Genomic DNA, 43497 nt, shown 5'->3' on the forward strand with positions numbered 1-43497 from the left:
TTAAGCTAATGGCTACTACTGCCTTCGCCATTCGGGACTTCAACCCTAGAGATAGCGCCCATGCTGGGCGCACTAAAAAAACAGGCAGTGGAATCTGCCTGTTGGTGATAACGGAAAAGCCTGCCTTTTCTCCATTATGAATGGAGCAGAAGGCAGGCTTTTTATTTAGTGAATCTTCTATTATTCGCTCACATACCCGTGTTTCGCAACCCATCCGCCAGCCTCTGCCAAAGCCCCTTCAGCCCGCTCAATCGCTGCCTTCACTTGAACGGTTGCAGTTCCGCCGTAGACGTTCCGGGCGTTGACTACCGCTTCCGGCTGCAACACAGCGTAGATCTGTTCGTCAAACAGCGGGGAGAAGTGTTTAAATTCCTCCAGCGTCAGATCGAGCAGGAATTTACCTTCGTTGATGCAATATAGCACGGTTTTGCCGATAACCTCATGCGCCTGGCGGAACGGCAGGCCCTTGCCCACGAGGAAGTCTGCGATATCGGTAGCATTAGAGAAGTCCGTATTTACGGCCTCACGCATGCGTCCTTTATTCACCTTCATGGTGGCGATCATCGGAGCGAACAGCTGAAGCGCGCCTGTCAGCGTGGCTACAGTATCGAACATCCCTTCCTTGTCTTCCTGCATGTCCTTGTTGTACGCAAGTGGCAGCGACTTCAGGACGGTCAGCAGACCGATCAGGTTGCCGTAGACGCGGCCGGTTTTGCCCCGCACCAGTTCAGGCACGTCAGGATTCTTCTTCTGAGGCATAATGCTGCTGCCTGTGCAGAACGCATCATCCAGCTCTACGAAGCTGAACTCGGTGCTGCTCCACAGCACAAGCTCTTCACTGAGCCGGGACAGGTGGGTCATGATCAGTGCCGCATTGGCCAGAAACTCCACGATGAAATCGCGGTCGCTCACGGCATCCAGACTGTTCTCATACACACTGTCAAACCCAAGCTGCTCCGCAACAAAATGACGGTCAATCGGAAAAGTAGTTCCCGCCAGCGCACCAGCGCCCAGCGGAAGAACATTAATGCGTTTATAGCTGTCGGTCAGACGCTCCGCATCACGGCGGAACATGGACACATACGCCAGCAAGTGATGGGCGAATAGAATCGGCTGCGCCCGCTGCAGATGTGTATAACCGGGAACGATGGTATCCACATTATCCTTGGCTTGCACGATCAATGCATCCTGGAGCTCGTGCAAAAGTGCTACCAGCTCCACCACGCGGTTCCGCAGATACAAGTGCATGTCAGTAGCCACCTGATCATTCCGGCTGCGTCCGGTATGCAGCTTCCCGCCTACAGGACCGATCTCCTCGATCAGGTTCTTCTCGATATTCATGTGAATGTCTTCATCCGCTACGGAGAACTCTACCTCACCGGCACGAACCTTCTCCAGTACCTTACTCAGGCCAGCCTTGATGGTCTCCACATCTTCCTGCGGCAGAATTCCGCATTTACCCAGCATGGTTACATGCGCCAGACTTCCTTGTACATCCTCTTCCGCCAGTGCTTTATCAAATCCGATAGAAGCCGTATACTCCTCTACCAGTTTGTTCGTTCCTTTGGTAAAACGTCCGCCCCATAACTTGCTCACCTGTGACTCCTCCTCTATGGACGCCAGAGGGCCGCTCCTGTCCTGACGGGAGGAACGGCCAACGGAAATCCTTATATTTATGGATAGGGTACTGATAGGGTAAGCCGTAACTACGGTGAATGTTGGACTTCCGATCGCTGTTATCCTCTGATTCCTTGAATAACCGCCTTAGCGGTTGGAATCTGAGGATAAAGGCGAACGCTGCGCTTCTCCAGCTCAAAAATTCCCCTTCGTTACTTTCACCCTATCGTTTAATTGCAGTTAAAAATTTAAGGTAAGTATTTACTCTCACCTTTACAAGACCTATGAAGTTCAGAGCTCAACCACACTTACTTCGCAATTCCAGTAGCTCAGCCAACTTATTTTGCAGACTCTGCTACACCTGCGGACACTTTAAGGCGCAGCGCGTTCAGGCGGATAAAGCCTGTGGCATCGCCTTGGTCGTAGGCTTGGGTCGGGTCAGCTTCCATGGTTGCGATATCCGGGTTGTACAGGCTGACCGGACTTTTAACACCGGCGCCGATGATGTTGCCTTTATACAGCTTGAGGCGTACGGTACCGGTCACATTCTGCTGGCTTTCGGTTACGAGGGCTTGCAGCGCCAGCCGTTCAGGAGCGAACCAGAAGCCGTTGTATACCAACGTACTGTAGCGGGTGATCAGGCTGTCACGCAGGTTCATAACTTCACGGTCCATGGTGATGGATTCCATTTTGCGGTGAGCAGTGAACAGAATGGTGCCGCCCGGAGTTTCATACACGCCGCGGCTCTTCATGCCCACAAAACGGTTCTCTACCATATCGACGCGGCCGATGCCATGCTTGCCGCCCAGCTCGTTCAATTTCTCCATTACTTGCAGCGGAGTCAGAGCCTCGCCGTTCAGGGCCACACAGTCACCTTTCAGGAAATCAAGTTCTAAGTATTCCGCCTCATCCGGAGCATCTTCCGGCGCATTACTCAGCAGGAACATTTCCTTATTCTCGGGAGCACTCGGATCAAACCACGGATCTTCCAGCACACCGCTCTCATAGCTGATATGCAGCAGGTTGCGGTCCATGGAATACGGCTTCGCTGCCGATGCCTGAACCGGGATACCATTCGCTTCAGCGTAGGCGATCATCTCCGCACGTCCAGGGAACTGACTGCGGAACTCTTCCAGACGCCAAGGTGCGATTACTTTGATACCGGGCGCAAGCGCAGCCGCACCCAGTTCAAAACGGACTTGGTCATTACCTTTGCCTGTTGCGCCATGAGCAATGGCAGTAGCGCCTTCGGCAATCGCAATATCCACCATCCGCTTGGCGATCAGCGGGCGTGCGATGCTTGTGCCAAGCAGATATTGTCCCTCATACAAGGCTCCCGCCTGGAACATTGGATAGATGAAGTCATTCGCGAACTCATCGCGCAGGTCATCAATATATACCTTCGATGCGCCGGTTGCGAGTGCTTTTTCCTCCAGACCTTCAAGCTCTTCCTTCTGGCCGATATCGGCGGTAAAGGCGATAATCTCTGCATCATAGGTTTCTTTCAGCCACTTCAGAATGACGGATGTATCCAGCCCGCCGGAATAGGCGAGCACGATTTTTTCTTTTGGCATGGGTAGGTTCCTTTCGTGTGGGCTATATAAAACACTTTTAAAGAGTTTTCCTCGGGCAAAGGTGGCCTCTCCGCGTGCGAAATAATCCTCCGATCGCTGTTATCCTCTGATTCCTTGAATAACCGCTTCAGCGGTTGGAATCTGAGGATAAAGGCGACCACTGACGTTTCTCCAGATTCATTCCGCCCGCTCCGATAACCTTAGCCGGGAAAGCTAACTTTAAAACCTTTTTTATATAGTGATTTTATATTTATATATAAAAAACAAATTCTTATCTTCTTCTTAATCCATTAAGGTCTTACCCCATCAGGGCGGCCATCAGCGCTTTCTGCGCGTGCAGGCGGTTCTCGGCCTGGTCAAAGATGACCGAGTTCGGGCCGTCGATCACAGAGGTGGATACCTCTTCCTCGCGGTGGGCAGGGAGGCAGTGAAGGAACAGGTAATCACTCTTCGCCAGTTTCACCAGCTCATCGTTGACCTGATAATCCTTGAAAGCTACCTCACGGGCGAGTTGCTCGGCTTCAAAACCCATGCTGGCCCAGACGTCGGTGTAGATCACGTCTGCATCAGTGACAGCTTCCTGCGGACTGCGGGTCACGACGATCTCAGCTCCGGTCGCCTTGGCGATCTCACGGGCCTCCGCCACGATAGCGGCATCGGGCTCATAGCCTTCCGGACTGGCAACCGATACATGCACGCCCAGCTTGGCTCCGCCTATCATCAGCGAGTGCGCCATATTATTACCATCCCCGATATACGCCAGCTTCAGACCCTTCAATTGTCCTTTATGCTCGTATACCGTCTGATAATCGGCCAGCACCTGGCACGGATGTGCCGAATCGCTGAGTCCGTTGATGACAGGTATGGAGGCGAATTTCGCCAGTTCCTCTACCTTGTCATGTCCAAAGGTGCGGATCATAATACCGTCAAGATAACGGGACATGACCTGCGCCGTATCGCCTACGGTTTCACCGCGGCCGAGTTGAATATCATTTTTGCTGAGAAACAGCGCATGACCGCCCAGCTGATACATCCCGACTTCAAAGGAGACACGCGTCCGTGTGGAGGATTTCTCAAAAATCAGTCCGATCGTTTTGCCCTTCAGCGGCTGGTACACCTCACCGCTCTTCTGCTTCTGCTTAAGCTCTACGGCAAGTTCGATCAGATACATGATTTCTTCTGTACTGTAATCGTTCAGCTCCAACAGGTCGCGGCCTTTCAACTGCTTGGCGATTTCTGCTGCACTCTGTACTACCTGACTCATGATCCGGCTTCCCCGCTTTCTTTTTTAGCATAAGTATGAATGAGTTCCGAAAGGATGTCCACCGCTTGGTCGACCTCCTCCTTGCTTACATACAGGTTCGGCAGGAGTCGGATCACGTTCGGTCCGGCGGTTACGAATAACAGCCCCTTCTTCTGTCCTGCCAGCACAATATCACTCACAGGGCTCTGGCACTCGATTCCAATCAGGAGGCCTTTGCCACGGATATCAAGAACAAATGGACAATCTGCCAGCTTCTCTTTCAAAAGTCCGGTTAAATACTGGCCTGTCTTGGCAGCACGCTCCGGAAGCTCGTCTTCAAGCATCGTTTCAATGGTCGCCTTCATCACCGCGGCCGCCAGAGGGGTTCCTCCGAACGTCGACGCGTGGGCTCCTGCCGTGAACGCTTCCCGCAGGTAGCATTTAGCGAGCATCACCCCTGCCGGAAATCCGCTTGCCACCCCTTTAGCCAGGGTGAAAATATCAGGCTCCACCCCGTAATGCTGATGGGCAAAAAGTTTCCCGGTACGTCCCATTCCGGTCTGTACTTCATCCACGATGAGTAACAGCCCATGCTCCTTGCAGAGTTGGCTTACGGCCTCCAGAAACTCCGGCTGCACTTCGAGTACTCCGCCTTCAGCCAGAACCATCTCCATCATAATGGCTGCCGTATTCTCGTGAATTGCACTTTCCAGCGCTTGAAGATCATGCAGAGGAACAGTCTTGAAACCGGCAGGGAGCGGGAGGAATCCTTCCTTGACCTTTGCCTGTCCAGTAGCAGTCAGCGTTGCCAAGGTACGCCCATGGAACGATTGTTCAAAGGTGATGACCTCGTAGCGCCCCGTTCCTTTCACCTTTTGGTGATAGCGGCGTGCCAGCTTAATGGCTGCCTCATTCGCTTCCGCACCACTGTTGCAGAAGAATACCTGGTCTGCACAGCTGTTCGCCGTCAGCAGAGAAGCCACATCATCCTGGCCGGGAATATGGAAGAGATTCGACACATGCCACAAGGTGTCAATCTGTTCTTTCAGCTTGGCGCCAACCTTTTCCGGGGCATGGCCAAGGCTGGTTACTGCCAGACCGCAGGTGAAATCAAGATATTTATTCCCCTTGTCATCCCATACCCAGCTGCCTTTGCCCTTAACCAGGCTGATATCGAATTTAGCATATGACGGGAAAATTGCACTTCCCTTTTCGGCCGGGACAGCCTGATTGCTGGAATCCAACGGATTCACTGCGTTCCCCTCCTGCGCTTCTGCCAAAGAAGATTTCCCTGCTTGCGTAAGCTCGCTCATTTCTATTCACTCTCCCACCGCTCCGGTATGCCGGCAGCATGTTTATTTTGAACGTATAATACGTGTTCCTAAAGACTCACCAGCCAGCACCCGGCTGAGCACTCGCGGCTCCTTACCGTCCACAATGACAACCTCGGACACACTTCCCTGGATGCAGTCCATTGCGGCACGGACCTTCGGAATCATTCCCCCGTAGATTTCGCCGCTGCTGATTAAAGCCTCAATCTCCTGTTCCGTCACGGCAGGGAGCACAATCTTCTCACCGTCAACCGTACGCATGATTCCCGGCACATCGGTAACAACGATCATCTGGGGCGACCGCACATAAGAGGCAACCGCACCCGCCGCTGTATCGGCATTAATATTGTACCTCTGGCCCTCCGCATCCACACCAACAGGTGCAATAACCGGAATATAGCCCAGCGCCACAATACCTTTTATGAGCTCAGCATTTACAGAAGTAACCTCTCCTACAAGACCTACCTCTGCATGGTTGGCAACAGGCTGTGCCTGAATGAGATTACCGTCCACACCAGACAGGCCTAGCGCCATGCCGCCACTGCTCTGAATTCGCCGCACTATAGCCTTATTCATGCTTCCGGCCAGCGTCATCTCCACGACATCCAGCACTTCCTCGGTCGTCACCCGCAGGCCGTTCACAAAGCTGCTCTCTATTCCAAGCTTGGCAAGATTCTCAGAAATCGCCGGACCGCCTCCATGTACGATTACAGGCCGGGCACCTCCCTGCTGCAGTTTCCGTAAATCCTCGAAAAAAGAATCCGGGAGCGCAGCAAGTGTACTTCCGCCGCATTTCATGACAAACAATCCATGAGTGCCTTCTGCTTCTATATCATCATTAAGGGATAATTTCGGTGTCATGTAATTCCTTCTTCCTCCCGGCTATAAAATCAGGTGCGGTAAGCCGCATTGATACGCACATAATCATACGTAAGATCACAACCCCAGGCCGTTGCATTTCCATTCCCATCCTGGAGGTCTACCGTAATCAATACCGTATCTCCCTGCAGATAAGCCAGTGCTTCCTCTTCATCAAAAATCACCGGCCGCGACTGTTCCAGCACTTTAATGCTGCCGAGAGCGATATCCACACGGTCCGGTGAAACCGGAACTCCGGCACGCCCGACTGCCGCAATAATCCGCCCCCAGTTCGCATCAGCGCCAAATACGGCTGATTTCACTAGACTGGAGCCAACTACGGTCTTGGCAATAGCACGGGCAGCCTCTTCATTGACCGCACCGTTCACGATTACTTCTATTAAATGCGCTGCGCCCTCGCCGTCACGGGCAATAGATTTAGCAAGACTTTGACAGACATGCGTAAATCCAGCGGCAAAAGCATCCCAATCCGGATGCAGCCGGTTCAGCTTCTCATTCCCCGCTAGTCCGCTCGCCATGGTAATCAGCATATCATTCGTACTGGTATCCCCGTCCACGGTGATCATATTAAAGGTAACATCCGTCGCTTGCCGCAGCAGGCTGTGCAGATCCTCCTGGTCAACAGCAGCATCTGTGGTCATAAAGCCCAGCATTGTCGCCATATTGGGATGGATCATCCCCGATCCCTTTGCAGCACCGGCAATCGTTACTTCCGAACCATTAACCCATACTTTAACGCAGCATTCTTTTTTCACCAGATCCGTCGTCAAAATCGCCTGGCAGAACGCTTCCGCACCTGCCGCTCCATCATCCAGCGTCTCGGGCAAGGCGGCAATGCCGCTACGGACACGATCCATTTTGAGCAGTTCACCGATCACTCCGGTCGAAGCGACTGCCACTTCCGTCTCAGGAATGCCCAGCTGCCGGGCGGTTGCTGCACGCATTTCATAAGCATCGGCTTCACCCTGTTCCCCTGTACAGGCATTGGCGTTTCCGCTGTTCACTACAACCGCACGCAGGATACCATCCGCAAGGCTTTCACGGGACACCTTAAGCGGTGCCGCTTGAAATACGTTGGTCGTATAGACAGCCGCTGCCGTCGCAGGCACCTCACATACAATGACCGCGAGGTCGTTGCGCTCTGTTTTTTTCAGACCACAGTGTAGTCCCCCCGATTTAAAACCCTTAGGTGCTGTAATGCTTCCGCCTTCTACGACGGTATATTTATTCTCGCTCATTAGTTAGTTGCCGCTCAAAGTCCTATGGATACACGGGCGTGTAACCTAGGCCAAGCGTTTCCTCCCATCCCATCATCAAGTTAAGATTCTGTATCGCCTGACCTGCCGCGCCTTTTACAATGTTGTCAATTACGGACACAATGGTGACCCGCCCTGTCCGGGCGTCAGCCGCAAAACCAATATCGCAATAGTTGGAGCCACTGACCTCTTTGGTCGCCGGAACAATCCCGGCATTTCTTATGCGGACATAAGGCCGACCTGTATAATATTTACAGTATAAGTCCACAAAATCCTGCTCCGTGTACTGCCCATCCATCGTCGCATACATCGTCGCCATAATGCCTCGGGTCATCGGCACCAGATGCGTAGTGAAGGTTATCGTCACCTTATCCCCGGATACATCGCTTAAAACCTGCTCAATTTCCGGAATATGCTGATGCTTGTTGACCTTATACGCTTTGAAATTCTCATTGATCTCCGCATAATGAACGGTCAGGCTGGTTCCCCTCCCCGCTCCGGATACACCGGATTTGGCATCCACGATGATGGACTCCGGCTTGATCCAGCCCGCTTCAATGGCCGGAATCAAACCGAGCAGTGTCGCCGTAGGATAGCAGCCCGGATTAGAGATAAACTCAGCACCTGCCGCCCGTTCACCATAAATCTCGCATAATCCATATACAGCCTGCTCCAGATATACTGGGTCCGGGGCCGGATGTTTATACCACTCTTCGTACTCAGAACCGTCTTTTAACCGAAAGTCACCGGACAAATCTATTACTTTCAAGCCCTCCTGTAGCAGCTGCGGCACCAGCTTGGCACTTACACCCGAAGGTGTCGCCGTAAAAACGATATCCGCCCGCTTCGCCATCTCTGCCGGATTCACACCGTCAAGCTTCCCCAAAATCCCAGTCAAATGCGGAAAACCTTCCTCGATAAGCGCCCCTTCACTTGAGGAGGAAATAACCGAAGTAATCTCTACCTCAGGATGGCTTTGCAGCAGCCGGATCAACTCCACTCCTCCGTATCCAGTTGATCCTACGATTGCCGCCCTCAGCTTGCCCTGCATGGTCATCCCTGCTTTCTGCTCAGTTATATTCTCTATTCACCGGAATTCCATTATCGTATTCATCCGTCTCGCAAATATGTATTATTATACAACCGCATTAATATAAATACAACCAATACATCCCCACCAATGTAAAAAAAGAGAGACGTAATTTCTCCCTTCACAGGAGATTTACGCCTCTCTTTTGAACCCTTCGCCCAATACTTCATGAGCCTCGGTAATAATCACAAACGCTCCCGGATCCACCGAACGGACGATGGCCTTGAGTCTGGTGATTTCATTTTGTCCTACTACAACCATCAGCACGGTCCGGGCTTCGCCAGTATACCCGCCATGTGCATCCAGCTTGGTCAATCCACGGTCCAGGTCATGCAGAATTTCCTGCGAGATCTCTTCCGTCTTGTCCGAGATGATGTATGCAACCTTCGTATTACTGAACCCAACCTCTAGGGCGTTGATCACCCTGCCTGTTACGAACAGCCCAATTAGAGCATAGAGTGCCTGCTCCATCCCCAGCACAAAAGCGGCCAACGTAATCACTGTCCCATCCAGCAACACTACGGACATGGAGAAGCTAAGTCCGGTCAATTTCTGAATGATCTGCGCCAAAATAGTAAGGCCGCCTGTCGAGCCGCGCCCCCGGAATACCAGTCCAAGACCCAGACCTACGCCAATGCCCCCATAGATGGAAGCCAGCAGAGGATTATCAGTAGGGACCGGTCCGTCTTTGGTAATAAAAATAAACAGCGGCAACAGAAAGCTGCCCAGCAGCGAGCGAACCCCATATTGTCTGCCGAGGATCAGCACACCAAGCACGAAGAGGGGAATGTTCAGCGCCCACTGGGTGAATGCCGGCTCCGCTCCGAACCATGACTTGGCCAGTACGGACAAGCCGGATACGCCTCCCGAAGCAATCTCGTTTGGCAGCATAAACAGATTAAAGGCAAGTGCCGTTACAAGCGAGCCCAGCACAATCAGTGTGATATCCACTGCATGACGAAGCGGCCCGTTCAACGGAATAAGTGGGGGTTTGGTGCGTGAATTTATTTTTTGCATGAAGCAGACTCCTTAGCGTGTGATCTAACCCCGCACCCGTTATGGCAATGCATGGTTCTTATGAAAAGACTCCCGCACACAGGCGTGCACGGGAAGTTCATCTTTTTACTCTACCTCAGTCTTGATCTGACTCCGGAGATACCCGTCAATAAAGGCATTGAGATCGCCGTCCATGACCGCACCTGTATTTCCAGTCTCCACAGAGGTCCGGTGATCCTTCACCATACTGTAAGGATGGAACACATAGGAGCGGATCTGGCTGCCCCAGGCAATATCCGATTGCTCGCCGCGAATTTCATCGAGCTGCTGCTGCTGCTCCTGAAGCTTGCGCTCATACAATTTCGAACGAAGCATAGTCATCGCCCGCTCGCGGTTCTTAATCTGGGAACGTTCGCTCTGACAGGTCACTACAACCCCGGAAGGAATATGGGTAATCCGCACTGCAGAATCTGTTGTATTAATGTGCTGTCCGCCCGCTCCTGTAGAACGGTACGTATCCACCTTCAAATCCTCCGTACGGATTTCAATTTCAATATCTTCATTGATCTCCGGCACCACATCACACGATACAAATGAGGTATGCCGGCGCCCGGAAGAGTCAAACGGCGAAATCCGTACCAGACGGTGCACACCTTTCTCCGCTTTCAGGTAACCGTAAGCATTAAAGCCTTTAATCAGCAGCGTAACACTTTTGATACCGGCCTCATCCCCAGGAAGATAGTCCAGTACCTCGACCTTAAAGCCGTTCTTCTCCGCCCAACGGGTATACATCCGCAGCAGCATTTGTCCCCAGTCCTGAGACTCCGTGCCGCCTGCACCAGGATGCAGCTCCAGAATAGCATTCAGCTTGTCATACGGCTGGTTCAAGAGGAGCTGCAGCTCGAACTCATTCACTTTATCCAGCAGCTTATGGATCGAATTCCCCGTCTCTGCAGCAAGCTCTTCGTCACCTTCTTCATCCGCGAGCTCGGTCATCATACTGGCATCATCAAATTCCTGCTGCAGCTTGTCGTATTGATCCACGGAACCCTTCACAGCATTCATCTCGGCAATTAGGGCTTGAGCTTTCTCATTATCGTTCCAGAAATCGGGGGCTGCCATCTTCTCTTCGAAGTTGGCGATCATCTCCAGCTTCAGATCTAAGTCAAAGTGACCCCCTAAGGTTGGTTAATTTCTTACTTATTTCACGCAGGTCCTGCTTCACGTTAGGATCGATCACTCTGTTCACTTCACCTTTCAAAATAAGTTATTGCGCGCGGGCTGCTGGTTGAACGTTGAAACCTCAGGTGAATTTTTGTCCATTCCGACAATGTTTGGACTTCCGATCGCTGTTATCCATGGATTCCTTGAACTATACCGCTCTGCGGTTGGAATTCCGGGATAGCATATGCTTCCGAAGCCAGCTTTCCTCCGGTAAGCTTTCGGGCGAACGCTGGCACTTCTCCAGTTCCAAACCTTCTCTCCATTCAGCAATTCACCGGAGTTTCAAAGATTCAAGAAGAAACGGCTGCGCCGTCCTTCCAGGGATGGCATCCGTTTCTCGCAGAAATAGAAGGATGATTTATGAGGTGAAACTTATAAATCCTTATATTTCAAAAAAGCGGCCGGGCCGCAAACGAGGAGTCCCCCGGGCCCAGCCGCACTTTGCTGTTATTAGAAGCTTCTTACGCGTTTTGTCCGTGGCAGTTCTTGTATTTCTTGCCGCTGCCGCATGGGCAAGGATCGTTGCGGCCAACCGTAGCTTCGACATGTACCGGACGTTTCTCTTGCGGCTCTGCGTTCGTGGAGATTTTATCCTCTTCCACTACGGATTGACGCTCCTGGTTCGTCTCGATATGTGCCTTCATAATATATGTCGCAACTTCTTCCTGGATGCTCGCCGACATTTCATTGAACATTTGGAAGCCTTCAAATTGATACTCGCGAAGTGGATCAGTACCGCCGTAAGCACGAAGGTGAATCCCTTGACGCAGTTGATCCATAGCATCAATATGATCCATCCACTTGCTGTCTACAGAGCGGAGCACGATAACCTTCTCAAATTCGCGAACCAGCTCGGAGCCGAGTCGTTCTTCACGGGCAGCATATTTCTCCAGCACACGTTCAAAGATGAATTCGGTAATTTCATCGGCTTCCTTGCCCCACAGAATATCACGGGTCAACGCACCATCTTCAAGTAACTTGTTATTTACATAATCCGCAACTTCCTGCAGCTCCCAATTCTCAGGAATATCATCGCTGCAATGCGCTTCGACCACACGGGAAATTACAGGCTTAATCATTTCAACGACGGTGTCTTTAATGTTATCAGACTCCAGAATTTCACGGCGCTGTTTATAGATAATTTCGCGCTGTTGATTCATCACGTCATCATATTGCAAGACAACCTTACGGATATCAAAATTGTTGCCCTCTACGCGCTTCTGGGCAGATTCAACGGCGCGAGTAATCATCTTACTCTCAATCGGCTGATCTTCCTCAAAGCCTAAGCGGTCCATCATGTTCAGCACATTATCCGCACCGAAGCGTTTCATCAGTTCATCGCCAAGCGACAGATAGAACTGCGTGGAACCCGGGTCACCTTGACGGCCGGCACGACCGCGCAGCTGGTTATCAATCCGGCGGGATTCATGCCGCTCGGTACCAATAATATGCAGCCCGCCAAGCTCGGCTACACCTTCACCCAGAATGATATCTGTTCCGCGTCCGGCCATGTTTGTTGCAATCGTAACTGTACCTGGTTCACCTGCATGAGAGATGATTTCCGCTTCCAGCTGGTGATGTTTCGCATTCAGCACCTGGTGCTTAACACCTTTGCGTTTCAGCATTTCCGATACACGTTCCGAATTCTCGATCGATACCGTACCTACCAGAACTGGCTGGTTCTTCTTGTGACGTGCAACGATCTCTTCAACTACTGCATTAAACTTGCCGTTCTCACTCTTATAAACTACATCCGGGGAGTCTAACCGTTGGTTAGGCTTATTCGTAGGCACTTGAAGAACTTCAAGACCATAAATTTTCTTAAACTCTTCTTCTTCAGTCTTTGCTGTACCTGTCATTCCACCCAGCTTACGATACATCCGGAAGTAGTTCTGGAAGGTAATTGTGGCCAGCGTCTTGCTTTCATTCTGAACCTCAATTTCTTCCTTAGCTTCAATTGCCTGGTGCAGACCATCGCTATAACGGCGGCCAGCCATCAAACGGCCGGTAAATTCATCAACGATGACAACTTCTTCTTCCGCAACCACATAATCAACGTCCCGGCGCATAATAACATTCGCTTTAAGCGCTTGAACGATATGGTGATTCAGCGTTACGTGAGTTTGGTCATACAGATTCTCTATCCCAAAAGCCTTCTCCGCTTTGGCTACACCTTTCTCAGTCAGGGCAACAGCCTTCACCTTGATATCCACAGTATAATCTTCTTCTGCCGTCAGTCTTTTTACAAAACGATCAGCAGCATAATACAGTTCATTGGACTTCTCGGCTTGTCCGGAGATAATGAGCGGAGTCCGTGCTTCATCAATAAGAATGGAATCCACTTCGTCAATGATACAGAAATATAACGGGCGCTGTACCATTTGCTCTTTGTAGAGCACCATGTTGTCGCGCAGATAGTCAAATCCAAATTCATTATTCGTACCATACGTAATGTCGCAGGCATAAGCCTCTTGCTTATCGGCATGGTCCATGCCGCTCAGGTTAACCCCGACCGTCATGCCCAGGAAATTATATATCTGCCCCATTTGGGCACTGTCGCGTTGTGCCAGATAATCATTGACTGTAACAACGTGAACACCTTTACCGAGCAATGCGTTCAGGTATACCGGTAGTGTTCCTACCAGAGTTTTACCTTCACCTGTCTTCATCTCGGAAATTCTACCTTCATGTAGTGCCATACCACCCACCAGCTGAACGTCAAAATGACGCATGCCGAGTGTCCGTACGGAAGCTTCGCGCACGGTAGCAAACGCTTCAGGAAGAAGTTCGTCTAATGTCTCGCCCTTCTCGATCCGAGCACGGAATTCTTCAGTCTTCGCTCTCAATTCTTCATCCGAGAGCGCTTTGAAAGTAGGCTCCAATCCATTGATTACTTCAACCGTCTTCATGAGACGTTTGACATCACGTTCGTTGGTATCGCCAAATATTTTTTTAACAAGTCCTAGCATGGTTAACCCCTTTCATGCAACACAGATGGTGGAACCGAGCCCATCCTCACAAATTGAAGGGGCCGCATGTACAAAAATCGATTCCGCTGCTTCATAAATTGTAACAGTTTGTAAGAGAAGCCGCAATACGAGCAGCCATAACCCCAGTTTCTAACAGCAACTTTTATTATTTATATACGCACAAGAGCCCTATTCGTTGTCAAACGAATAGGGGCTCGCTTAATTTTTTATTTAGTAATGCGTTCAGGATTATAACAACCGTGTTAGTCCTGTTCAATCAACCCGTACTTGCCGTCATTCCGTTTGTACACAACACTAACTTCGGAAGTGTCGATATTAGAGAATACGAAGAAACTGTGTCCTACCATGTTCATTTGCAGGATTGCTTCCTCGACATCCATTGGCTTTAGTGTGAACCTTTTGTTACGCACTACCTCCAATTCATCAATATCGTGTTCCTCAACAGCAACACTGCCATTTGCGCCTTCCACAAAAAGTGTCTTCAAGCTTCCTTCCTGGCGGAACTTACGGTTGAGTTTAGTTTTGTGTTTACGAATTTGACGTTCCAGCTTGTCCACTACGGCATCAATGGAAGCGTACATGTCATCGCTGCGATCTTCCGCACGAAGAGTTACTCCGGCTAACGGAATGGTTACTTCCACCGTATGAAGGCCTCGAACAACGCTGAGGGTTGCATATCCTTCAGAGGTAGGGGGTGCATCGAAATACTTCTCAAGTCTGTTGAGCTTTTTATCAACATACTCTTTCAAAGCTTCGGTCACTTCAATTTGTTGACCTCGAATGCTGAATTGCATGGGCACTCCTCCTTTGCTCCTTCATTATACCAAATTGTCAGCGTTAAGTAAAAAGCATTTCATGACACATTTACATGTCACTTACAATTAAGGGTCACATGTGTGAAAAGGCTTTCACAAGTTGTCCATACTTTGCCGCAAATGCATGTTATATCCACTTCCAAGAGACAATAGTCTCTCATAAGTGCACAAATTAGTGTTGAGTAAACATAAAAAAATATTAAAAAAGACCCTGGAATGTATTCCAGAGTCTTTATGCTATTCGTCTCAATTTGCTAACCATCTACCATTTATGTAGGTCGGCTTAGCCGGATGATTATAATTTGATTACGTTAGCTGCTTGTGGTCCGCGTGCGCCTTCAACGATGTCGAACTCAACGGATTGGCCTTCATCCAAAGTCTTAAAACCATCAGTTTGAATTGCGGAAAAGTGTACGAATACGTCTCCGCCTTCAGAAGTCTCGATAAAGCCATAACCCTTTTCTGCGTTAAACCATTTTACTTTACCTTCCATTGTTCAAACATTCCCTTCGTCATCAAATGAATGTGAGTCTTGCTCACAATTCTGACTATAACACCGCCGCTTTCTCATTGTCAATTGGAATAGTAAATGTTTTCTTTCAATAATTTACCAGAATTTTGTTGATATTCTGAATTCCTCAAGATACGACAATAAGATACGACGCCGATAGTCAGTTAATGATATTTAACCTGAATGTTTGCGTATGAAACAGCTACAAATATTTTTTTATCAGTTTCGATAATCTTTGGATGGAGCGAACATATTTACTCTTGAGTCTGACAACATGCATAAACAGAATTATGCAAAATTCTCAATTAAAATACATTAAAAAGGGTTTATAAAACGCTTAAAAGCATTTTATAAACCCTCAATTAGATACCGAAAGCTAAAGAAAGTTCAGAACAAACATTGTAATATAATGATAAAGTCATTGACCCCAAGGAATAAACCCGTAGTACTCGGCTCGGTTTCAGGCTTGTTTCTTCCGGTGCACTTTCTCATCCACGCGTGATTCTTGTTTTCAACCTCTAATTTTGATTCGAGCTTTGTTTAATTACTTTTTAAGGACTCTTCTAGTACGCTTTTTTTAATAACATAATGTACCTTTTCTCCTGCTGTCCCATCAACATTGGTATATACCTTAGCAGCAACTCCCTTGCGGTTATCAGCCAATGGATCATGTCCAGCAGCAAATTTTTTAACTAATTCGTACCATGGTTCAGAACGATCAAACGCTTGGTAAAATACATTATCCGGAATTAAAGAGCCTTTTGGCAAACCTTCACCCCAAAATAAAACTTTCTTTTCAGTAAGCAAATAGGAACGAAGTAAAGAGCCGTCACTAGAGATTAATACATCGGCCAGATTAAGGGCGGGCATATAGTCTTCTGTTTCATCAAAGATTATATGGTTATAAAGCGGATCTCTTCCTTTTATCCATTTCTCAATAAGATTTATATAAAATTCAGTAAAATGCGGTGCATATTTCATAATTGATATTTTAGTAAGGGGGTGCGGTCGCCAAATTACAATACTATTCTCAGCAATTCTGGGGATATTGAAAAAGTCTAATAATCTTTCCAGCGGTACAAAGGGTGAATTGCCAAAAAAGAGACAACCAGTATTTATTAAATAGACAGTTTTTCCTTCCACACGTTCTTTCCATTCTTCAGGGTAAGGAGCCCCCTCATGAATTGCTTTGACCATAGCATCAAACTTTGGTGATCCAAGAACAAGAAACTTATCTTCAGGAAGGCCTTCTCGAATTGCTGCCTTTTTTAAGAAATCATCTATTAGAATAACTTTGTCTACATTGGCTACTGATGGGAGAGCATAGGATAAAGAGTGAAACCCTTTTGGTGGTTCAATAAATGATGATATATGATAAGGAACATATACTAGCATATCTGTATACTTTTTTAAATTGGATGTATAAAATTGTTCAGGTACCCTCGTTAGCGTATTATACTGATCATAAATATTGTGTAAGTAGACAATATCCGGTTGCTGTTCCTGAAGGTTATATTGACTATAATGTATTACCGGGACATCCTGGGGAAATAGTCCTCCTTCGTATACTGGTATTTGTTCACTTTGAGTTAATTGATAATACGGAATAGGTACCACATGTGCTACGCAATTCTTATCTTTAAGAGCCGCCTCATATATCGATGCAAGACTGTCCCACATGGAAGCTTTATACGGTAAAAATACAATATTAAGTTTTCCAACAATTTCATCTTGAAACGTATCCTTCAAGATAGTCAATTGATCATTTAGAAATGTAACACCTTCTGGATTGATCAAAGTGCTATCATCCAGGAACCTTTTCAATGACGTATGAATACTTACCAATTGCTCTATAGTTTGTTTGGGAACCGGGTCTTCCTCCATTATCTTAGAGGACATTGCTTCAATAGCAGCCAAACAATCCGACACAGCACTGATAGGATCATTTATTTGATATATAGCACTTAGCATTTCAGAAACAGTATCCATTAATGCAGAGATTCTTTTTTTCATGTTAAGAAACATTTTAGTAAAAACTCCTTTCTATACACATTGAACTTAAGATTCTTCCATCTGCGTGAGGTCGTAGCTACGATGAATGTTTGGACTTCTGAAAGCTATACCTCTTACCATTTCCTTGTCTATTTGTTGAATACTTAAGTTCAGCTTATATAGTTTTTATATAGCGTATAGAACCGTTTCAACTGTAAAGTTACTATAGTGTCTTATATAGAATTTATAGTCCGGTATTAAACTTTGGAGATACAAGGGGATCTCCAAAATATCCTCAGGTTTATGGTAAATACAAATTGCCAATCTTGGACGGTTTTTAATTATCGTATTTTTAGCGCCCTTTAAGGCCTCCAATTCGCAGCCTTCGACATCCATTTTTATAAACGTAGCATATTGCCCGTCTAGCACGTCATCCAAGCTAACTACATCAATATCGATACTTCCATTCTCCGAGAATGAAGAAGCACTGCTTTCGTCGGCGTTAAAATGCAAAACATCTCTTTCACTCCATACTCCTGCATTAAATAGTTCCACTTTGTCTACATTATTTCGCTTAATAACTTCTTGAATTTTTTTGTAGTTTGCAGGATCCGGCTCAAAAGCGTATATCTTTTTATAATTATTATCGCACCATTCTTTGAATAATAGCGATGTGTCAAAATTAAAGCACCCTGCATCTACAAATACTTCATCCTCTTGGGGCGAAATAATTGGTTCTTCGAAATATTGCGTATCCAAAAAACACTCAACCTGGAATTGTATGTCGCCGCTAAGAATTTGTTCGGCAGGAAATCCCAAGGAAATGAGATCATTGCGAACCTCATCCTGGTATAGCTTCGTCCCGATAACAATAAAATCATTTTTATGCTGGCTAATCAATTGTTCAGGTGAAATCACGGGCAGCCCGCAGTAAATAGTGTTTTGTTTTTGAATATCTTTATCACAAAAACAATGCCAATTCAGATCACTCGTCAACTCATATAAATGCCTTCCCCATTTACCTGAACCATAAATAATAAGCTTGCGGGAAGGCTCTGCATCGCGAATTGCTTTATATTGATTGTAAAGTTTTCTGAACTGCATCATTTCTCTCGGATCGAATTCAGGGGTAAGAGCAACCATATCAAACAGATAATTGTTATCAAGCGTAGTATTATATAGCATCCGAAGAGCAAATAATTTTTTGGATTTCTCATCCATTAAAGAATCATAAATACCTTTGGCTTGTGAGAAGACTTTCCCTAGCGTATGATCATTTACTGCAGAAGTATCCCCCTCGAAGAATCTTAATTTCGTTGTTGGGTCTCCTATCGCTTTTTGCTCTTTGTTCCCTCTCCATGCAGGGATAGGAAATTGCGTGAACGTCTCTACTTTCGGAAGTCCGTCCGCACTACAAACACATATGATCATATTGGGGTTCTGCGGCTTGTTTAATCTGTCATAGATAACTCCATTCAAATCCTGATAAAAGATTTCAGCATTAGGGAAATGTTCAACGTGTTCCTCCCGGATGCCTGTAATTAAATGATGAGGATTTCCAGGGGCTTCATCATAAGGAACATCGAAAATCAATCTCTTGGCCCATTTTGATTTGAGTGCAACAGACAATCCATCATGTATATGTTCCAAGACACCACGAGAAACAACGTAATCAAATTCCTCCATATTATTGGAGAATTCAATTAAATCGACCTGTTCATATTGAATATTATTATTACCATAATTCTGAGAGGCATATTGTAATGCTTCTTGCGAAATGTCCACACCAAGCACTCTTGAATTTTGTATACTTGATAAAGTTTCACAACCATGACCCACGCCACACCCAAAATCAACTACGCTAATTTCTCCATCCACATTAGCACAATCGAACTCTATAATTTGCTTAAAAAAGAGATATGAACTTCTATGCCGAATGTCCTCAGTTAAATTATGGCTAACCCCAAAAATAAGCCTTTCTCCATCGTTATGAATGATCTTCTCAAAATCTGTAAGTTCCTTGCGCATGAAAAGTTCGCTCCTTCGTCATTGTAGTTAGAATAAACTCACCCTTAGCTTACAATTAATCCAATTTCCTCATCCAGAAGCTTCCCCCATGGTAATGTTCTCTCATCGGCCATTGTGATTTGAAAATTTCCTGATACTTCTGTTCCATCATGTTTTGAAAAAATTGAATTGAATATTTCTTGTTATTCTGCAAAAAGGCTCTCAAGAGGTAAAGTTCATTCCAAATCATACCGTCCATAATCCATTGTCTAGGGTATTCGAATGGATAGAAAATATCGTGTAAATGTATATAGACCCCTTTTTTAAGCCTTGGTAATATTTCAAAAAACAAATAATTTACATCAGAATTTATTTTAGAAACATGAGTGGAATCGATAAACAAAATATCTCCATCATCTAACTCTTCAAAATGCTGAAGCGGTACATCCTGTAGACCTTTTTTCATTAAATTAATTCGGTCAGTTTCCTTTAATATGGATTCTAGAACATTAGGATACGGCTCAATAAAGGTAAGTTCAATGGAATCCTTCATATAAAACTCATTAGTATCTAATGTCACAGCCGATGTATAGCCTGAACCAACTTCGATCATCTTCTTAGGCTTTAAAATTCGAAGCATACAGTGCAAACCGACAGCATCTCCTGCACTAAGGCTGGGATTCCCAAATCTATATCTTAACGGTGTTGAACCAAGTTTAACAGAACTATCTGGCCACTTAGGAATTGAAGGGTATAAATCAATCATTTGATTAAGCATTGAAAGTTGTTCTTCTTCATTAAAATCAATATCAAGTAATTCTTTGTTCGACTGGAATATTTCTTCTGACTTCTTTTTAATCTCTTCTATGTCGGGATATAGGGAGTAATAATGACCAATAGGCGGAAAGTTGAGAAAATCATTCTCATTATCAGAATAAGGAATATACTTAGCCAGTTTTAGAAAATCGTGAGATATGACACAAGTAAATCCATAATCACGAAGTTGTTCCATTATGGCTTCTGATTTAATGGGAGATACAAAAATAATAACTTCGTTCTTATATCGGGACAACTCTTCAACAGCTACACAAGGGATGCCGTCAATCTCAGTTCCTTGCTTTTCAGGGCTATTGTCACAAAAGAAAGCTATATTAATATTTGTTTGCTGCAAAAATGATTTCAACCACAAACCATTTCTACCTGCACCAAAAATAACAACAGGCTTTGGCGTTTGCCCATCTTCAAATTGGTTTAAAGCCCAGTTGACCAGCATTTGATCTAGCTTCATATAATCCCCCTGTTATTCCTTGCTATTATTTATTAAGTCTATCCTCATAAAACTTACAAATATCAAATATAGTTTGATTAAACTTATTAATTAAAAGAATAGCTTCTTTAGAAGAAAAATCCAAACCTTCAATATCATCAAGTGCAGTAATCCATTTAACAGGCGGGATCTGCATTAATTCTCTGTCCAGTTCCTGTTTAGTTGTAATATATGGAAATCCCTTTAATTTCAGTTGATCAACTATTTCAGTTGGTGTCCGATTAGCTACAATCACCAAAGTTCGATCTTTTTCCAGTTCAAGTTGTTCAGGAGAAATGCAGTACACATTGTCAAACAAATAGCCCCATTTGCCCTCATTATTATCCGAAAAGCAATCAACATTTATTAGCTTACTGCGTAATTCCTGATACAAACTAACACCATACTGGCCCGCTCCAAAAATGCAAATACGGTCAGTCTTCCCGTCAAAAAGCGTACTCACATAATTCTTTAAATATAAGAGTTGATCCGATACATCCTCTGGCACTGCTGCTTCTTGTAACTTTTTATTTGCATAGTGATAGGATATTTCCATCTCTCCTCCTTTAAAATAACAACACATTCTGTGGTAGAAATTATACGCACTTCCATACATTGCGCTCATTTCTGCTTCAGTTAGTTTTTCTAAAAAACCGATATGTAATTGTTCACATTCAGCTTTGTGGGTATTCATGGTACGACTGCCTTGAGATTCATGTACTCTAGCTATCACTAAAGGTTCAGTTAAATAAATCGTTTGTTGAAACCGCAGCATACGAAACCATAGATCATAATCCTGTGTTGAAATGAGTGCTTCGTCAAAACCACCTACACGTTCAAAGTGACTTCTATGAATAAGTAGGCAACAACCGTGAACTACTCCTTGCAAAACAGGGAATACAGAACTCTCCAGCTGATCTATTGTATAAATTTTACTTTGAGTCACATGAGTTATCGCTTGTGAATGAACATCTAATAAATCATAGTCACCATGAACAATAGCGGTCATATTTCCACTTGCACGCAGTGCACGAACTTGCAGCTCAACTTTGCCCGGGTAATACATATCATCATGTGAAAGCCATGAAAAGTATTCACCTTTCATTTCCCGTATGGCTAAGTTAAGTGCTGTCGCAACTCCACCGTTTTCTTTATGGAAATATCGAATCTTGTTGCCATAAGAAGTCGCAATTCTTTCTGTAGCACCTTCATCACGGGAACCATCATTTACAACGATGATCTCAATGTTCTGATAGGTCTGTGCAATAACACTATCAATTGCTTCCCGTAAATAATTCTCACCGTTATATACAGGAATAACAACAGATACCAATGGCTCGTTAATCATAAGCCTCCTCCTTCACTTCTATCCATAATGTCCTGGTAGAGACTGATATGCTTTTTTATATAATCCGTATATTGATAGTATTCTCTAGCAAGCTGCTTGCCTCTTTCCCCCCGCCAACGAAGTTCCTCCGGAGCATCCATTAAACGTTCAACCGTTATCCTGAGCAGCTCGCTATTCCCATAAGGTACAGCAATACCACATTCAGGAGCAAATGTTATCTCAGGCAATACAGTATCTTCAAATACGATAATTGGACAGCCTGAAGCCATCGCTTCAATCGCCATCATTCCAAACGATTCTGCCAGAGAAGGCATTATAAAAACGTCGCTTGCTCCATAAAAGTCATATACGGTATCAAGGTCATTCTGCCAGCCGAGTTCAATCACATTATACTTCTCAGTTAAATGTAAAGGCAGCGAAGCATTACCTATTGAAAGTATGGTTATTGGTTGTTGAACAGAGAATCCATTCAACATTTCGATCAGATAATTTAGGCCTTTGTTCTTATTTGAATCCGCACGAAAGGAGATTACAAAGCTATCCAATGGAATTCCCCAGTGAGTTCTGGCTTTGGCTTTATCAATGTTTTCAAAGCTTTCCACGTTTATTCCAAAAGGTATTTTATGAACCTTTTTAAAATGTGCTGTCAGGGGACTATTCCTAACATAATCCTCCATAAAATGCGAAGAGACCACGATATCGATTTCCATCTGTTCATATACTTGCCTTTTTATCGCCCACATCTGCGCGGCCTTATCTACTTTCATAGGAAAGTTAAACTCATCCAGTTGCGGGCATTGAAAACAACCCGTTTGCCACCTCGTACATTCACGCGGGTGGATGCAATTGCCAGTAACCATCCAGGGATCGTGTATGGTCCAGACCGAAGGCTTCAAATAGGCCAATTCAGGCATATCGAGAATCGAGACTAAATGATTATGAATTAAATGATAATGCACAATATCCGCATTTTTAAAATGGTCCATCTGCATCAGCATTTTCCCAATTGGATTTATCAGATTATTTATGCTCCATTGACTTTCAACACTTCTCAGAGTGCTTCTGATAAATAAACCATTGGAATCACATATCGGAATTGTAGTTGCCTCAACTCCTGATTTCTCTAGAACTAATTGATATGACTGATGTCCAAGTTCATTTAATGATAACTGTAAGTCATGACCATTAAATCTGCGTCCAGCTAAATCACAATTATTCACTTGGATAATATTCATAGGCTGCTTGCCCCTCCATTTAGAGAACAATAGTTATGCGGGAGTTATTATTTACCCCAAACTTTCTTATTAATAATTTGGGTATAACTTTGTATAATACGAATCACAGTTGAAGACACATTTTTCTCCAAATAGTCAGGCACGACTGATCCGAAATCCCCTTCTTGCGCCATGCCCACTGCTATCTCCACCGATTGCAATACTTCTTCCTCAGCAATGCCTCCAATAACAAAGCAGCCTTTGTCTAAAGCCTCAGGTCTTTCCGTCGATGTCCTAATACTTACAGCCGGGAAACCAGTTATAGCACTCTCTTCAGGTAAAGTCCCACTGTCAGAAACAACACAGAAGGCATTTTGTTGGAGAAAGTTATAATCGCTAAAGGAAAATGGAGGCAGTGGCTTGACCAATGGGTGAAATTGAAACTTCCGTTGTTCAATAAGCCGGGCACTCCGCGGGTGCATCGAATATATCACAGGAAAATCATACTTTTCTGCCAAAGCGTTAACGGCATTCATTAAGCTGAAAAAGTTCTTCTCAATATCTATATTTTCTTCCCGATGAGCTGAGAGCAGAATATACTTCCGCTTATCCAGCATTAATCGTTCAAGTACTTTACTATTCTCTATTTCTTCCTTGTGGGCATGTAACACTTCTGCCATTGGTGAACCTGTCACATAAATATGTTCTTTGCGTGCACCTTCTGCCAATAAGTACCGCCGTGCATGCTCAGTATATGGAAGATTGACATCGGAAATATGATCCACTATACGGCGATTCGTTTCCTCCGGAAGATTTTCGTCAAAGCATCGATTTCCCGCTTCCATATGGAAGATTGGGATCTTTAGCCTTTTCGCTGAGATAGCCGATAATGCGGAATTAGTATCACCCAGTATCAATAGTGCATCTGGTCGAAGCTCCATCATTAACTCATAGGTCTTAGAGATAATGGTACCCATGGTTTCTCCCAAATGGTTCCCAACTACATTCAAATAATAATCTGGATTACGAAGTTTCAGATCCTCGAAAAAAATTTCATTTAGGTGGTAGTCGTAATTTTGACCTGTATGGACAAAAATGTGATCAAAATAAAGATCTGCTTTTTTAATAAACTCAGACAAACGTATAATTTCCGGACGAGTCCCTACGATGGTCATTAATTTTAGTTTTTTCAAAATACCACCCTTTTAAAAGTAATGAGGATACAATTCCTTATGGGCATGAATCCACTGTTCCGTATCCTTGATCATTTGTTCGTATGAGGGAACCTTAAATTCAAAATCTTTTCGATGATTAACCAGAGATTTGTCGACCTGAGCCGAATCAACAGGTATTATGTCGACTTGCTCTTTTCTTATATATCGGTTAAACAGCTGTAATAGCTTATACTTACTAATTGTCTCATTATTCACAAGATGGTAAAGTCCGCATAAATCAGCTTCAATTGCATATTCTATCGCTTGAGCTAAAGTAATTGTAGATATACCGGTCCAGATCGCTGACGTAAATCCATTAACTTGCTCCTTTTGTATAAGGAACCAGTTTAATAGCCCAACCCCGTTTTCTTTGGAGTCAGGCCCAATTATAGATGTTCTTATAGTAAGATTCTTGGTATCGTTTATCTCTCCAAGCGACTTGGTAATCCCATAAAATGATTTAGAATCTTTAAAACTCTCCTCGCTATATCCGCCAGTCTTTCCGGAAAACACACAATCCGTACTTAGGTGGATAAGTTTGGTCTTTGTATCCTGCAGACAATCAGCAATATAGTGCGGAAGATAACTGTTGAGAAAAATACCATCTGCCATATGATGATCTACTTCTTTGTTAAGTACTCCAATACAGTTGATGACAGCATCATAGGGTTGGCACGTAACAGCTTCTTCTAGAACTCTCTTATCCAAAGCGTCGCCAACTATACTACTATTACAATAGGAAAGAGGAGTTTTTGAAAATCCAATAACCTCATGTCCTTTTTCACGCAAGTAAATAGAGACAACATGACCAGCCATACCGCCAGCGCCCAGTACTAGGACTCTCATTTCATCAGCTCACTTTGTACATATTCAAGCTTCAAAAGTTTTTCCTTTACCTGTTCAACATTCAAAATCAAAGTATTCTTTGAAGTAAATTCTGTTAGTTGCGGTTTTTCTGTCTTACCCTCTTCAAAGTACTGTGCATAGTTGAGATCCCGATTATCTGCTGGGACCTGATAGTACTCCCCTAAATCTCTTGCATGTAAGCATTCTTCTTGAGTAAGCAGTGTTTCATACGTTTTCTCTCCATGCCTAATGCCTAAATATTGAATTTCATTATCCGCTTGAAAAATTTCTTGTAGAGCTTGAGCTAAAACGCCAATAGTACATGCAGGGGCCTTTTGCACCATAATGTCCCCCGGGTTTGCATTCTTAAATGCAAATAGTACCAACTCCACAGCTTCTTCAAGGCTCATAATAAACCGTGTCATATTAGGATCTGTGATAGTTATTGGCTTGTTATGTTTGATTTGTTCGATAAAGAGAGGAATAACCGAACCTCTGGAGGCCATTACGTTACCATATCTTGTTCCGCTTATCACCGTTTTATCAGTTGTACGGGACTTAGCAACGAACACCCTCTCCATCATAGCCTTGCTGATTCCCATAGCATTGATTGGGTAAGCTGCCTTGTCTGTGGAAAGACATATCACCTTCTCCACACCCTCTGCGATAGCAGCAGTCAGAACGTTTTCCACACCCAAAATATTAGTCTTAACAGCTTCCATCGGGAAAAATTCGCACGAAGGTACCTGTTTCAATGCAGCAGCATTAAACACATAATCCACACCATACATAGCACCTTGGACACTATGAAGGTCACGAACATCTCCAATATAGAATTTGAGCTTGCTGTTCTTATAAAATCTCCGCATATCATCCTGTTTCTTCTCATCCCTTGAAAATATACGGATTTCCTTGATCCCCGTATTTAGGAATCTTTCTAATACAGCGTTTCCGAAAGAACCTGTTCCTCCGGTAATCATTAATGTCTTATCTGTAAACAAATTAAACACACCCTTTCTACAATCACAATTCAAATAATCTCAATCGCCGCATTTGGACAATCTCTGGAAATATCCTCACCAGAATACAACTTCTCTAGTACTTTAATTTGATCATATAAGTCATACCCTGCTAGTGTAATTAGTTCAGCATTACTCGACCGCTTATACCCTTTGGCTGCCTGCAAGGTACACTGAACCCAATCAGAAATTGCATTTGGGACATATTGCAGTAACGGTGTGATTTGTGCTTCTCGAGGTACTTCCTTACTTGCAAGACACTTCAAGCCGGCTGCCTGTGCTTCAATAAGGACAAGACCTAAACCTTCAAAATGAGAAGGTAATAAAAAAACGTCCATAGCCTGTAAAAGCTGTGGCACATCGGCTCTCTTTCCTAAAAAAAACACCACATTTTCTAAACCATAATCTTTAACTTGCTGTTTAACCTCATTCTCCAGTTCACCGCCACCAACAAGCATGAGTCTTGCATTTGGTGCCTTATGATAAACCTCCCGAAATATTTCAATAAGCATCCTATGATTCTTTGCATACGCGAATCTTCCTACATGACCTAATACAAAACAATCTTGAAACCCTAGTTTTTCGCGGTAATCTTTTCTAACTTCAGAAGAGTAATTATATCGGACTACATCAATTGCATTATTTAAAATTCGGATTTGCTCTCTTGGAATTTGTTCTCCATAAAGCCATTCTGCTGCACTGTTAGAGCAAGCAGTAAAATGTGTTGCGTATTCTATTGGAAGTGAATTCCGGAAAAATTTATGTTTCTCAATCGTACGCTTTCTCTCTTCTTCATCCTTAATTTCAACCATCGTACTGTGAGAATGTACGATTACAATCGGACATTTTCTTTCAATGGCTAATTTCTCAACCAGGTAGCCCTTCCAATAAGAAGTATGCAGGTGAATTACATCATAATCTTCATCTAAAATCCGATGCATTTCTTTAATAAACTGATCTTCATTCTCTTCTGATGAGCAGGATAAATAGTGGATTTTACATCCTTGTGAAGTAAGCTCGTCAGCAAAATCCAAAGACTTACTTCTTGTTGCAAAATCAAACTGAAAGCGGCTTTTATCTATAAACTCCCAATTCTTCAAAGCATATTGCGTAATTCCGCCCCGTGCATTAGCTATTGGGAATTGCAGTACCTTTATTTTCTTCATATGAGACCTCAGCATTAATACTTCATAGTAGTTGTATTTTTTTTAGCTATAAATGCTTCAATAATATCTGCAATTGCAATTGACTCTTGTGGTGTCAGTTTAAAGCCTTTATTCTCATTACCATAAATCATCGATATAAAATCACTCAACTCATACCGCAAACCTTCAGAAGCAAATTTAGAGAAAAATTTCTCATTGTGCTCCGACTCTTCATGACGTACTTCGAAGTATTGTGTCTTCCACCAGGGAGCTTCCACATAAATATATCCTTGAGTTCCTGAAATCAGCAATTGACCTTCTGATTTAACCCCTAAACCCACTTTCGCTGTTGAAATTGCATTTTCATAATTCATATAAATTTTGGTGTATAAATCAACGTTATTATCATCCACAAAAGTCTCAAACCTGAAATCCTTATAGTCCGTACCAAGCAGCTTCACAATCGCTAACAACGGATAACTCGCAAGCTCAGTTACACTTCCTCCATTTTCCTCCGGTCTCAATTCCCGCATATCCCCGGTTACCAGCTTGGTAAAGCTAGCTTCCACATCCCGAATTCGACCTATTCTGCCACTTTTCGCAATAGCAAGGAGTTTTAAAAATCCAGGTGCATAGGCTGTTTTAATCGCTTCCAACAACACTAGTCCCTTCTCCTTGGCAAGCTGATACAGCTTGTCTGCCTGGCTAGCCTGCAATACCATTGGCTTCTCACACAATACATGCTTTCCATACTCTAAGGCTTTCAGGATATACTCATAATGCGTATTGTGGGGAGAAGCAATATACACCGCATCAATCTTCTCAAAAAAAGAATCCAGATCATCTGTAAAAAATTTAAGTTCGAATTGCTCAGCATATTTCCTGGCGCTCTCAATTCGCGGATTGTATACTCCTTCTAGATTCGCTCCACTTACGTATTTAACTTCCGGAGCAAAACGGACGGCAATTCTACCTGTTCCGATAACACCAATTCTGATGATGCTATAATCTTTTTGGCGCATCAATGTGCTGGAGATCCCTTTAGTCCGCTCGAGATAAACAACTTCACAATATTGATTCAAAAAGTCGAACTTCCCATACCAATCCGAGCCAACTGTGAAAATATCTACGCCATATTTCTGAATGTCCTCAACTTTTTGACCTTCATGATCTTCGATTATGATTTCATCGGCGAACCCGGTCTGTTTAATATTCTCAATTCTCTCCATCAGAGAATTAATGACATTCATTTTGCCCCGGTATTCATCGTATTGTTGTGTTGTGACTCCTACAATAAGGTAATCGCCCAATTCTTTAGCTCTTTTTAACAATCTATAGTGTCCCTCATGAAACAAATCAAATGATCCATAGGTAATTACCTTCTTCATTCACCGCACTCCCATCTCTGCATTCCTTGGATGATCACTTCAATTACTTGTTTTATGGCAATAGCTTGTATCGTGTTGCCGCATGTCCTTGCCTTTGCTCGAGCGGGGGAAGTTCCAGATAATTACCGAATTTAAAAGTCAGATACCCTTCGTAATCCCTCGCTGCCGGGAAATAGTGTCCTTCAAACTCTATGTCTGCCAGCTCCACATACCACTTTCTATAGTATCCATAATACCCATTATCGGGGGTAGGGAAGGTTAGGATCCTTACCAATTGAGTGGGCTTTTCATTGCTCTTTCGCTTTAGTTTATCATATAAGGAGAAGACAAAGTCTCTCGGTATTAACGAAAGACAACGATATATTCCACGCATGATCGCTTTTGAATCTGATTTCACACCCACTGCCGACCAAAGCATCTTTCGAATAACGGTACAAGTCAGATTATGGATTCTGCGAATAAAGAGATTGTCTGGTACATTGTCTAATGGGAATATGTCAATAAAAACTCCTGTTGGATACTGCATATGCTCCTGCCCCTTGCGGACAAACTCTGTGCCCACACGTCGAATCTTCCCGTACCCCCACCGATAATCCGGTGTGTTCTCGTGCGTCTGCAAGTAGAATTTCGTACTATCTATTTCTTCTTCACACGCCTTACAAAATTTCTCATATTCAGGACGAAGCATAGCAACGTCAGCATCATCATCCCAAGGAATATAGCCTTTGTGACGCACTGCCCCCAGAGTTGTTCCGGCAATGATACAGTATTGGATGTCCCTTTTCTTGCATATGCGATCCACTTCTAATAACATCTCTAGTTGGATCAGCTGCAACTTCCGTAAATCCTCTGGCGGCATTGTTTTATATGTTATATCCATAGGGGCCTCCCTTTAAATGCCAATCTATCAAGTACAAATAATTATCTCTTATATTATCGGTCTTTTACAGTATAGAATTAAGCTGGGTAAGATAAGGGGGTTATATAGCTTATATTAACATTTTATTTCAAAAAAAAGACGTCCCCACTATATGGGAACGTCCTCTTAATAACCCTTATTTTTTCCGGTCCATCAGAAAGCTGTCCGGAGCATAGGCCGTTTCATAGGCGCTTCGCTGCATTTTAGCCTGATTACGGTTTATAAGCCACTGAGAAGCTTCAAATTTCAACGCGTTCATATGTTGGGTCAACTGTTGATCGTAAGCTAGTAATTCTCTGAGCTTCTCTTGTTCATCTGCAGTAGGCGGACTCTGACGAAATGATTGTATAATTACATCCGTTATTTGCTCCCGCTGCCTCACAAATCCCGCTATTTCTTCAAAATCGGCTTCTTGCAACCTCTTTAGCATAGCTTGTGTCAGGTCTTCAAGAGCAACCACTCGATTATCCATTGCTATGTTCCTGCGTCATAGCCGTCTTGGAAGCTTCCAGCCAGGTCGTACGGAGTTCGCTTAAATAAGTTAACGCCTCATCTGCAAGACCCTTGTCCTTCTTCACATTAGCTTGAACTAGCAGGTGCTTGATATATTCATAAAGACTATACAGGCTCTTTGAGATCTCAAATTGCGGATCGAGCATAGCCATTAATTCACTGACGATCGCCTGAGCTTTGACAAAGTTCAGATTCGTTTTCTGAATGTCCGCTGCTGCGATTCCTTCCGCACCGGACTTAGTGAAACGAATCGCTCCATCGAAAAGCATAATCAACAGCTGCGCCGGCGTAGATGTTTTGACCGACGATTGCCGGTATTTTTCATACGGAGAAGTTATCATTGCGTTCACCCTTTGCTTATACTAATTCTCAGCCCGAAATAAAGCTGGATAAACTGCTGGACTGTGAGTTATATTTGGACATTGCTGTTTCCATCGCCGTAAACTGTTTATAATATCGCGTCTCCATATCAGTTAACCGATCAGTCATAGCGTCAATCCGCGAATTATAATCCCGGAGTAATCTGCCCATGACGCTTTCCGTTTTGTATGTAGCGCTCAGGTCGGTTGAAAATTTAGAGGTGCCGGCTTTACTCGCAATGTTATCCAGTGCTTTCTCTACAGCGGTGGACATCTTAGTAAATATTCCACCCGTTGTGTTTCCGGAGCTTCCTTGAAATAAATCAGTTACGGCTTGCGGATTTGATGCCAAGGCGTTTTTAAGTTTAGACTCATCCAGATACAGCTTGCCGCCCTCATAATACTGCCCGGTCGTAATTCCCATAGCACTCAGATTGCCGACTTTATCCGAAATCACAGATCTCAAGTTGGAAATGGCCGTTTTAAGAATATCATCATTTTTTAGAAGGCCACTTTTCGCCTTGGATTCCCACAGTGTGATATCCGCTTCCTTCATTGCTGATTTCTGCTCATCGGTAAGCGGCGGGAAATTGCGGTATTTCTCTTCCCCGACCTTGCTTGTCAAGGTACTAAGAAGTGAATTATAGGTCTCAACGAACGACTTGATCGTTTCCACAGTTTTGTCTGGTGTAGTTGCTGTAGTAATACTAGATGCTCCGGCAGTACCCGACTCAACCAACAGGGTTAGCTGTACACCGTTCACGGTTAGCACGTTGGACGATGGAGTATACTTAACCCCGATGTCAGAAGGGGTTAAGGGGTCCAGCTTGCCACTTTTAATATAGACTTCAGCGTTTTGTGCATCCTTAAAGTCCGTTAGTTTCATGAGTGACTTCAAATTACTATCCAAACTATTCGATTGTAAATAAGTATTTGCGCCATCCAGTGTGGAGGTCATCTTGAATTTACCGGTAATTTCATCAAAAGTTGCTTTGACATTCGCCTTGCTGCTGTTAATTTTACCCATCAGAGTGGAAATCGTGTCCGTGCTGCTGATTGCGATATCCACATTATTGATTGTTACTTTGCCACTGCCAGGCATACTGCTTCCAGTGATATCCGATAATTTCGTATCACTCGTTGCAGTCTTACTTGGCGTCCCTGTCGTAAGAGCTGCGGATTCAGCGCTTGATCTAGTAGCAAGCGACTTCACAGTTACTGTCATCTCAATCCCATTAGCGTTAGCACTTGCCTGCGCTTTTACTGCCGAAGTATTGCCGCTGACTACAGCCTGCTGTGTATTCATTTGAGCCGACTGGTTCCAAGAGCTCAGCTTATTCATTTTGAGGTCTACCAGCTTGCTGTTGACTTCTCGGTAACTGTCACGCTGCCATTGGAGAAGAGTCTTGGACTGGTTGAGTTTTTCTAGCGGCTGGCGTTTTGCAGTCATCAGTTCCTTGACAATGCTATCAATATCCATACCGGATCCGAATCCATTTATACGAAGTGTCATGGTCTTATTTGTCGCTCCCTTCTATACACGCTCGTCAATCAGTATCCCGGCGATTTCCATCATTTTGGCTACGAGGTCCAAAGTCTTCTCGGGAGGCACTTCACGAATCAATTCCCCTGTATCCTTATTCAACACCTTCACCATCAACTCGTGCGTCTTCTCATGAATGCTGATATCAAGTGTCGTAGTCGGTCCTTCCAGAGCTTTAACCGCTTTATCAATGGCCTTAATCAGTTGTTCCTGACCAATGGATACTTTGACGCCCTGCTTCTCCGCTATATTTAATTCGGAATTGCTTTTGATATTGTCGGATGCCTTCTTCTGCTCCGAATCTTTAGCAGGGGTGTCATACCGTGTACTCTGTCTATTAGGCTCCACCGATACTGCGGGCAAGGAAAATGAAACTTCCATGTGCACAACCTCCGAAAATACGATTATTTAGTTTATATATCGGAATAAAGTCAAATTTTATGAAGAGCGTCTCTTCCATATAAAAGATTACAAATGCCTAGTGCATTCCAGAGTTTGAAGGCAGCTCTGGCATGGATTGATTCCACTGCGATAGCGGGAATTGCTTTTTGATGGCAAGCCCTATTCTTCTCATACCCTCGAAGCTTATCTTACTGTCATACAAATTATAGCTTCTCTCGTAGGAGCTGTAGGTTGGCTTTTGCTCCATTAGTCTGGAGTATATTACCTCTGCATCATCCCTGTATCCCATTCTGCAGCATAGATCGCCGAGGAGTTCTAAAACTTGCACCTGCGTCGGTCTTTCCTCATACATAATTACTAATTGATCAAAAGCAGCTTGGTCATAGCCATAGTCAGCCAGCAGTACACAGAGTTTGATTTTGGTGTCCAGCTTTGCGGTAAGCAGGAGCTTTGAGATTGATTCGACGCAATCTAATTCTTCAAGAATAATGTAGAAACGCGCCATCTCAAGCAGCAGTGATTCCACTGGACCGGTCAGATGAGCGGGATTGATCTCCTCTCCAGCGATAAGCTTATCCATCACCTTGGATTCACGTTGGCTCCAATTCATCACACGTGCTGCAAGCTTCAACAATTCAGCGTCCTTCAGAATATAAGCCAACAGAACCAAATCAATGCCATTGTCAGACTGGATATTAAATCCTTTAGCCTCTATCCATTCCTGGCGTGCCTGCTCATATTGCTTATCCAAAAGCATTGCCCTAGCCTTGACGTTAATTGGAGGTGTAATCTTATACTGGAATAGCAAGGTTTGAAGAAGCGGATGTTTCAGTCCATACAACACATCCAGAAGCAACTGCAGATCTGTTATATTCTCAACATTATAAATCTGCTTGATGGTTGTATATACCTCCTTTAACGGTATTCGCGCCTTCAGCGTAATCTTGAAATAGCGTTTAAGTGCGGGAGCATAATTCTTCTTGGCTTGAAGCGACTGCAATATGGAATCAAATGCCTGTCCCAGCTTTCTTTGATCCTCATAAATCCCGCTTATCAGTTCAAGTGACCTGTACCCTCCTGAGCCTTCCGTCACCAAACTTCCGGTGTCACCCATCTTGACGCATTCTTGAAAGGTGGATAGAGCATCCCTGTAATAACCCATCTTGTTGAATAGCATTCCTTGGACATATCGCATCTCGGTCTCATCCGGAAAAAGATGTACAGCATCATTCAAGATGGCAACGCCTTCTTCACTACGCTCCAATTCCCCGAGGGAAAAAGCAAGTTTGGTCAGCAGCTCGGGTAGAAACACACGATTGGTGCTTAAAGGATAGGCTCTCTTAAAATAGTCTACAGCTTTGTTGAAATCATTGAGGGATAAATAGGTTTTACCCATATTGTATAAATTGTAAGCGTCGGGGTTTTCTTGCACCGATTTTTGCATGATCGGTAAATTCCGTTTTAATTTTTCTTTTTCTCCCATGACTTCTACGCTATAACCAGTATGGTGAATCAGCGTGTTTGCTTTTCCCGATTTCAACGTAAGATTGCCTATAATGTTCAAATGCTCATGCAGGCGGTTCTCATAAAACAAATTATGATCATTGATGAATAATCTGACAGCGTTGTGCATGAAGCTTTCACTATAGGAGTGATAATTCTTAATATCCAATAGATAATAATCCAGCCGGGTGCTCAAATCTTGCTGCAAATCAGCATTCATATCCAGATACTCATCTGCATCCAACACAAGAATATACTCTTTGGTTGCCAGCCTAAGCGCGAAGTTACGTGCTTCAGCAAAACTATCTGTCCAGGCAAAAGTATGAATTTCAGCTGTGTACTGTCTTGCAATATTTATTGTATTGTCACTGGATCCGGTATCAACAATAATGATTTGATCGACCTTGTCTTTTACACTCTCAAGACAGCGGCTCAGTGTTTTCTCTTCATCTTTAACAATCATGCATAATGATATGGAGGCATTCATAAGTACAATCTCCTCTGACTTAAATGATACTCATTATATCGGCATATTTATTTTAATTAGTTAGTTAGGAACTTTAATTTACATAAAAAGTATGTATCCATAAAAAAAGAGGACTGCCTGCAGCCATTTCGGGCATACAGTACAGTCCTCTTATAAAGTTCGCAATACTAAAAGCTTTAGCTATTAACGAAGCAATTGCAGAACGCCTTGCGGCTGTTGGTTCGCTTGAGCCAACATCGCTTGAGCAGCTTGAGCAAGAATGTTGTTCTTCGTTTGGGACATCATTTCTTTAGCCATGTCTACGTCACGGATACGGGACTCAGCTGCAGTCAGGTTCTCGGAAGAAGTATTCAAGTTGTTGATGGTGTGCTCCAAACGGTTTTGGTAAGCACCCAGTTTAGCGCGCTCAGTCGATACGGTTTGAATTGCAGTGTTAATTGTTGTGATAGCTGCATTTGCCGAAGCTTGGCTGGAAATGCTGATACCAGCAGATGCTGTTGCTGCAGTGCTGCCAGTTGCAGAAGCACCGGAAGAATCTGCTACACCCAGAGAAGCAGCATCCATAGCGTTGATAGAAAGAGAGATGTTTTGAGCTGCATTCGCACCGATGTGGAATGTCAGGTTGGCTGCACTTGTTACGCTGGAACCGGAGTTAGCAGAACCATCAAGCAATTTCTTCGTATTGAATTCAGTGGTGTTAGCAATACGTGTAATTTCTTTTGCCAGCTCGTCCACTTCTTTTTGCAGGGAAGTACGGTCAGTATCTGTGTTAGTATCATTGGAGGATTGAACCGCAAGTTCACGCATACGTTGAAGAATGCTATGTGTTTCGTTCAGTGCGCCCTCAGCAGTTTGAATCAAGGAAATACCATCTTGCGAGTTCTTTGCTGCCATATCCAAACCGCGGATTTGGCCACGCATTTTTTCGGAGATTGCCAGACCTGCTGCGTCATCACCTGCACGGTTGATGCGAAGACCGGAAGACAATTTCTCGATGGATTTGTTTGTATTAGCTGTGTTTACAGCCAGTTGACGGTGAGTATTCATTGCTGCTACGTTGTGATTGATAATCATTGGATTATTCCTCCCTGAAATGGTTAAATTCCACATCCATGTGGTAAACGCCGAACCATTAAGGTCGGCCGCCCTGCCGGATCAGCGTCTAAATAATATATCGTCCAACATTGCCCAACTGTTTATAGCTTGCAAGAACTTTTTTTGATTTTTTTAAATAAAAAGCCTGAAGCGTATGCTTTAGGCTCTAAAATAGACAACTCTTACTGTGCACCGTCCTCAAACCGTGTCTCCTTGAGACGGTTAATTAATGCGTTCAAATCAGATTGTACAGGAGCCGCTGATTCGCGGTTGACCTCCTGGATGGAAAGATACACTTCCTTGCGGAAAATATCTACATGCTTCGGCGCTGAAATACCGATCTTCACGATATCACCCTCGACACTTAATACAGTCAGCTCAATGTGGTCCTGAATGACAATGGTTTCTCCTTTTTTCCGCGAAAGCACGAGCATTTCATTCACCACCCTTTTCATCTGAAACAAGCTGCTCTTGAAGTAAGCTATGCCGCGTGTTGTACGATGTCCGGTGCAATACAATCTGCTTCCCGACCCGCTCCTTAGGGTTCAGGACAATGGGGGCCAGAAGATTGATCGTCGACTGCTCGACTTTATCCCTGAGTGTAATAATGGAGCGGATAATAACCTCCGATTCAATCTTTAATTCTTCAGCCTCTTCCTCTGACAATTCAAACTCGTAGGATGGATAAAAGGTGAACGGATCACTTATCAGAAATGATAAATCACTTTCCTTCACGGACTGAAGATACCAAAACGGCGTTCCATCCATAGCAATCAATGCAAAGTCGGTTTCACCTTCAAAACCGGGAATGCCTTTAGAGAAATGATAAAGCTGCTCTTCCGCTACTTCCAGCTTACCCCAAGATATCGTTTCGATAATCAATAGTTTCACTCCTTGTGATGGAATTGCGACATCAGAAAAGCTATAGAGGCGCTCTAACGAACCGCAACACTATAGCTTCAAATTTCTTCTACATATATAGATTAATTTCTGGCGGTGTAATCTGCAAGGAAGCATATTGGCTCATGTAAATGTCCAGCTTCCCCCGTGTATACTCTACTTCCGGCCGGTGACTGGTAATTTCAACATTCACCTCTGCCGGCTGATAAGAAATCTGCGGTTCACTGGTAGTAAAATGAATATCAACATTATCCATCGAAGCACGCCCCCGGGTTTCCGGAAAAGAGCGTGGTTCTGTATCCGTCCCATACACTTCAGCGATCGTATTCCCAGGCTTAAAAAACTTGGCAACTCTATCTCCCTGTTGTACCTTATTCGCAATATTTTGGAGAAAAAGCTGTTGAATCCCGGAATAAATACGTTTATTCATCGAGAGTGGGTTCCCTCCGTGGTAGGCCTCCCATGCTCTGGACTGATCAATATTCAGCTCCGGACGAAACGTCCGGACATTCAATTGTGCAGGGGTTGTATGGATATTCATTTCAGCTTTAGGCTGCCGAATAGAGAAGCTTCCCGGATCGGCGTCTATTCCAAGTATAGCCGGAGTTTGACGTATTTGCAGCATAGGTTGAATCAACTTCGATCACCTCTTTACCGGATAAAATCCACCAGGGATGTCGAGATTATCTTAGCCCCAACAGAGAGAGATGCGTTGTAGATATTTTCCTGGATTTTAGAGTTCATAATCAACTCTTCATATTCAGCATCTTCCGTCTTCGACTGCAGATCGGTGAGATTGACGTTTAAATCACTTAGCCGCGCTTGCATCAGTTCTATACGGTTTGTCTTCGCACCAATCTCAGAGCGGCTGGATAAAACAATATCACTGCGGCTATCGAATAAGTCCAGCTGTGAGGAAATAGCCTGAGTGTTACCAGCTTTTAAAGCAGTTGATAAGTTATTGATAATAGCAAACAGATTGTCTGTATCCCCTGCATTTCCAAAGACTTCATTGCCAGTCATATTAATTGGCATCCGTACACTTTCTCCTACAATATAGTTAATTTGTCCAGAGTCAGTATTAATGGGTGTCGTTGTATCATACGTTCCATCCGCACCTTTAGTGAAGTCATAGGGCAGATCTGTGTATTTCTCGCCATTAAAAACATACTTGCCGTTTAGCTTACTGTTGGCAATATCAACGAGCTGATCTTTAAGCTGCTTGACTTCTTCATTAATACTATCAAGCGCGGATTGAGGATTACTCCCGGTTGAAGCCTCTACCGTTAGCTCCCGCAATCTTTGAATAACCTCACCGGTCTGTCCGAGGACCGTATCATTGAAATCGAGCCAGGACAATGCACTATCCACATTATCCTGATATTGTTCATTGGAAGATAATTCTGCGCGATAACGCAGCGAATAAGTAATACCTACAGGGTCATCTGAGGGCTTATTGATCTTGCGCCCGGTGGCAAGCTGTAATTGTGTATCATTCATCGTCCGGGCATTCCGGTTAAGGTTAAGCAACAATTGAGAATTCATCATGTTTGAAGTTACTCGTAGCACCAGTTACCCTCCTTTCTTATCTGCCGACAACGCCGGTTGAGTTGATTAATTTCTCCAGCAATTGATCATAGGTTGTCATGAAACGTGCAGCTGCACTGTATGCATGCTGGAAGACCAGCATATTGGACATTTCCTCATCAAGCGATACCCCACTGACCGACTGCCGGCGTGCGTCAACTTGTTCCACCAGATAATTGGAATTATCCGTCTGACGTGCAGCCTCCTGTGCTTGAACACCAAGCTGCCCTACCATTGATTTATAAAAACCGTTGGCCGTTGTTTTAACCCCGGTTGTAGAAGAAGTAAATTGGCCGTTCTGCTGATTGGACAGCAGGAGGGCTAGTGTATTATTACCTTTAACAACGGTTTCTGCTGTTCCCGATCCGGATGTTCTGAGGGAAGTTGCCAGAAGATTCGAATCCTCTGCAATTTCAGGATTAAACGTAATATTCCCTGCGGTAATCGTCGAGCCGTCTCCAGAAATTGTGAAAAGAGGTTTGCCAGGATTCAATGTTCCATCCATTGTGTATCCCAACTGATGCAATCCATTCAAGCCTTGTACAATGGTCTTCACATCAGCATTCAGTGTCGCACCCTTAGGGAAAGCCGTACCTGCGGTAATGGTCGCTGTGGTGCCATCGGCCTGAGTAACAGAAACATCATTGGTCAGCACAGTTCCTTCAGGAGGAACGGATCCTTTAGGAAGATTAATCTCCATATCTCCGGTTGCAATCGTGTTCGCAAGATTGTCGAGCTGCTTTTTATAATCTGCAACATATTTCTTACTGGAGGCCAGCATGCCGAACACTTCACCGGATTTCAAATCTCCGGAAGTTCCATCACCATATGCTGAATTCAAGAAAGCACTGTCGACAGTTGCAGAAACGGCAAATCCTTGGACAAGAGGTTGTCCGCCGAGTGAAAGATTATAACCATTTGATGTATCTACCACATCAAGATTGACGATTTTGGAGAGCTTGTCTACAAAAAGATCGCGTTGATCCCGAAGGTCGTTAGCCTTATCTCCCAAACTCTCAATACGATATATGGATTCGTTCAATTGTGATATGGAGGAGAGATATGTCTGAATTTCCGTTGCTTTTACAGCGACATTCTCAGTCAGATCCTGATCCAGGTTATCCAGCTGCTTACTCATATAATTCAAGGAATCTGTCATAGCCTGCGTGGTTTGTACTACAATCTTGCGGGCGGTACTGTCATCCGGAGTCTTACTGAGGTCTGACCAGGCCTTCCAGAAATTATCCATTACCGTGCTAATGCCTGTATCGGAAGGCTCATTAAAAATCGCCTCCAGCTTATCCAGAGAATCCGACTGTATCGTCCAATTGCCCATTGCAGAGTTCTCATCCCGGAACTGTTCGTCCAAAAAAGCTTCTCGGATACGCTCGATGGAACCGAACTCTACACCCGTGCCAAGCTGACCTGGTACCGTAGATTTGGTAAGTCCATACGCTTCCATAGGTTTAGAAGCTGTCATCTTAACGGTCTGCCGGCTGTAGCCTTCGGTATTCGCGTTGGCGATATTATGTCCCGTAGTATTTAGGGCCGCCGTCTGCGTAAACAAACTGCGTCTAGCCGTTTCTATCGAATGAAAAGTAGATGTCATGTTTCTTGTTCCTCCCTAAAAGCTCTCTTGCGCTTCAACCACGGGCGTCAAATAAACCGGTCCGGTTAACAGGACCACCCTTATCAGACGGGTGCTGGTACGTAATATCCTGGTTAGGTCTTCCAACGAGCAAATCCAGGGAATAATCTATAAAAACAAGCGACTGTTCAATCAGCTTCTGATTAAGCTCGTTGGCTTCCTTCAAGCGTTTAAGCGTACTTGAAAGCTTCCGCTGAATATGCAGCAGCCGCGATTTATCTTCAGGATTGAACACAAGCCTGGACAGCTCTGTCAGATTCAGCTTCAGGTCGGAACGGATACCCGCTTCCTGTAGAAACTTATATGTCGCCTGCTGACGCTGCTCCTCGAGCTGTCCAGTGAGTTTCATCAATTTGGATTCACGGTTAAGAATCTCCACGAGTCCCTCGACTTTATTGTCCTTAATGATTGTCTTCTTGAAATCGGCCAGTTCAAGCATTTGAAGATGCGCTTCATCCAGCCGTTCAAGGGATTGAATCAGTTCTGTTAGTGCCATAGAGGTATTCACCTAATTCTCAGAGGTTTGCTTAAAATATGGGGCGAGTTTCTCGGCAAGCTTGGATGCATCAACCTGATAAGTACCTGAGGACACCTGCTGTTTCAAGCTTTCAATTTTGAGTGAACGCTCAGCGTCAATTTTTCCGCTGTTCTGAGCTTCGAGCAGCTTCATGGCTTCTGTAGAGATCGAAACCTCATCCTTGCGTGTACTTTTCTTCATTTGTTCCTGCCTTTGCGATTCCGCATTTCTTTGATACGGATTAATCGCGTTAATTCGTCCGGTCTCGTTAATTTTCATAACTTCCACCTTCCTTAGAATATAAAAAAGCCGATAATCATTACTAAGTTTATCGGCGGGTGTTGAAACATTCTTTATAGCTGCAAATGTTTTTCTGCAGAATTTATCAGTCTCTAAGCTTATCCAAAGCTCTGTAGGCACCACTCTTAGATGATTTGTTCTCTTCCTTAGGAGGGGCACTGTCCTTCGCTAAATTGGATATATCCTTACGTAAGCGGGTACGGCAATTATCACACATATGTCCTTCTCTGATCAGCGTTCCGCATACCTCGCATGGATACATCATGTTGGGTGCATTCGCTATGGAGATCCTGCCTTCTCTAATAAACCGGGTGATCTCTTTTATGGATATTTCCGTAGCGTCAGATAGTTCCTGAATGGATGTTCCTCTGTTCTCCCTGAGGTACTTCACACAAACCTCGTATTGTTTCTCCAGCTCTCTTACGCAAGTCTGGCATAGATCCAATACATTCTTAACATACAATCGGCCGCACCTTGGACAATTGTCTAAATTCATGTTAGCAGCCGCTCCTCTCTTACATGATTTACTTAAATAAAGCTTCTTATCCTCTTAGATTACATGATTGCATGAACTTCGTCTATGGGTAGCGGAACTCATCTATGATCGTGCTAAGGTAAGGCTGAACACTTTCGCTCCTTTTCCGCACATTTCAGTCATACGGGTAACCGCTTCGCCGCACGCCCGGATTGTACTGCCTGTAGTATAGATATCATCCACAATAATAACCCGAAGTGGTGCTGTCTGCTGTTCAAGCCATTCTGAGTAAACGCGATACATCATTGGATTTGGGGCAAAAGCATCCTTCATATCGGCAAGCCTCTCTGCCCGGCTTTTAAAGCTCTGCTTACCGGTATGATGTGTACGGATAAGCAGAGGAAGCTGCGGTATCCCTCTGCGTTTAGAAAGGGAAGCAGCAAGCCTTTCCGCTTGATTAAATCCTCTTTCGTTCAGACGCGAATCGCTTACGGGAACGGATACCAAAAGATCAGCATTCCACGCGTGGGAGGAGATTCGGCGTGGACCCAAACTGCCTGGGTTACCGTTATTAGACCGGCTGGAACCGGCTGTTACCCCGTTCTCATCCCGCTGCAGCTCATCTTTCATGAGCAGGTAGGCCCGGTCCATCATAACTCCAAATACATCTGCGAAGCGTTCATTCCCTCTGTATTTATATCGTCCCAGCCAGTCACGCATCAGGCTGTCATAGACAACTGCACTTCGGTTGCATTGGATGGGCGACGGGCTGTTGCTGCTTCGCGTGCAGTCGGGACAGCCGATATGGCGCCCGCAATGTCTGCAGCGGGGTTTATCAATCCAAGGTATGCTTTCAGCACACATGGTGCAAATTGCCGGAAGGTTCTTAGAAGGCGCCGCCTTTCGTCCGCAGGAAAGACAAGAAATCAGCGAAGGGGCTAGAAGTGCATGAAGAGCCCTGCGCCATGTATTAAGATTACTCACCGTAATTCCTCCTGATCAAAGAGTCATTGTCACAGCGGAACATGTTTTTTGACGGTATAGGTGTAGCCTTTTTGAGCGGCAATGGCATTCATGGTACGGATTTGCGCAATCGCAACCCGCTGGCTGCGGTTTGGTCTTGGTGCTGCCAGATAGACCAGGCCATGGGGATCTTCTTTGGATCGTCCTGCGCGCCCAGACATCTGCACAAGGGACGCATCATCAAACAAGCTGCTGTCCGCATCCAGGATATAGACATCACTCCGCGGAACGGTAACTCCTCTTTCCAGAATGGTTGTCGTGACCAACATAGTGATTTCCCGCCTACGGAAAGCCGTTACTTTATCCGCTCGTTCCGGGTCTTTGGAAGAGGTTCCTGCAATCTTCAGACCGGGGAAGTTTTTGCGTAATAGCACTAGAAGCCCCTGGATATGGGCAATACGGGAAACAAAAATAAAGATTTGCGCATTACGTTCGATGGAATGACGAAGCGTTTGGATAAACGTTCCGTGCAGATTCTGCCTTTTTAGACACTCGGCAACTGCAGGCATTCGAATACATTTCGGAACCGGCAGGGGATGACCATGAAAGCGAACCGGCACGCGTGCATGTGGTAGAATTCCAGCTCGAACCTGCTTTTGCAATTCCTGCGGCGGTGTTGCTGAAAGGTAGATAAAGAAGCCGTCGATTTTGCAGGCTTCTCTGGCCGCAAATGCCAGCATAGGATCATTATGATAGGGAAACGCATCAACCTCGTCCAAGATTACAAGATCAAATCCCTGATAAAACCGCAGCAACTGATGGGTGGTCGCAAGTGTAATGGCCCCATCATTCCAACGGTCCTGACTACCTCCATATAAGACAGTCAGCCTTTCCTGAGGAAAAGCACTGGCAAGACGGGGCGCCAGTTCCAGAACGACATCCCGCCGAGGTGTGGCCACAAGGACTCTCCCACCGGATGCAAGAACGGAGTCTAGCAGCGGAAAAATCATTTCCGTTTTACCGGCTCCGGTTACGGCCCAGAGCAGAAATCGATCCGGCCCAGGGAGTGCAGCCTTGGCAGGGGATGGAGTGAGGGAGGTGCCGAAGCGGGCATGGGATGTACGTAACAAAGCAGAATGAGAGCTGAAACGAGTCTGGAATGTACGTAGCAAATCAGGTCGAAAACTGAAACGTGTCTGGATTATACGTAACAAACCAGGTCGAACGCTGAAACGAGCCTGGATTATACGTAACAAACCAGGTCGAACGCTGAAACGAGCC

The 43497-nt window shown here is 44.7% G+C and carries 39 protein-coding genes and 1 pseudogene; all 40 read right to left on the reverse strand.

Annotated elements, in window-relative coordinates; genetic code table 11:
• Positions 1-180 precede the first annotated feature (180 nt).
• Positions 181-1596: an argininosuccinate lyase gene (argH, locus tag ACAN55_RS21865; protein WP_379137965.1), complete on the reverse strand. Its 1416-nt coding sequence runs from the start codon at positions 1594-1596 to the stop codon at positions 181-183.
• Positions 1597-1955: 359 nt separating this feature from the next.
• Positions 1956-3191, reverse strand: a complete 1236-nt coding sequence (locus ACAN55_RS21870; protein WP_379137968.1) for an argininosuccinate synthase — start codon at positions 3189-3191, stop codon at positions 1956-1958.
• Positions 3192-3489: 298 nt separating this feature from the next.
• Positions 3490-4455: an ornithine carbamoyltransferase gene (gene argF, locus ACAN55_RS21875; RefSeq protein WP_379137971.1), complete on the reverse strand. Its 966-nt coding sequence runs from the start codon at positions 4453-4455 to the stop codon at positions 3490-3492.
• Complete coding sequence (argD, locus tag ACAN55_RS21880; RefSeq protein WP_379137975.1) at positions 4452-5747, reverse strand: acetylornithine transaminase; 1296 nt, start codon at positions 5745-5747, stop codon at positions 4452-4454. Before argD ends, argF begins: the two co-directional genes overlap by 4 nt.
• 42 nt (positions 5748-5789) lie before the next feature.
• On the reverse strand, positions 5790-6626 hold the full coding sequence (gene argB / locus ACAN55_RS21885; protein WP_379137978.1) for an acetylglutamate kinase: 837 nt from the start codon (positions 6624-6626) through the stop codon (positions 5790-5792).
• 29 nt (positions 6627-6655) lie between these two features.
• Complete coding sequence (argJ, locus tag ACAN55_RS21890; protein ID WP_379137982.1) at positions 6656-7882, reverse strand: bifunctional ornithine acetyltransferase/N-acetylglutamate synthase; 1227 nt, start codon at positions 7880-7882, stop codon at positions 6656-6658.
• A 22-nt stretch (positions 7883-7904) separates the two neighbouring features.
• On the reverse strand, positions 7905-8951 hold the full coding sequence (gene argC / locus ACAN55_RS21895) for an N-acetyl-gamma-glutamyl-phosphate reductase (protein WP_379137985.1): 1047 nt from the start codon (positions 8949-8951) through the stop codon (positions 7905-7907).
• Between the two features lie 171 nt (positions 8952-9122).
• Positions 9123-10007: a YitT family protein gene (locus ACAN55_RS21900; protein ID WP_379137988.1), complete on the reverse strand. Its 885-nt coding sequence runs from the start codon at positions 10005-10007 to the stop codon at positions 9123-9125.
• 105 nt (positions 10008-10112) lie between these two features.
• A protein-coding gene (gene prfB / locus ACAN55_RS21905; RefSeq protein WP_379138073.1) for a peptide chain release factor 2 occupies positions 10113-11226 on the reverse strand; the annotation gives its coding sequence in 2 pieces (ribosomal slippage) (positions 10113-11153 and positions 11155-11226; 1113 coding nt in all).
• A gap of 445 nt (positions 11227-11671) precedes the next feature.
• Complete coding sequence (gene secA / locus ACAN55_RS21910) at positions 11672-14179, reverse strand: preprotein translocase subunit SecA (protein WP_379137991.1); 2508 nt, start codon at positions 14177-14179, stop codon at positions 11672-11674.
• A gap of 263 nt (positions 14180-14442) precedes the next feature.
• Complete coding sequence (gene hpf / locus ACAN55_RS21915) at positions 14443-14994, reverse strand: ribosome hibernation-promoting factor, HPF/YfiA family (RefSeq protein ID WP_379137994.1); 552 nt, start codon at positions 14992-14994, stop codon at positions 14443-14445.
• Between the two features lie 316 nt (positions 14995-15310).
• A complete protein-coding gene (locus ACAN55_RS21920) occupies positions 15311-15508 on the reverse strand; it encodes a cold shock domain-containing protein (RefSeq protein ID WP_036652637.1) in 198 nt (65 codons plus the stop codon).
• 558 nt (positions 15509-16066) lie between these two features.
• On the reverse strand, positions 16067-17539 hold the full coding sequence (locus ACAN55_RS21925) for a hypothetical protein (RefSeq protein ID WP_379137998.1): 1473 nt from the start codon (positions 17537-17539) through the stop codon (positions 16067-16069).
• A 165-nt stretch (positions 17540-17704) separates the two neighbouring features.
• A complete protein-coding gene (locus ACAN55_RS21930; RefSeq protein WP_379138002.1) occupies positions 17705-19546 on the reverse strand; it encodes an FkbM family methyltransferase in 1842 nt (613 codons plus the stop codon).
• 55 nt (positions 19547-19601) lie between these two features.
• Entirely contained in the window at positions 19602-20813 is a 1212-nt protein-coding gene (locus ACAN55_RS21935; RefSeq protein WP_379138005.1) for a class I SAM-dependent methyltransferase, read from the reverse strand.
• Between the two features lie 25 nt (positions 20814-20838).
• Positions 20839-22179 (reverse strand): glycosyltransferase family 2 protein, encoded by a 1341-nt coding sequence (locus ACAN55_RS21940; protein ID WP_379138007.1) that lies wholly within the window; start codon positions 22177-22179, stop codon positions 20839-20841.
• A complete protein-coding gene (locus ACAN55_RS21945) occupies positions 22176-23414 on the reverse strand; it encodes a glycosyltransferase (protein ID WP_379138010.1) in 1239 nt (412 codons plus the stop codon). Before ACAN55_RS21945 ends, ACAN55_RS21940 begins: the two co-directional genes overlap by 4 nt.
• Before the next feature lie 47 nt (positions 23415-23461).
• Positions 23462-24586: a non-hydrolyzing UDP-N-acetylglucosamine 2-epimerase gene (gene wecB / locus ACAN55_RS21950; RefSeq protein ID WP_379138013.1), complete on the reverse strand. Its 1125-nt coding sequence runs from the start codon at positions 24584-24586 to the stop codon at positions 23462-23464.
• A 12-nt stretch (positions 24587-24598) separates the two neighbouring features.
• Complete coding sequence (locus ACAN55_RS21955) at positions 24599-25453, reverse strand: SDR family oxidoreductase (protein WP_379138016.1); 855 nt, start codon at positions 25451-25453, stop codon at positions 24599-24601.
• Complete coding sequence (locus ACAN55_RS21960) at positions 25450-26454, reverse strand: polysaccharide biosynthesis protein (protein ID WP_379138019.1); 1005 nt, start codon at positions 26452-26454, stop codon at positions 25450-25452. Before ACAN55_RS21960 ends, ACAN55_RS21955 begins: the two co-directional genes overlap by 4 nt.
• A gap of 29 nt (positions 26455-26483) precedes the next feature.
• A complete protein-coding gene (locus ACAN55_RS21965) occupies positions 26484-27638 on the reverse strand; it encodes a glycosyltransferase (protein WP_379138023.1) in 1155 nt (384 codons plus the stop codon).
• 14 nt (positions 27639-27652) lie between these two features.
• Positions 27653-28639 carry a Gfo/Idh/MocA family protein gene (locus ACAN55_RS21970; protein ID WP_379138076.1) on the reverse strand — a complete coding sequence of 329 codons (987 nt, stop codon included), beginning with the start codon at positions 28637-28639 and terminating at the stop codon, positions 27653-27655.
• Positions 28634-29005 (reverse strand): annotated as a pseudogene (locus ACAN55_RS21975) (FAD synthase family protein); the annotation flags it as partial. The gene ACAN55_RS21970 and the pseudogene ACAN55_RS21975, both read right to left, overlap by 6 nt.
• Before the next feature lie 52 nt (positions 29006-29057).
• Entirely contained in the window at positions 29058-29885 is an 828-nt protein-coding gene (locus ACAN55_RS21980) for a LicD family protein (RefSeq protein WP_379138026.1), read from the reverse strand.
• Positions 29886-30060: 175 nt separating this feature from the next.
• Positions 30061-30396 (reverse strand): flagellar protein FliT, encoded by a 336-nt coding sequence (gene fliT, locus ACAN55_RS21985; RefSeq protein ID WP_379138029.1) that lies wholly within the window; start codon positions 30394-30396, stop codon positions 30061-30063.
• Complete coding sequence (gene fliS, locus ACAN55_RS21990) at positions 30389-30778, reverse strand: flagellar export chaperone FliS (RefSeq protein ID WP_379138032.1); 390 nt, start codon at positions 30776-30778, stop codon at positions 30389-30391. Before fliS ends, fliT begins: the two co-directional genes overlap by 8 nt.
• 28 nt (positions 30779-30806) lie before the next feature.
• On the reverse strand, positions 30807-32309 hold the full coding sequence (fliD, locus tag ACAN55_RS21995; RefSeq protein ID WP_379138035.1) for a flagellar filament capping protein FliD: 1503 nt from the start codon (positions 32307-32309) through the stop codon (positions 30807-30809).
• A 21-nt stretch (positions 32310-32330) separates the two neighbouring features.
• Complete coding sequence (locus ACAN55_RS22000) at positions 32331-32720, reverse strand: flagellar protein FlaG (protein WP_379138038.1); 390 nt, start codon at positions 32718-32720, stop codon at positions 32331-32333.
• 97 nt (positions 32721-32817) lie between these two features.
• Complete coding sequence (locus ACAN55_RS22005; RefSeq protein ID WP_379138041.1) at positions 32818-34731, reverse strand: glycosyltransferase; 1914 nt, start codon at positions 34729-34731, stop codon at positions 32818-32820.
• Between the two features lie 183 nt (positions 34732-34914).
• The gene (gene hag / locus ACAN55_RS22010) at positions 34915-35805 is read right to left on the reverse strand and encodes a flagellin Hag (RefSeq protein WP_379138044.1); all 891 of its coding nucleotides are present in this window, start codon (positions 35803-35805) and stop codon (positions 34915-34917) included.
• Between the two features lie 203 nt (positions 35806-36008).
• On the reverse strand, positions 36009-36260 hold the full coding sequence (csrA, locus tag ACAN55_RS22015) for a carbon storage regulator CsrA (protein ID WP_379138078.1): 252 nt from the start codon (positions 36258-36260) through the stop codon (positions 36009-36011).
• A gap of 1 nt (position 36261) precedes the next feature.
• Entirely contained in the window at positions 36262-36708 is a 447-nt protein-coding gene (fliW, locus tag ACAN55_RS22020) for a flagellar assembly protein FliW (RefSeq protein ID WP_379138047.1), read from the reverse strand.
• A gap of 88 nt (positions 36709-36796) precedes the next feature.
• On the reverse strand, positions 36797-37351 hold the full coding sequence (locus tag ACAN55_RS22025; protein WP_379138050.1) for a DUF6470 family protein: 555 nt from the start codon (positions 37349-37351) through the stop codon (positions 36797-36799).
• A 26-nt stretch (positions 37352-37377) separates the two neighbouring features.
• The gene (gene flgL / locus ACAN55_RS22030) at positions 37378-38295 is read right to left on the reverse strand and encodes a flagellar hook-associated protein FlgL (RefSeq protein ID WP_379138053.1); all 918 of its coding nucleotides are present in this window, start codon (positions 38293-38295) and stop codon (positions 37378-37380) included.
• 16 nt (positions 38296-38311) lie between these two features.
• Positions 38312-39922, reverse strand: a complete 1611-nt coding sequence (gene flgK, locus ACAN55_RS22035; RefSeq protein ID WP_379138056.1) for a flagellar hook-associated protein FlgK — start codon at positions 39920-39922, stop codon at positions 38312-38314.
• Between the two features lie 34 nt (positions 39923-39956).
• Positions 39957-40457, reverse strand: a complete 501-nt coding sequence (locus tag ACAN55_RS22040; RefSeq protein ID WP_379138059.1) for a flagellar protein FlgN — start codon at positions 40455-40457, stop codon at positions 39957-39959.
• A gap of 12 nt (positions 40458-40469) precedes the next feature.
• The gene (gene flgM, locus ACAN55_RS22045; protein WP_379138062.1) at positions 40470-40757 is read right to left on the reverse strand and encodes a flagellar biosynthesis anti-sigma factor FlgM; all 288 of its coding nucleotides are present in this window, start codon (positions 40755-40757) and stop codon (positions 40470-40472) included.
• Between the two features lie 106 nt (positions 40758-40863).
• Positions 40864-41274, reverse strand: coding sequence for a TIGR03826 family flagellar region protein (locus tag ACAN55_RS22050; RefSeq protein WP_379138065.1), 411 nt, complete (start codon positions 41272-41274; stop codon positions 40864-40866).
• A 102-nt stretch (positions 41275-41376) separates the two neighbouring features.
• The gene (locus ACAN55_RS22055) at positions 41377-42237 is read right to left on the reverse strand and encodes a ComFC family protein (RefSeq protein WP_379138067.1); all 861 of its coding nucleotides are present in this window, start codon (positions 42235-42237) and stop codon (positions 41377-41379) included.
• A 29-nt stretch (positions 42238-42266) separates the two neighbouring features.
• Positions 42267-43346, reverse strand: coding sequence for a helicase-related protein (locus ACAN55_RS22060; protein ID WP_379138070.1), 1080 nt, complete (start codon positions 43344-43346; stop codon positions 42267-42269).
• Positions 43347-43497: the final 151 nt, after the last annotated feature.

It is taken from the genome of Paenibacillus oryziterrae, from assembly GCF_042610485.1.
Classification (GTDB): Bacteria; Bacillota; Bacilli; order Paenibacillales; family Paenibacillaceae; genus Paenibacillus_AQ.

Bases quoted from the DNA above. Each gene is read 5' to 3' on its own strand.
- csrA (WP_379138078.1), bottom strand. From the start codon at position 36,260: ATGCTCGTGCTTTCGCGGAAAAAAGGAGAAACCATTGTCATTCAGGAC.
- hpf (WP_379137994.1), bottom strand. From the start codon at position 14,994: ATGCAATTCAGCATTCGAGGTCAACAAATTGAAGTGACCGAAGCTTTG.
- argF (WP_379137971.1), bottom strand. From the start codon at position 4,455: ATGAGTCAGGTAGTACAGAGTGCAGCAGAAATCGCCAAGCAGTTGAAA.
- ACAN55_RS21945 (WP_379138010.1), bottom strand. From the start codon at position 23,414: ATGAATATTATCCAAGTGAATAATTGTGATTTAGCTGGACGCAGATTT.
- ACAN55_RS21940 (WP_379138007.1), bottom strand. From the start codon at position 22,179: ATGATTAACGAGCCATTGGTATCTGTTGTTATTCCTGTATATAACGGT.
- ACAN55_RS21970 (WP_379138076.1), bottom strand. From the start codon at position 28,639: ATGCGCCAAAAAGATTATAGCATCATCAGAATTGGTGTTATCGGAACA.
- ACAN55_RS21925 (WP_379137998.1), bottom strand. From the start codon at position 17,539: ATGAAAAAAAGAATCTCTGCATTAATGGATACTGTTTCTGAAATGCTA.
- ACAN55_RS21920 (WP_036652637.1), bottom strand. From the start codon at position 15,508: ATGGAAGGTAAAGTAAAATGGTTTAACGCAGAAAAGGGTTATGGCTTT.
- flgM (WP_379138062.1), bottom strand. From the start codon at position 40,757: ATGAAAATTAACGAGACCGGACGAATTAACGCGATTAATCCGTATCAA.
- ACAN55_RS22005 (WP_379138041.1), bottom strand. From the start codon at position 34,731: ATGAATGCCTCCATATCATTATGCATGATTGTTAAAGATGAAGAGAAA.
- flgK (WP_379138056.1), bottom strand. From the start codon at position 39,922: ATGACATCTACTTTTCATTCGATAGAAACGGCTAGACGCAGTTTGTTT.
- argB (WP_379137978.1), bottom strand. From the start codon at position 6,626: ATGACACCGAAATTATCCCTTAATGATGATATAGAAGCAGAAGGCACT.
- ACAN55_RS21930 (WP_379138002.1), bottom strand. From the start codon at position 19,546: ATGCGCAAGGAACTTACAGATTTTGAGAAGATCATTCATAACGATGGA.
- ACAN55_RS21980 (WP_379138026.1), bottom strand. From the start codon at position 29,885: ATGGATATAACATATAAAACAATGCCGCCAGAGGATTTACGGAAGTTG.
- ACAN55_RS22025 (WP_379138050.1), bottom strand. From the start codon at position 37,351: ATGCTGCAAATACGTCAAACTCCGGCTATACTTGGAATAGACGCCGAT.
- fliT (WP_379138029.1), bottom strand. From the start codon at position 30,396: ATGGATAATCGAGTGGTTGCTCTTGAAGACCTGACACAAGCTATGCTA.
- ACAN55_RS21900 (WP_379137988.1), bottom strand. From the start codon at position 10,007: ATGCAAAAAATAAATTCACGCACCAAACCCCCACTTATTCCGTTGAAC.
- ACAN55_RS21955 (WP_379138016.1), bottom strand. From the start codon at position 25,453: ATGAGAGTCCTAGTACTGGGCGCTGGCGGTATGGCTGGTCATGTTGTC.
- ACAN55_RS22040 (WP_379138059.1), bottom strand. From the start codon at position 40,457: ATGGCACTAACAGAACTGATTCAATCCCTTGAACGGCTGGATGAAGCG.
- hag (WP_379138044.1), bottom strand. From the start codon at position 35,805: ATGATTATCAATCACAACGTAGCAGCAATGAATACTCACCGTCAACTG.
- ACAN55_RS21870 (WP_379137968.1), bottom strand. From the start codon at position 3,191: ATGCCAAAAGAAAAAATCGTGCTCGCCTATTCCGGCGGGCTGGATACA.
- ACAN55_RS21965 (WP_379138023.1), bottom strand. From the start codon at position 27,638: ATGAAGAAAATAAAGGTACTGCAATTCCCAATAGCTAATGCACGGGGC.
- fliD (WP_379138035.1), bottom strand. From the start codon at position 32,309: ATGACACTTCGTATAAATGGATTCGGATCCGGTATGGATATTGATAGC.
- secA (WP_379137991.1), bottom strand. From the start codon at position 14,179: ATGCTAGGACTTGTTAAAAAAATATTTGGCGATACCAACGAACGTGAT.
- fliS (WP_379138032.1), bottom strand. From the start codon at position 30,778: ATGATAACTTCTCCGTATGAAAAATACCGGCAATCGTCGGTCAAAACA.
- ACAN55_RS22000 (WP_379138038.1), bottom strand. From the start codon at position 32,720: ATGGAAGTTTCATTTTCCTTGCCCGCAGTATCGGTGGAGCCTAATAGA.
- argJ (WP_379137982.1), bottom strand. From the start codon at position 7,882: ATGAGCGAGAATAAATATACCGTCGTAGAAGGCGGAAGCATTACAGCA.
- argD (WP_379137975.1), bottom strand. From the start codon at position 5,747: ATGAGCGAGCTTACGCAAGCAGGGAAATCTTCTTTGGCAGAAGCGCAG.
- ACAN55_RS21935 (WP_379138005.1), bottom strand. From the start codon at position 20,813: ATGAAGCTAGATCAAATGCTGGTCAACTGGGCTTTAAACCAATTTGAA.
- ACAN55_RS22050 (WP_379138065.1), bottom strand. From the start codon at position 41,274: ATGAATTTAGACAATTGTCCAAGGTGCGGCCGATTGTATGTTAAGAAT.
- argC (WP_379137985.1), bottom strand. From the start codon at position 8,951: ATGCAGGGCAAGCTGAGGGCGGCAATCGTAGGATCAACTGGATACGGA.